The organism is Pseudomonas extremaustralis, from assembly GCF_900102035.1.
Classification (GTDB): Bacteria; Pseudomonadota; Gammaproteobacteria; order Pseudomonadales; family Pseudomonadaceae; genus Aquipseudomonas; species Aquipseudomonas extremaustralis.
In genome coordinates, this window is record NZ_LT629689.1 from 1,292,416 (window position 1) to 1,350,086 (window position 57,671).

The window sequence follows — 57,671 nt, forward strand, 5'->3', positions numbered from 1 at the left end:
GTCGGGGCTGGCCAGGACCGGCAGTTGCGCGCTGGACAAGCCTTCGGCCTTGAGCGTGAGGCTGCGGGTCAGGGAGTCGCCGACCTGTACGTGCTCGGGTTCTGGGTTCCAGCTTTCCGAGAGGGTGAGGCTGCGCGCCGGCAACCACGGCGTGTCGGCGGGGTACTGCGCCGGCTTGGGCTTGACCGTCAACGCCAGTGGCGCCGAACTCACATGAATCAACTTGCCGGGCTTGGTGCCTTGCAAGGTGTTTTCCTGGGGCGGACGCGATTCCACCAGGGTCGCGCTAAAGGTCTGCGCCGGAATCTCCAGGGCTCCGCTGTGCTGCGGATAGATCGCGTAGCGGGTTTCGATCACGCCATGGCGAATGCTGTTGATCACCTTCTCGTAGGTGCGCGACTCGCCCAGCTGTTCCACGCGGGCATCGGGAATCTGCAACGGCGTGAGGCTGCTGTCGTCATACAGCGACACCGAGTGGTACACGCGCACGGTCAGCAGCGCCTGGGCCTGCACGTACACGCTGGTCTGGTCGAGGTTGGCTTCGATGAACACCGGGGCCAGTTCCGCGCTGGTGTCCTGGCTGGCGGTTTCCAGCACTTGCAGGCTGATCGGCTGGGTCTTGTACTCGCCCACTTGCAGGGGCGGGATGACCACGGTGCCGTTTTCCTTGGGCAGCAGGGTGATGATCCAGCGCGTGGTCGCGTGGTTGTCGCCGCCCAGGGTGGTGAGCTGGTTGAGCTGGCGTGTGCCGCTGACTTCGAACTGTGCATCCAGGGGCGACAGGTCGGGCTTGCCGAATTGGGTGACGTCGGTGGATTCCACCGTCAGTTCCACCGTTTCCCCGGAATTGAGGCGGTCGCGGTCGACACTGGCGACCAGGTTCGCCGCCTGGGCGTGGCCTGCCGATAACGCGAGCAGGAACAGTAGGGTGGTGCGGCGGCTCATCGAGTCTTGTCCTGATGTTGTTGCTGTTCGTACCAGAATTTGCGTCGCAGCAGCTCGCCGGGGTTGTCCGGGATCTCCTGCAGCCATTGTTCCAGGGCCTGGCGGCGTTCGCCGTCGAGGCTGGTGTCGCTGGGGCGCAGCGGTGGCGTGGTGGTTTGTTCGTCGCCCAGTTCGCTGCCCGGCACCTCATTGCCACCGGCTTGCCCGGTGCCGCCGGCCTGGGCGTCGCCGCTGGCGGCCTCGCCCGGTCCTTCGGCGGAAGGTTCGCCGCCAGTGGCACTTTGCCCGCTGGCGCCCGGTTGTGCAGTTTGGCCGGGTTGGCTGGTTTCGTCATCCCCGTTGTCGGCCGGCTGCTCGGGGGCGGCCTGGCTCTGTTCCTGCAACAGGGTTTCCACCAGGGCTTTGTTTTTCAGCGCCGGTTCCAGGTCGGGTTGGGCTTCCAGGGCTTGTTCGTAGGCGTCGATCGCAGCTTCCAGCTCGCCGGACTTGGCCAGGGCATTGCCGCGATTGTAGTGGGCATAGGCGTCGTTGCTTTGGGCGAAGCGCTTGATCGCTTCGGCATAGTTACCCGCTTCGTACAGCGCTACGCCTTGCCATTGCGGGTCTTCGAAGTGTTCGGCGGCCTCGGCGGGGCGTTTTTTCTTGAGCAGGTATTGGCCTTGCTGGTCGGGGCGCAGCCACAGGTCTTGCAGGCCGAATGCGTAGCTGGGTTGGGGCGCGGTCAGCAGCAGCAGGGGCAGGCAGAACAGCCAGCCGCGGCGTCCGGCGCAGGCGGCGAGCAGCAGCAAGGGCAGCAACAGCCAGTAACCCTGGTCGGCCCAGGTGTCGAGGTGCAGCAGTTGACCGTTGTCGCGCAGGGTTTGCGGGGCATCGAGCATGCCGAGTTGGCGCAGGTCTTTGTCATCCAGGCGGGCGGCGCGGTAGTGTCCGCCCATTTCGTTGGCGAACGCCTTGAGGGTGGGGCTGTCGAGGCGCGGCACGAGGATTGCGCCCTGTTCGTCCTTGAGGAATTCGCCGCTTTCCTGGGTCACCGGGGTGCCTTCGCGGCTGCCGATGCCGAGGATCGACAGGCTCGGTGCCTGGCCACTTTGCAGCAACAGGCGGATGCCCTGGCGTTCCTGTTTGGACAGCGACGAGCCGATCAGCAGCAGGCGGCCCTGGCCGAGCCCCCCTTGCTTGAGCAGGCCCAGGGCTTTGTCCACCGCCAGGTCGGCGCGGTGGCCGGACTCGGGCATCAGTGAAGGACGCAGGGCTTCGAGCAGGTTGCGGCTGGTGGCGAGGTCGTCCGACAGCGGCACCAGGGTGTGGGCGCTACCGGCGTACACGACGATGGCGGTTTGCGCGTCGCTGCGCGCCTGCAACAGGTCATACAGCTTGCGCCGCGCCTGTTCGAGACGGTTGGGCGGGCTGTCGGTGGCGAGCATTTCCGGGGTCAGTTCCAGTAACACCACCAATGGGTCGGAGGGTTTCTGGCTGGGCTGTTCGACCCGTTGCCAACTGGGGCCGAGCAACGCCAGCACGGCCAATAGCCAGGCGATGCCGAGCATGACCCACGGCGAGCGGCTTTCGCGACCGCTGCCACCGCTGAGCAGCACGGCGTGGAAGGCCGGCGGCAGGATCATCTGCCAGCGCCCGGCGCGTTTTTGCCGGTGCCACAGCTGCCACAGCAACCAGCCGAGCAGCGGTAGCAGTAACAGCCACCAGGGGCGGAACCAATGCGGCCACAGGTCGATCATCGACGCCTCCGCAAACGCAGGCGCTTGAGGCGCTGGCGCCATTCCGGGTGTGGTTGCAGGAAAATCCCCTTGCTGAACAGTTTGTCGACTCCCCGTTGCAGCGCGTTATTCGGCCAGCGTTCCTGAATCACCAGCAACATGCTCAGCAGCAGGGCCAGGGCCAGGGGCGCACTGTACAGCGCCTGGGACGGGCGGGCCTGGGTCGGTTGCTGTTCGACCGGTTCAAGCCGGTCGAGGGTGTCCTTGATCGCCTGTAACTCCTGGCCGTCGTGGGCACGGAAGTATTGCCCGCCGGTGGCCTCGGCAATGGCCTTGAGCGCCGGTTCATCGAGGTCCAGGCTCGGGTTGATGCCCAGGATTCCCAGGGAGCCGGTCTGTTCCGGGTCGGCGCCGATGCCGATGGGGTAGATCTTCACGCCTTCTTCAGCGGCCAGGCGCGCGGCGGTCAGCGGGTCGATCTGCCCGGCGTTGTTGGCGCCGTCGGTCACCAGGATCAGCACGCGGCTTTGCGCGGGGCGCTGGCGCAGGCGCTTCAGGGCCAGGCCGATGGCGTCGCCGATGGCGGTGTTCTTGCCGGCGATGCCGATGCGCGCTTCATCGAGCCAGGTGCGTACGGTGTGGCGGTCGAAGGTCAGCGGCGCTTGCAGGTAGGCCTGGCTGCCGAACAGGATCAGGCCCACGCGGTCGCCTTCGCGGCCTTCGAGAAAGTCACCGAGCAAATGTTGCACCAGGTTCAGGCGGCTGACGTCGTCGTCTTGCCAGTGCATATCGGGGAAATCCATGGAACCGGACACGTCCACCGCCACCAGCAAGTCGCGGCCACTCGCGGCGATCGGCAGCGGTTCGCCGAGCCATTCGGGGCGCGCGGCGGCGCTCAGCAGCAGCAACCAGAGCACCACGAACGGCGCTTGCTGGCGCCAGCCCGGCAGGTTGACGCGGGCACGGCGGCGGGCGAGGCCTTCGAGGTCGCTGAGGTAGCTGACCTTCAACGCGGGCTCGCCGCTGTCGGCTGCCGGCAGGATCAGCCGCATCACCCAGGGCAAGGGCAGCAGTACGAAGACCCACGGCCAGGCGAACTCAAACATGTTTGCGAATCCAGGTGTCGACGGCTTGGGTCAGACCGGCGATGGCTTTGTCGTCGAGTTTGCATTCGGGTTTGTAGGCGCCTTCGACCAGCACCATCCAGCGCGTAAGACCGGCGGCGGGGCAGCGGTTGTCCAGGAAGGCCAGCCATTTGCGGCCGTTGAGGGTGTGGCTCTGGCTGTAGGGGTAGTCGTTGCGGCACAGGCGCTTGAGCAGGCCGTTGAGTTGCTGCAGCCAGGCGCCGGCGGGCGCGCCGTCATAGGGCTTGGGCATCAGGGCCAGCTCGGCGAGGGCGGCGATGCGCAGCGGGTCCAGCGGCTGGTCGGCACGCGCCACGGGGCGCCGTGCCGGCAAGAAGCGCCGCAGCCACCACAGCCCCCAACCGAGCAGCGGGATGAGCAGCAGCAACAGCCACCAGCCCGGTGCGGGGGGCCAGAAGCCGATGCTGGGCGGGGCGATCAGCGGTTGCAGTTGGTCGAGGCTGCTCATTGCTTTTTAACCGGGCGTTGCGGGTTGAGGTAGTCGCGCAGTTGCTCGACCATTTCGCTCTGGGTACTCAAGGGCATCAGCAAGATGCGTAACTTCTGTGCGAGCAATTCCCAGCGGGCGCTGCGCGCTTCAGCCTGGGCCTTGTAGGCCTGGCGCAGATCGACGTTCAGCGTATCCAGTTCCAACTGTGCGCCCCTTTGCGCGAAACGCAGCAGCCCGGCGGCGGGCAGGGCGTGGTCCAGCGGGTCGGAGATCGGCAGCAGCAGGTCGCAATGGCGCGAGAGCAGGCTCAGCTGTTGTTCGGCGCCCTCGGTCAGCGCGCGTTCGTCGCAGATCACAATCACCAGGCTGCCGGGGCGTAGCACTTCGCGGCCACGGCGCAGGGCCATGCCCAGGGCGTCGGTTTCAGGGCGGCTTTCGGTGTTCAGGCTCTGGTTGACGCGCACCAGGCGGTTGAGCAGTTGCAGCAGGCTTTGTTTGCTGCGGCGCGGCTTGATTTCGTAGTGCTCGTTATCGCCGAACACCAGCCCGCCGACGCGGTCGTTATGGCCCAGCGCTGCCCAGCCGATCAGGCTCGCCGCCTGGGCCGCCAGCACCGACTTGAACATCAGCCCCGAGCCGAAAAACAGCCGGCAGCTTTGTTCGACCATGATGAAAATCGGCCGCTCGCGCTCTTCGTGGAACAGCTTGGTGTGCGGTTCCTGGGTGCGCGCGGTGACGCGCCAGTCGATGGTGCGCACGTCGTCGCCCGCCTGGTACACCCGCACCTGGTCGAAGTCGACCCCGCGCCCGCGCAGCTTGGAGTGGTGCAGGCCGATCAGCGGGCTACGCTGGCTCGGTGTGGAAAACAGCTGCACTTCGCGCACGCGGTGGCGCATCTCAATCAGTTCGCTGAGCGTGACGCGGATTCCATCGCTGGCGTTCATGGATTTCAAGCGACGGCAACGACGTCGAGAATGCGCTGCACCACGCGGTCCTGGTCAATGCCGGCGGCTTCGGCCTCGAACGACAGAATGATGCGATGGCGCAAGACGTCGAACAGCACCGCCTGGATGTCTTCCGGGCTGACAAAGTCGCGCCCGGCCAGCCAGGCATGGGCACGGGCGCAGCGGTCGAGGGCGATGGAGCCGCGCGGGCTGGCGCCATAGGCGATCCACTCGGCCATTTCCGGGTCGAACTTGGCCGGGGTGCGCGTGGCCATGACCAGTTGCACCAGGTATTCCTCCACCGCATCGGCCATGTACAGGCCGAGGATTTCCTTGCGCGCGGCGAAGATCGCTTGCTGGCTGACGCGACGCTCGGGCTTGGTTTCGCCGTTGAGCGCTTCGCCACGGGCCTGTTGCAGGATGCGGCGTTCGACGGCGGCATCCGGGAAGCCGATCTTGACGTGCATCAGGAAACGGTCGAGCTGGGCTTCGGGCAGCGGGTAGGTGCCTTCCTGCTCGATGGGGTTTTGCGTGGCCATCACCAGGAACAACGGCGACAGGTCGTAGGTGCTGCGCCCGACGCTGACCTGGCGCTCGGCCATGGCTTCCAGCAGGGCCGACTGCACTTTGGCCGGCGCGCGGTTGATCTCGTCCGCCAGCACCAGGTTGTGGAAGATCGGCCCTTGCTGGAACACGAAGCTGCCGGTTTCCGGGCGATAGATCTCGGTGCCGGTGATGTCGGCGGGCAACAGGTCGGGGGTGAACTGGATGCGATGGAACTGCGCTTCGATGCCTTCGGCCAGCTCTTTGATCGCTTTGGTCTTGGCCAGGCCCGGCGCGCCCTCGACCAGCATATGGCCGTCGGCGAGCAGGGCGATCAGGAGGCGATCGATGAGTTTTTCCTGGCCGAGAATCTGCGTAGCAAGAAAGGTTCGCAGCGCGAGCAGCGCTTCACGATGTTCCATCGATGACGGTTCCTGGAGAGATGAGCCCTGGGCACTGTGAAAAATGCCTGGCCTGGGGCGCCTACTTTAATGCATCGGGCGGGGTGGCGACTAACGGCGCGGGGGGTATTTTGCGGAAAATGTGGGAAATTTCTGAAGATACAAGCGATTGTGACGAGGGTGCATGTGTGAAAGCACCCTCGTTACCTGAGCGAATGAACGATGTTACGGGCAAGGCACCCCAAGCTGCCATTCCTTGCCGTAAGCGGCAGAGTTGAGGTCCGGTGGCTTGTTGATGCTGTAGAAGTTCTGTTTGTAGACCTTGCCGTTGTACGACACCGACTCTGCATAGGTCGAATAGACCTTGGTGGGCGACCAGGCCGGAATGTTGCCGCAATTACCTGAATCCGGCGCAGGTTTGACGGTGAACTGTTTGTCCAGCCGCGCCACGCCACCACGCCCGTCGCTCACCGCGACACTGATCGTCGCGCGGGTGTCGTTGCTGACAGGGCGGGCAGTCACGCTGATGCTGCGGGCGGTGCGCAGGTCGGCGGTGAGGACGTCCGGAAGCGTCCAGGCGTAGGTCATGGGGTCGCCATCCGGGTCGCTGGCGTTGGCGATGAAGTTCACGGTCTTGCCTGATTCGATGGTGTCGTTGCCCGTCACGTTGCCCGTAGGTGGCCGGTTCGCGGGAGTGCCGGCGGTCACATTCACGCTGTGGCTGGCGGTCGCGGTGCGGTTGCGTTCATCGGTCACGGTCAACGTGATACTGCGCGTTCCGGCTGTGTTCGGCGCCACGAAGCTGCTGGACGACTGCGTCGATGACGCCGGGTTGAAACCGTTCGCCGCCCAGGCAAAGCGCAAGCCTTGACCTGTGGAGGTGCTTGCCGAGACCAGCAAGGCTTTGCCGGCTTCCACGCTGGCTGGCCCGGTGATCCGGGCGACTGGAAGCTCACTGGCGCCGCCGCAGGTGCCCACGCGGCGCCAGGGTTTGGCGGAGCCGGTTTCAACGAAGTTCAAGTCAGGACGGGCGTTCTGGGTCCAGTGCGCCACTTGGTAGTTGTAACCGCTGTAGGACACGCGTTCGCCCGCAACGGCATACACCTTATTCGCCACCCAGGGCGTGGCGCAGTCGCCCAGCGGAGCGGCTTTGATGGTGATGTTTTCGGTCAGGTCGAGGGTGTGGGTGCCGTCTGAAACCGCCACGGAAATCGACGTCGGCGTGTCGACGGGCACTGACGGGGCGCTGAACGACATGCTCGGCGTGGTGCCTTCCTGCGGGATGAAACCGGTGGCCCTCCAGCGGTAACTCAGCGGTTTTTGGCTGGGCGACTCCGCGTAGACATGGCTGCTGAACGTCTCTCCCGACTTCGCCTCCTCGGGGACCGCCAGGCGCCCGGTGGGCGGTTGCCCGACGCCGTCGGCGAGCATTTGCTTGATGGCGGCGTCCAGGTCGGGCTGCACGCCAATCTGGGTGCGGTTGCCGTTGCTCTGCGGGTAGCCCGTGGCGACCAGAATTCGACGCAGTTCCTTGGGCGGCAGGTTGCCCAGCCCATGGGCCCGTGCGACGCCCTGGAGCGATGCCATCACTCCGGCAATGATCGGGTTGGCCGACGAGGTGCCGCTGTAGGTATGGGTGTAGCCGCTGGTTGGGTTGCTGGCACTCCAGGTGGTCGTGGTGACGGAACCGCCCCAACTGAACAAGTCCACACGGCTGCCATATTGGGAAAACCACGCTCTCAATCCGGTCTTGGGTTCGACGGCCCCGGCATAAATGCTCCCGGAGTCGAAGCGGTTGCGGTCGAACCAACCGCTGAAGTAGGGGTGATCCAGATCGATATTGCCGTTCGCGGCAGCGAGTACCACGTGCACGCCTTTTTCCTGGGTCAGGTAGGTAATGATGTCGCGCACCGTCCTGTTGTACTCCAGCGGCATATAGCAATCGGCGCTGCAGCCGGCCCCCGGCAGCGTGGCGTACTTATAGTGCACGCCCAGTTGCACGACATCGCCGGCACTCAGGTGCTCGGCGGTTTGCATCAGGCGGTCCGAGCCGAACTGGGTATAGCCCAGTTGTGCCGCAGGGGCGATGCCGGTGGTGCCGAAGGCATTTTCCCTGGAGGCGATAGTGCCGACGCTGGCTGTGTCGTGGTAGCCGGTGACAGCCCCGGCGTCGACTTCCAGGAAGGGTTTGGGCAAGTCGGCGTGGTCGTAGGACCAATGGTCGATTTCCGACGAGATCACCCGCATGTTTTCGCCCTTGCCTCCGGGGACTTTCCAGGCTTGCACCGCATTGACGCCGCCGATCTTGTAGGGCGCCACGGCTGACCGGCCAAACAGATAGTTCTGGCGTTCGGTGTAGTCCGGGATACCGCTGCGTGCGCTTTCTTCGACGGGATCGGCCTTGTCGTTGTGCATGCCATCGACCAGCGGTTCGAAGTCGACGTTCTCTATGGCCGGGTCTTGCTTGAGCTGCGCCGCCAGCGCTTGGGCCTGTGCGGGGGTGAGGAGGCGGGTATCGATGACGTAGTAGCGGTCCAGCCGGTGCCGATGCAGGGCTTGGGCATCCTCCAGCGTGCGCGCCTTGGCGGGGGGCACCAAGGGTTTGATATTGGGTACGTGGTGCTGGAAGGTGCTGGATGGGTCGACATTGTCCTGGAAATTTCGCAACCGGGAACCGTCGTCTTTGATCAGCACGATCAAATGTGAATAGTCGGTGTCGGCCGTCGCGGGTGCCGACAGCGCCGACGCAGCGGCGACCCAGAGACCCATGGCCAGAACTTTGCTGAAGCGTTTCATCGAGGCACCTGTGCAGTCACCTTCCCATGCTTCGATCAGCTAAGGCGCAAAAACCGCAGGCGGATACTGTTAGAAATAACAGTGCCGACAAACGGTCAAACGCCTCGGAGACGAGCGCGCGGGGGGCGTGCAGGGTGCGACTCAGGCGCGAACGTAGGTGCCGGTGCCCTTGAGGATGTTCTGCAGGGTTTCTTCGACTTCAGCCATATCTTCCGGTCGGGTGCCGTGGGTGATGTCCAGGTGGTCCTTGCCACCCAGGGCATCGGCGTCGCCGGCGGCCAGTTCCACCCGCAGGGTGGTGTCGCTCAGGGTGATCTTCAAGCCGTCCAGGGTCGACGGTTCATAGTCCCAGGTCAGTTCCACTTCGTCTTCGTCGGGGTAGCGGGTCAGCATGAACATCTCGCCCTTGTCACTATGGCAGCAGAGCATGGCCATGTTGTCTTCTTCGTCGTCGCAGGGGTTGACGATCAGGTGGGCGGTGGTCAATTGCATGGGAAATCCTGTTGAGGGGAGGGCGCGGTCGGGCAATTGTGCCACTGCGGCGAATTTTGTGCTGCTGGCTGTGTCAGACCCAGGGCATGACCTGCGGCGCCGAATCAGTCATTTCCGATACTCGCCCTGCGGAAAATCGCCGGTTTTGCCACCGCAAATTCTGCGTTGCCCGAGTCGCGAGCCCCGGCCTGCTTACCGATGACCGAATATGTCGCAGCGTTGCAAGCAGCGGTCTTCATACACTCGTTAAGCTGCGCAACGGATGTGCATGTGCCGGGCGCCTGACCTGCCCGTCATACCGTCACCTGGCAAGGTGCGTATCTTATGGAAGTTGCATGTGACCTCATTGTCTTGTCCAGCTTCACCCACCTGTCACCCTGATTCGTTTATGGTGCCTACAGCGTTACCTGCGAACAGAGCTGACGGTCTCCCCGCAAGGGGATAACACGCGACGCTTCCATCAATAACAAGCCCAAGCGGAGTACCACAGATGGCGTTCTTCACCGCAGCCAGCAAGGCCGATTTCCAGCATCAACTGCAAACGGCACTGGCGCAGCACATCAGTGAACAGGCACTGCCACAAGTGGCGCTGTTCGCTGAGCAATTCTTCGGCATCATTTCCCTGGACGAACTGACCCAGCGTCGCCTTTCCGACCTGGCCGGTTGCACCCTGTCGGCCTGGCGCCTGCTTGAGCGCTTCGATCACACCCAACCGCAAGTGCGGGTGTACAACCCCGATTACGAACGTCATGGCTGGCAGTCGACCCACACCGCCGTCGAAGTGCTGCACCACGACCTGCCCTTTTTGGTGGACTCGGTCCGCACCGAGCTGAACCGCCGTGGCTACAGCATCCACACCCTGCAGACCACCGTGCTCAGCGTGCGCCGTGGCAAGAAGGGCGAGCTGCTGGAAATCCTGCCAAAAGGCACCCAGGGCGAAGGCATCCAGCAAGAATCGCTGATGTACCTGGAGATCGACCGCTGCGCCAATGCCGCCGAACTGAACGTGCTGAGCAAGGAACTGGAGCAGGTACTGGGCGAAGTGCGCGTGGCCGTGGCCGATTTCGAGCCGATGAAGGCCAAGGTCCAGGAGCTGCTGAAAGGCATCGACGCCAGCCCGTTCGGCATCGACGGCGAAGAAAAAGCCGAGATCAAGAACTTCCTCGAATGGCTGGTGGGCAACCACTTCACCTTCCTGGGCTATGAAGAGTTCGTGGTCCGTGACGAGGCGGACGGCGGTCATATCGAATATGACGCCAACTCCTTCCTCGGTCTGACCAAGCTGCTGCGCGCCGGCCTCACCGCCGACGACCTGCGCATCGAAGACTACGCTGTGTCCTACCTGCGCGAGCCGACCGTGCTGTCGTTCGCCAAGGCTGCTCACCCGAGCCGCGTACACCGCCCGGCCTACCCGGACTACGTGTCGATCCGCCAGATCGACGCGGATGGCAAGGTGCTCAAGGAATGCCGCTTCATGGGCCTCTACACCTCCTCGGTGTACGGCGAAAGCGTGCGGGTCATCCCTTATATCCGCCGCAAGGTCGCGGAAATCGAACGCCGTTCGGGCTTCCAGCCCAAGGCGCACCTGGGCAAGGAACTGGCCCAGGTGGTCGAAGTGCTGCCGCGCGACGACCTGTTCCAGACCCCGGTCGATGAGTTGTTCAGCACGGTGATGTCGATCGTGCAGATCCAGGAACGCAACAAGATCCGCGTGTTCCTGCGCAAAGACCCATACGGTCGTTTCTGCTACTGCCTGGCCTACGTGCCGCGCGACGTCTATTCCACCGAAGTACGCCAGAAGATCCAGCAAGTGCTGATGGATCGCCTGAAGGCCTCGGACTGCGAGTTCTGGACCTTCTTCTCCGAATCCGTGCTGGCCCGCGTGCAACTGATTCTGCGGGTCGACCCGAAGAACCGCATCGACATCGACCCGCTGCAACTGGAAAAAGAAGTGGTGCAGGCCTGCCGCAGCTGGCAGGACGATTACTCCAGCCTGGTGGTGGAAAGCTTCGGCGAAGCCCACGGCACCAACGTGCTGGCGGACTTCCCGAAAGGCTTCCCGGCCGGCTACCGCGAGCGCTTTGCCGCGCATTCGGCGGTGGTCGACATGCAGCACCTGCTCAGCCTCACCGAAGCCAACCCGCTGGTGATGAGCTTCTACCAGCCGCTGGGCCAGGTCTCCGGCCAACGAGAGCTGCATTGCAAGCTCTACCATGCCGACACCCCGCTGGCGCTGTCCGACGTGCTGCCGATCCTGGAAAACCTCGGCCTGCGCGTGCTGGGTGAATTCCCGTATCGCCTGCGCCATGCCAACGGCCGCGAGTTCTGGATCCATGACTTCGCGTTCATCGCCGCCGAAGGCGTGAACCTGGATATCCAGCAGCTCAACGACACCCTGCAGGACGCCTTCGTGCACATCGTGCATGGCGACGCCGAGAACGATGCGTTCAACCGCCTGGTCCTCACCGCCGGCCTGCCTTGGCGCGACGTGGCGCTGCTGCGTGCCTACGCCCGTTACCTGAAACAGATCCGCCTGGGCTTCGACCTGGGTTACATCGCCAGCACCCTGAACAACCACACCGACATCGCCCGCGAGTTGACCCGGCTGTTCAAGACCCGCTTCTACCTGGCGCGCAAACTCACCGCCGACGACCTCGAAGATAAGCAGCAACGCCTGGAACAAGCGATCCTCAGCGCCCTGGACGACGTTCAGGTGCTCAACGAAGACCGCATCCTGCGTCGCTACCTGGACCTGATCAAGGCGACCCTGCGCACCAACTTCTACCAGACCGACGCCAACGGCCAGAACAAGTCGTACTTCAGCTTCAAGTTCGACCCACGGGCCATTCCCGAGCTGCCCAAGCCGGTGCCGAAGTTTGAAATCTTCGTCTACTCGCCGCGTGTCGAAGGCGTGCATCTGCGCTTTGGCAACGTGGCTCGCGGCGGCCTGCGCTGGTCCGACCGCGAAGAAGACTACCGCACCGAAGTGCTGGGCCTGGTAAAAGCCCAGCAAGTGAAGAACTCGGTGATCGTGCCGGTGGGTGCCAAGGGTGGCTTCCTGCCGCGTCGCCTGCCACTGGGCGGTAGCCGCGACGAGATCGCGGCCGAGGGCATCGCCTGCTACCGCATCTTCATTTCCGGGCTGCTGGACATCACCGACAACCTGAAAGACGGCGCCCTGGTGCCGCCGGTCAATGTCGTGCGCCATGACGGCGATGACCCGTACCTGGTGGTGGCGGCGGACAAGGGCACTGCGACCTTCTCCGACATCGCCAACGGTATCGCCATCGACTACGGCTTCTGGCTGGGCGATGCGTTCGCCTCCGGCGGTTCGGCCGGTTACGACCACAAGAAAATGGGTATCACCGCCAAGGGCGCGTGGGTCGGTGTGCAGCGTCACTTCCGTGAGCGCGGCATCAACGTGCAGGAAGACAGCATCACCGTGGTCGGCATCGGCGACATGGCCGGCGACGTGTTCGGTAACGGCCTGTTGATGTCCGACAAGCTGCAACTGGTCGCGGCCTTCAACCACTTGCATATCTTCATCGATCCGAACCCGAACCCGGCCACCAGCTTCGTCGAGCGCCAGCGCATGTTCGAGCTGCCGCGTTCGGCCTGGAGCGACTACGACACCAGCATCATGTCCGAAGGCGGCGGTATCTTCTCGCGCAGCGCGAAGAGCATTGCCATCTCGCCACAGATGAAAGAACGCTTCGACATCCAGGCCGACAAGCTGACCCCGACCGAACTGCTGAACGCGCTGCTCAAGGCGCCGGTGGACCTGTTGTGGAACGGCGGTATCGGCACTTACGTCAAGGCCAGCACCGAAAGCCATGCCGACGTGGGCGACAAGGCCAACGACGCGCTGCGCGTCAACGGCAACGAGCTGCGCTGCAAAGTGGTGGGTGAGGGCGGCAACCTGGGCATGACCCAGCTGGGCCGCGTGGAATTCGGCCTCAATGGCGGCGGTTCCAACACCGACTTCATCGACAACGCCGGCGGCGTGGACTGCTCCGACCACGAAGTGAACATCAAGATCCTGCTCAACGAAGTGGTGCAGGCCGGTGACATGACCGACAAGCAACGCAACCAGTTGCTGGCGAGCATGACCGACGAAGTCGGCAGCCTGGTGTTGGGCAACAACTACAAGCAGACCCAGGCCCTGTCCCTGGCCGCGCGCAAAGCCTACGAGCGCGCCGCCGAGTACAAGCGCCTGATGAGCGACCTGGAAAGTCGTGGCAAGCTGGATCGCGCCATCGAGTACCTGCCGACCGAGGAGCAGCTCACCGAGCGTGCGTCCACCGGCAAGGGCCTGACCCGTCCGGAGCTGTCGGTGTTGATCTCCTACAGCAAGATCGACCTCAAGGAAGCGCTGCTCAAGTCGCTGGTACCGGATGACGAGTACCTGACCCGCGACATGGAGACCGCGTTCCCTCCGAGCCTGGTGGCCAAGTTCGGCGAGGCGATGCGTCGCCACCGCCTCAAGCGTGAGATCGTCAGCACCCAGATCGCCAACGACCTGGTCAACCACATGGGCATCACCTTCGTGCAGCGGCTCAAAGAGTCGACCGGCATGAGCCCGGCGAACGTGGCCGGCGCCTACGTGATTGTGCGTGACATTTTCCATCTCCCGCACTGGTTCCGTCAGATCGAAGCCCTGGACCACCAGGTGTCCGCCGACGTGCAACTGGAGCTGATGGACGAGCTGATGCGCCTGGGCCGTCGCGCCACGCGCTGGTTCCTGCGCAGCCGTCGCAACGAGCAGGATGCCGGGCGTGACACCGCGCACTTCGGTCCGCACCTCGCTGCACTGGGCCTCAAGCTCGACGAACTGCTCGAAGGCCCGACCCGCGAAGGCTGGCAGACCCGCTACCAGGCCTACACCGAAGCCGGTGTACCGGAACTGTTGGCGCGCATGGTGGCAGGTACCACTCACCTGTACACCTTGCTGCCGATCATCGAAGCCGCCGACGTGACCGGGCATGACGCCGCCGAAGTGGCCAAGGCCTACTTCGCCGTCGGCAGCGCCCTGGACTTGCCATGGTACCTGCAGCAGATCAGCGATCTGCCGGTGGCCAACAACTGGCAGGCCGCGGCCCGCGAAGCCTTCCGCGATGACGTGGACTGGCAGCAACGGGCGATCACCATCTCGGTCCTGCAAATGGCCGATGCGCCACAAGACATGGAAGCCCGTGTGGCCCTGTGGCTCGAGCAGCATCAGGACATGGCCAATCGCTGGCGCTCGATGATGGTGGAAATTCGTGCGGCGGTTGGCACGGACTACGCCATGTATGCGGTGGCCAACCGTGAACTGCTGGACCTGGCGTTGAGCGGTCAGTCGGTGCTGCAATCGGCTTGATTTAGCGGGTAAACCACTGTGGGAGGGGGCGTGCTCCCGATAGCGCTGGGTCAGTCATGTAGACGTTGACTGATCCACTGCTATCGGGAGCAAGCCCCCTCCCACATTTTTTTGCCTGCCATCAGGCGCAGGGCACAGGAGATAAGGGATGGATAAACCAGGACTGATCAGCGATGACAGCGGGCAAACCCACTGCGCCTGGCGCACGGCTGCGCCGGAATACCCGCGTTACCACGACCACGAGTGGGGCGTGCCGGTGGCGGATGACGTCCAGTTGTACGAAAAGATCTGCCTGGAGGGCTTTCAGGCGGGCATGGCGTGGATCACCATCCTGCGCAAGCGCGAGCAGTTTCGGGCGGCGTTCGAGGGTTTCGATTTCCGTCGCGTGGCGCAGTATGGCGAGGCGGATATCCAGCGGTTGATGAGGGATGCGGGCATCGTACGTAATCGGGCGAAGATCGTTTCCGCCATCAACAATGCGCGCCGGGCCTGTGAGTTGGTGGATGAAACTGGTTCGCTGGCCCGCTGGTTATGGACATTCGAGCCCGGCGCCGAGGAACGCCCGACGGTGGTGGACATGGCCTACTGGACGGCCAATCCGACGTCACCAGCCTCGGTGCGACTGTCCAAGGCTTTGAAGAAACGCGGTTGGACCTACGTCGGCCCGACCACGATGTACGCGCTCATGCAGGCGACGGGCATGGTCAACGATCACCTGGAAGGCTGCGCCTGCCGGCCCCGCATCGAAGCGTTGCGCCGCCACTTCAAACGCCCCACCTGAAAGCGCTGCATTATCGTTGACGTTTTTCTCGGGCTAAAAGCCCACGACAACTGTAGGAGCGAGCTTCTTCGCGAAAAACCCGCAGGCGACACGGACCACCTGAAAGTGCTGCGTTATCGTTGAGGTTTTTCGCGGGCAAGCTCACTCTTACAGGGGGGTGTGTTGTTTGTGGGGTCAGGACAGGAAGCCGCCGTCCACATTCAGCGATACGCCGGTGGTATAGCTCGACGCATCGCTGGCCAGGTACAGCACCGCACCGGCCATTTCGCTCGGGTCGGCTACGCGTTTGAGCGGGATCTGGGCCAGGGCTGTTTTCAGGATCGCGTCGTTCTTGACCAGCGCCGAGGCGAACTTGGTGTCGGTCAGGCCGGGCAGCAGGGCGTTGCAGCGGATACCGAAGGCCGCGCACTCCTTGGCGAACACTTTGGTCATATTGATCACGGCGGCCTTGGTCACCGAGTAGATGCCCTGAAACACACCCGGCGAGATGCCGTTGATCGACGCGACGTTGATGATGCTGCCGCCGCCGTTTTCGCGCATCAGCTTGCCGGCTTCCACCGACATGAAGAAGTAGCCGCGAATGTTTACGTCGACGGTCTTCTGGAAGGCGCCGAGGTCGGTGTCCAGCACGTTGCAGAATTGCGGGTTGGTCGCGGCGTTGTTGACCAGAATATCCAGGCGCCCGAATTGTTCGCGGATGCCGGCGAACACTTGGGTGATCTGCTCCATTTCACCGATGTGGCAGGCAATCGCCGTGGCCTTGCCGCCGTCGGCGATGATCGCGTCGGCCACGTGCTGGCAGCCTTCGAGCTTGCGGCTGGAGACAATCACGTGGGCGCCTTGCTGGGCCAGCAACTTGGCGATGGCTTCGCCGATGCCACGGCTGGCGCCGGAAACAAAAGCAATCTTGCCGTCGAGGTCGAACAGGTGGGTCTTGGACATGGGGGATTCCTTGTTGTAGGCGATCAGAGCACGGATTTGCCGATGACGTTCAGGCTCATCTGCTCCAGCAGCTTGTTCATGTGGATGAACTGCGCAAAGCGTTTGTCCTGGGTCTGGCCATGGAAGAAGCGGTAGTAGATCTGCTGCACGATGCCGGCCAGGCGGAACAGGCCGTAGGTGTAGTAGAAGTCGAAATTGTCGATCTGGAGACCGGCGCGCTCGGCGTAGTAATCCACGAACTCGCGGCGCGTGAGCATGCCGGGGGCGTTGCTCGGCTGGCGGCGCATCAGTTGCACCGGCGCCGGGTCATTGGCTTCGATCCAGTAGGCGAGGGTGTTGCCCAGGTCCATCAGCGGATCGCCGAGGGTGGTCAGCTCCCAGTCCAGCACGCCGATGATCTGCATCGGGTTGTGCGGATCGAGGATCACGTTATCGAAGCGGTAGTCGTTGTGCACGATGCTCGACGTGGGGTGGTCGGCGGGCATTTTCTCGCTGAGCCAGGCGCGTACTGCCTCCCATTTGGGCGCATCGGGGGTCAGGGCTTTTTCGTAGCGGTCGCTCCAGCCGCGAATCTGCCGTTCGACATAGCCTTCGGGTTTGCCCAGGTCGGCCAGGCCGCAGGCGCTGTAGTCGACCTGGTGCAGTTCGACGAGCTTATCGATGAAGCTTTTGCACAGCGCTTCGGTCTTGGCCGCATCGAGGCCCAGTTCGGTCGGCAGGTCGGAACGCAGGATGATGCCCTTGACCCGTTCCATCACATAGAACTCGGTGCCGATCACCGAAGTGTCGGTGCAGTGCACATAGGCCTTGGGGCAATACGGAAAGCCGTCCTTGAGCTGGTTGAGGATGCGGAACTCGCGGCCCATGTCGTGGGCGGACTTGGCTTTGTGGCCATGGGGCGGGCGACGCAGGACGAATTCCTGGCCAGGGTATTCCAGCAGGTAGGTCAGGTTCGATGCGCCGCCGGGGAACTGGCTGATGGTGGGCGTGCCGCTCAGGCCCGGGATATGAGCCTTGAGGTAGGGATCGATCAGGCTGACATCAAGTTCTTCGCCTGGGTGAATCTGGGTCGATTGGTCGTTCAGCGCCATGCTTATCCCTTCTGCTTATTCTAAAGGCCTCGGACTATTTCCTAATCTAATGCGCGTAGCCGCCCAGCGACAAGGTCGGGGCGGCTTAATAGGTTAGCGTGTTGAAGGGTGATCAGCGTGCCTGATCGGTCATTTTTCGGGCGCTGGCAAGGCCACGGGCGTGAGTACCGGGCGGCCGGCGAAGTATTCCACCAGGTTGTCGGCCACCCGTTGCACGGTGTCGTGGGCCGCTTCCGGCGACAGGCCGGCGACATGGGAGGTGAGCACGGTATTGCTCAGGCGCTTGAGGGCGTCGGGCACCTGGGGCTCGTCGTCGAACACGTCCAGGGCCGCGCCGCCGATACGGCGTTGTTCAAGGGCGGTGACGAGGTCGGCGGTGACGATCACGCTGCCACGGCCGATGTTCACCAGGAAGCCGTTCGGGCCCAGGGCGTCCAGGGCATAACGATCGATCAGGTGGCGAGTCCCGGGGCCGCCGGGCGTGGCCAGGATCAGGAAGTCCGAGGTGCGCGCCAGTTCCACGGGCGATGCGCAATAGGTGTAGTCCACGTCATCGCGGGGCTGGCGGTTGTGGTAGCTCACTTGCATACCGAAGCCCAGGGCGGCCCGCGTGGCGATCTCCAGGCCGACCGCTCCCAGCCCGAGAATGCCCAGTTGTTTACCGCACAGGGAAGGGCGCATCACCTTGGGCCATTCGCCGCGCCTTACGGCCGCGTCTGTCTGGGGAATGCCGCGCACCAGCGACAGCAGCAGCGCCATGGCATGGTCTGCCACCGACGGCGCATTCACCCCGGCGCCGTTGGTGACCACAATCCCGCGGTTGCTCGCGGCCTGCAGGTCGACATGCTCGAAGCCAGCACCGATCACGCAGATGATTTCCAGCAATGGCAAGGCGGCGATTTCCTCGGCATACAAGCCCAGCGGGCCGCGGGTCAGGACCGCTTGAATCCGCCCGCCGTGGGCCTTGATCGCCTGACTGCGTTCGGCCGGGGTCGGCGCCAGGATGACGTGGAAGTCGTTGCTTTCGATGATCGACAGGTAGTCGTTGATGGTTTCAACCAGGACCAGCACGGTGACAGGCATGGGAAGGCTCTTCCAGAGGGGCTTTGATGGAAGAGAGTATGCACATTTTGCCAGATGTTTCGGCTATCCCCTGTTGAAAAAGCGTCGCGGCTGACGGCTCGCGACGCTGTTTGAAGAGGCTTAACCGATTCGCGCGTAGGGGATCAGGGTGGGCCTGGATTTGGGCGCCCGGTATTCGGTGCCATTGAAAGGGAAGCTGGGCGGCTCGGGTTGCTGTGGGGTCGGGGCGTTTTTCTGGTTGATTTGCGCCTCGATGTGTTGCGAAACGGTGTCCACCATCAGGCCGGTATTGAAGAAGGGGTTATGAAAGTTTGGCAGTATGAGACTCATTTCGGGTGCTCCTGGTACAAGGGATCGGTAGGGGGGCATCCCGTCATCCGGCTGGCAGCCGGTTTCGGTATGCGTCTTATGGGTGGCGCAGCCGTGGCAAGCGTTCCCACGCAAACAAGCCTTGCAATAAAAGCAGCGATGCCCAGTGGTCAGTGGCGACACCCTCCTGGCGCCGCATTCGTCAGCTAAGTCTTTGCTTATTCAAGAGAATCCCGGACAATCGCGCCCCTTCTAGGGTTGGGGCGCTGCCTGTCGGGTTTTTCTGACTCGCCCCGACCGTGCAAATGCGGAGATCCGACCGGATGAATGATCAGGCCAATAGCGTCGACGAACGCTATGCAACGACACCTGTAACCCTCACAAGCTGGAGCCGCCAGGACACCACTTGGATGCTCGGCCTGTTTGGCACCGCCATTGGCGCCGGGACCTTGTTCTTGCCGATCAACGCCGGCCTCGGAGGATTCTGGCCGTTGATGGTCCTGGCGGTGCTGGCGTTCCCGATGACGTTCTTTGCCCACCGTGGCCTGACCCGTTTTGTACTGTCCGGTCGGGAAGGTTCCGACATCACCGATGTGGTCGAAGAACATTTCGGCATCCGCGCCGGTGCACTGATCACCTTGCTGTACTTCTTCGCGATTTTCCCGATCCTGCTGATCTACAGCGTGGCGCTGACCAATACCGTCGGCAGCTTCATGGAGCACCAGTTGCACCTCCAGCCACCGCCACGGGCGATCCTGTCGTTCGTACTGATCCTTGGCCTGCTGGCCGTGGTGCGCTGCGGCGAGCAAGCCATCGTCAAGGCCATGAGCCTGATGGTGTATCCGTTTATCGTGGCGTTGCTGTTCCTGGCGGTGTACCTGGTGCCCCATTGGAATGGCGGGATTCTCAGCACCGCCAGCGAGGTGCCGGCACCTTCCGCGTTGCTCAATACGCTGTGGCTGGCGATTCCGGTGATGGTGTTCTCGTTCAACCATTCGCCGATCATCTCGGCCTTTGCGGTGGACCAGAAGCGCCAGTATGGGGTGAACGCCGATGAGCGCAGTTCGCAGATCCTGTCCCGCGCGCACCTGTTGATGGTGGTGATGGTGCTGTTCTTCGTATTCAGCTGTGTGTTGACGTTGTCGCCGGCGCAGTTGGCTGAAGCCAAGCAGCAGAACCTGTCGATCCTGTCGTACCTGGCCAACCACTTCAATAATCCGACCATCGCGTTTGCTGCGCCGTTGATCGCGTTCGTGGCGATCGCCAAGTCGTTCCTGGGCCACTACATCGGCGCCAGCGAAGGTCTCAAGGGCCTGGTGCTCAAAAGCGGGCGTCGCCCCACGCCAAAGGCGCTGGACCGCATGACTGCCGCCTTCATGCTGGTGGTGTGTTGGATCGTCGCCACGCTCAATCCCAGCATCCTGCGCATGATCGAGACCCTGGGCGGGCCGATCATTGCGTCGATCCTGTTCTTGATGCCGATGTACGCGATCCGCAAGGTGCCGGCCATGGCCAAGTACCGTGGGCAGGCGTCCAACGTGTTTGTCACGGCCGTGGGCCTGGTGGCGATTACCGCGCTGATTTATTCGTTGCTGTCCTGACAGCCGGATTCACACCCAAAGTCCGATTCGTGGATGCCGCGAGTCGGACTTTTTTGTGTCATGAAAACCTGATTGGGCTCAACCACAGCCAGGCAATGAGCGTTAAGCTGACGCACGTTATTTGTCAGGGTGAGTGGGGCCGATTGAACAGTCAAACCGATACGCCAGTTGTTGTGCCGCCTAATCGTTCCCAGGACTTGCTCGCCGGGTTATCCATTGCCGGGTTATTGCTGCCGGAGGCCGTGGCCTATTCCAGCATCGCCGCGCTGCCGCCCCAGGCTGGGGTCATTGCGTTGTTTGCCGGGCTGGTGTGTTACGGCCTGTTTGGCACCAGTCGTTTTGCCATTGTGTCGGCCACGTCGTCTTCGGCCGCCGTATTGGCTGCGGCCACGGCCAGCCTGGCCGGTGACGATCCGGCGTTGAGGCTGTCCCTGGCCTTCGGGCTGGTGCTGCTCATTGGTGTGTTCTTTCTGTTGGCCGGGCTGCTCAGGCTCGGTGGCGTGACCTCGTTTATCGCCAAACCGGTATTGCGCGGGTTTGCCTTCGGCCTGGCGCTGACCATCATCCTCAAGCAATTGGCCAGTGTGGTGGGCGTGCACCTGACCGATAACAACCTGATCCGCTTCCTGCCGCAGTTGCTGGAGCAACTGCCGCGCTGGAATTGGCCCGCTGCGGCGGTGGCGGCCGTGGCATTGATCGTCCTCTGGCTATGTGCCCGCGTTCCGCGCTTGCCCGGCGGGCTGGTGGTGATCGTGCTGGGCATTGCCGCTGGCCAGGGCCTGAACCTGCAAGCCCACGGCGTGGCGCTGATCGGCCTGATCGACTTGCGCCTGGAACTGGGGCATCTGCCGGTACTGCCGTTTGCCGACTGGCTGCGCCTGGGGGAATTGGCGTTTGCATTGGTCATGATTTTGTACGCAGAGTCTTACGGCTCCATCAGTTCCTTCGCCCTCAAGCATGGCGACCGCGTGTCATCCAACCGCGATTTGCTCGCGCTGGGGGCGGCCAACCTGGTGTCCGGGTTGTTCCACGGCATGCCGACGGGCGCCGGATACTCGGCGACTTCGGCCAACGAGGCAGCCGGTGCCTATTCGCGGTTGGCCGGGATCGTTGCGGCGTTGGTGATTCTGGTGATTGTGCTGACCGTGTTGCCGTATGTGGCGCTCACGCCGGAGCCAGTGCTGGCGGCGGTGGTCATCTATGCCCTGGCTCAAGGTCTGAGCTTGCAGCCCTTGGGGCGTTACTTCCTGTGGCGGCGCGACCGCTTGCTGGTGGTGTGTGCGGTCGCGGCCGTGCTGGTGCTCGGCGTGCTGGATGGTTTGCTGCTGTCGGTCGCGATGAGTGTGGTGTTGATGTTGCGCCAGATGTCGGCAGCGGATATCCAGGTGCTGGGGCGCCTAGGCGATAGTCATGACTTCGTGGACCGCCAGCACCATGGCGATGCGCAGCCCGTTCCGGGGACGTTGATCATCCGGCCGAGCGAAGCGCTGTTTTTCGCCAATGCCGAGCGCATCCTCGGCGCCGCCCTGCGCTTGATCCGTCACTCATCCGCACACACGGTGGTGTTGAGCATGGAAGAGTCCCCCGACCTTGACGGTACCAGCGTTGAAGCGCTGGCCGGATTCTTTGCCCAGGTGCGGGGAGAGGGCAAGCAACTGGTACTGGCGCGGGTGCGCCATGATGCCCATGAGGTGTTGCAGTCACTGCCCGAAGCTGCGGAGCCACAGGTGTTGCTCAGTGGTTTGAGTGTCGACGGTGCGGTGAAACTGGCGCTGCAGGGCAATTCCCAGGCATAAAAAAACGCCGCGTATCTTGCGATACGCGGCGTCCTTTACATCAACACACCCTTAGGCTTGCAGCACCGGGATGTTGGCGTTTGCAGCGCTTTCACGGAACTCGGCGATCTGATCGAAACTCAGGTAGCGATATACGTCGCTGGCCATGGTGTTGATCTTCGCGGCGTATTCCATGTACTCCTCGACGGTCGGCAGGCGACCCAGGATCGAAGCTACCGACGCCAGCTCGGCCGAAGCCAGGTAGACGTTGGCGCCATCGCCCAGACGGTTCGGGAAGTTACGGGTCGAAGTCGACACAACAGTCGAATTCGGTTCTACACGTGCCTGGTTACCCATGCACAGCGAGCAGCCCGGCATTTCCATGCGCGCGCCAGCCTTGCCGTAGATGCCGTAGTAGCCTTCTTCGGTCAGTTGGTGAGCGTCCATCTTGGTCGGCGGCGACAGCCACAGACGGGTTGGCAGCTGACCCTTGACCTGATCCAGCAGTTTACCGGCAGCGCGGAAGTGACCGATGTTGGTCATGCACGAACCGATGAACACTTCGTCGATCTTCTCGCCAGCAACGCTGGACAGCAGACGGGCGTCGTCCGGGTCGTTTGGCGCGCAGAGCACAGGCTCTTTGATGTCGGCCAGGTCGATCTCGATCACTTCGGCGTATTCCGCGTCGGCATCGGCCACCATCAGCTCCGGGTTGGCGACCCAGGCTTCCATCGCTTGGGCGCGACGTTCCAGGGTGCGTGCATCGCCGTAGCCTTCGCCGATCATCCAGCGCAGCAGGGTGATGTTGGAGTTCAGGTATTCGGTGATCGACTCTTTGGACAGCTTGATGGTGCAACCGGCAGCCGAACGTTCAGCCGAGGCGTCGGACAGCTCGAAGGCTTGTTCGATGCTCAGGTTGTCCAGGCCTTCGATTTCCAGGATGCGGCCGGAGAAGGCGTTCTTCTTGCCTTTCTTCTCTACGGTCAGCAGGCCAGCCTGGATCGCGTAGTAAGGAATGGCGTGAACCAGGTCACGCAGGGTGATGCCAGGTTGCATTTTGCCTTTGAAGCGCACCAGGATCGATTCCGGCATGTCCAGTGGCATGACGCCAGTGGCTGCGGCGAACGCTACCAGGCCCGAACCGGCCGGGAACGAGATGCCCATCGGGAAACGGGTGTGGGAGTCACCACCGGTACCGACGGTGTCCGGCAGCAGCATGCGGTTCAGCCAGCTGTGGATGATACCGTCGCCTGGACGCAGCGATACACCGCCACGGGTCATGATGAAGTCAGGCAGGGTGTGGTGGGTGGTCACGTCGATCGGCTTAGGATAGGCCGCGGTGTGGCAGAAGGACTGCATCACCAGGTCGGTCGAGAAGCCCAGGCATGCCAGGTCTTTCAGTTCGTCACGGGTCATTGGACCGGTGGTGTCCTGGGAACCCACGGTGGTCATCTTAGGCTCGCAGTAGGTGCCTGGACGAACGCCAGCCACGCCACAGGCCTTGCCGACCATCTTCTGCGCCAGGGTGAAACCCTTGGTGCTTGCGGCAGGTGCTTCAGGCTTCTTGAACAGGTCGGACGATGGCAGACCCAGCTCGGCACGTGCCTTCTCGGTCAGGCCGCGGCCGATGATCAGCGGGATACGGCCGCCGGCGCGGACTTCGTCCAACAGGACCGGGGTCTTCATTTCGAAGGTGGCCAGGACTTCGTCGGTACCGTGCTTGCAGACTTTGCCAGCATGCGGGTACAGGTCGATCACGTCGCCCATGTTCAGCTTGGAGACGTCAAACTCGATTGGCAGTGCGCCAGCATCTTCCATGGTGTTGTAGAAGATCGGAGCGATCTTGCTGCCGAAGCAGAAGCCGCCTGCACGCTTGTTCGGCACGTAAGGAACGTCGTCGCCGAAGAACCACAGTACGGAGTTGGTTGCCGACTTACGCGACGAACCGGTACCGACCACGTCGCCGACGTAGGCGATCGGGAAGCCTTGGCCGCGCATTTCTTCGATCTGCTTCATCGGGCCGGTCTTGCCTTGCTCGTCCGGCACGATGCCGTCGCGAGCCATTTTCAGCATGGCCAGGGCGTGCAGCGGGATGTCAGGGCGGGACCAGGCGTCCGGGGCAGGGGACAGGTCGTCGGTGTTGGTTTCGCCGGAAACCTTGAACACGCGCAGGCTGATCTTGTCGGCCAGGGTCGGACGGTTCTTGAACCACTCGCCGTCGGCCCAGGACTGGATCACGGCCTTGGCGTGCACGTTGCCGTTCTTGGCTTTTTCGGCCACGTCGTGGAACGCGTCGAACATCAGCAGGGTGTGCTTGAGTTGGGCGGCGGCGACAGGTGCCAGTTCGGCGTTGTCGAGCAGGTCGACCAACGTCACGATGTTGTAGCCGCCTTGCATGGTGCCGAGCAGTTCAACAGCGCGTTTCTTGTCGATCAGGGGGGAAGTGGCTTCGCCCTTGGCCAGGGCAGACAGGAAACCAGCTTTGACGTAGGCAGCTTCGTCAACACCTGGTGGAATGCGGTTGGTGATCAGGTCAACGAGAAATTCTTCTTCGCCAGCCGGGGGATTTTTCAGCAGCTCGACCAGGCCTGCGGTTTGTTCGGCATTAAGCGGCTGGGGAACGATTCCCAGTGCTGCACGCTCTTCGATATGTTTGCGATAGGCTTCAAGCACAGTTATTACCCTCATCAGTGGTCCCACGGGGGACGCTCATCCAGAAATGAACGGCACGCATGCGCTCGGGGGCTTTTTGGGCCGCAAAGCCAGCGCTGCCGGCATTCCCTACAGAAGCTGCTTTCAAAGTTTTACGCCTGCAGAACGGAGCTGATGAGGGTTGGCGCTGATGATCGACCTGGTGGGTCGTTCATTACCGCCAACACCGTTCTGAAGGAAAGACTGTGCTCGTGACGCTTTGAAAACAGCTTCCAGCGGATTATTGGCGCCTTACAAGGCCGGATGATTCTACGGCAAAAAAAATCTAAAGGTAAGTTGCCAAGCCAAGTTTGACGGGTGATGAAGGTTAGACAAAGGGCTAAGATGGTGCACTTTTTCGCTGATCTGCGTGCTGTTGCCCATGTCCAACCAAACCATCAAGACCCCCTGCGTCGGCCTGTGTTCCACGGTCTACGGCGATCTGGTGTGCCGCGGCTGCAAGCGTTTCCACCACGAGGTGATCCAGTGGAATGGCTATAACGAAGAAGAAAAGCGTGCGGTCTGGCTGCGGTTGGAGCAGTTATTGGTGCAAGTGATGGCCGGCAAGCTCGAAGTCTTCGACCCGAAAAAACTGCGCGGCCAACTGGAGCAGCGCAAGATTCGCTTCGTGCCGCACCAGTCCGAGTATTGCTGGGCCTATCAGTTGATTGCCCGTGGGGCGCGGGTGATCAGCAACCTGGAGGCCTACGGGATGGTGCTGCTGCCGGAGTTCCGTGACTGGGCCTTGCCGGACCTGCGCGATGCCATCGACCGCGAGTTTTTTATCTTGTCCGAGGCCCATTACCAGCGCTATATCGCGCCGGGGTTTCTCAAGGAAGCGTTTGGCGCCTGACGGTCAACGCTTGCCCGCCAGCTTTTCCAACTGAATCATCAACGATTCGGGCTTGAGCACCAGCACATCGCTTTCCACCCCATCCAGCACCACTTCGGCGGTATTGCCGATCAAGGCCCCGGAAATCCCGGTGCGCGCCACGGTGCCGATGATGGTCAGCGCCGCGTGCAGGGTGTCGGCGAAATGTCGAATCTGTACGTCCGCCGGGCCTTCCTCGATATGCAGGTGGGCATCGTCCACGTCGAACTCGGCCTGGAATTTCTCGCACTGCTCACGATAGCGCGCTTCGATGGTGCTCTTGAGCTGGAACGTCGGGTCTGCCGCCGAGAGCATCGGCGAGGGATGGGCGCTGATCACATGCAACTGCGCCTTGGCCATGCTGGCGATGTCGAAGCCATGGTCAATGATCGTGTAGTGCAGCTCGCGGTGTTCTTCGTCGGTATTGCCGACATCGACGGCGGCGAGGATCACGCCGCCCGTCCATGGTTTCGACGTTTTCACCAGCAGCAGGGGCGTGGGGCAGTAGCGCAGCAGCTTCCAGTCCGCCGGCGTCAGCAGCGCCTTTTTCAACGGGTTGTCGGGGAAGTGCTGCTTGATTACCAAGCCACAACCTTCGGCCTGCTGCACGTCGATGATGGTTTCATGCAGGCTTTCGTTCCACGCCTGCTCGGTGGTGACGCTGTAGCCGTCCGACTGCAAGCCGGACTTGAGCAGGCTCAGCAGCGCCGAGTGCTCGTGCTTCCTGTCGCACACCAGCAGGTGCAGGTGCGCGCCAGTAACCCCGGCGATCAGCTTGGCGCGCTTGAGGGCCAGGCTTTCCGGATGCTCGGGCTCGATCACCACCAGAATGCTGCGGATAGCTTGCATGGACGGATCTCCAAGAATAAAAAACGGGGTGTGGGACAACTATAGTTGCTGCTCGTCAGACGTCATGTTGATGCACATCAAGTCCAGTGGCTGGTGGTCTGCGGCGCTGTCGGTATAATCGGCGCCCTTTTGTGATTCTTGACCCGTGAGCCCGATGAACCTGCCCGAAATCCACGAATTCCTCGGTTGCCGCACCCCTGATGCCTGGGTCCAGGCTGCGCTGGCCGATCAGGAGACGCTGCTGATCGACCACAAGAACTGCGAATTCAAGGCCGCCAGCACCGCCCTGAGCCTGATCGCGAAATACCACAGTCATGTCGACCTGATCAACCTGATGTCGCGCCTGGCCCGGGAAGAGCTGGTGCACCACGAACAAGTCATGCGCCTGATGAAAAAGCGCAAAGTCGAGCTGCGCCAGTTGCACGCCGGGCGCTATGCCTCGGCGTTGCGCAAGGTGGTGCGCAGCCACGAGCCGGTCAAACTGGTGGATACGCTGGTGGTCGGTGCGTTTATCGAAGCGCGCAGCTGCGAGCGTTTCGAGGCGCTGGTGCCGCATTTGGACGAGGAACTTGGCAAGTTCTACTTCGGTTTGCTCAAAAGCGAGGCGCGGCACTACCAGGGGTACTTGAAGCTGGCCTATCAGTACGGCGACGCCAAGGACATTGCCCAGGTAATCGAGCGGGTGAGGGCGACCGAGCAGGAGCTGATCGAATCCCCCGACATCGAGTTCCGCTTTCACAGTGGTGTGCCAGCCTGAGGTGCTGGCTACGCCAACGGTTTAAGGGCTAACGGGTCAGCCCCTGTCGCTCATGCCGCTGTGCGATGCTGACGCCTGTCGGGCTCCGCCAGCCAGCGTAACCTCAGCCTGCGCTGAGCGTGTCCGGCATCAGTGGTCCATCGCGCTCAAGATCGCATGGGCCACTTTCACCCGTTCGGCGTTCGGGTAGTTTTTGTTCGCCAGGATCACTACACCCAACCCCTTGCCCGGCACATACGCCACGTAGGCGCCAAAGCCGTTGGTGGAGCCGGTTTTGTTCACCAGGGTATCGGCGCGCAGCGCCTGCGGGGGCGTGCGCCAGTTGACCTTGTGCGGCGCCATGGCCATCGGGGTGGCGTTGCCTTCAATCAACGCATCGAGCTCGATGGGGTAAGGGTACATTTCCCAGCCCAGGCCTTGGGTCATGCCGTCGACGCTGTAATAGCCGGTGTGAGTGAGGGCGATGGCCTGTCGGATGGGTTTTGCCTGGCGTGCCGGGTGCATATTCACCTCAACGTAGTGCAGCAGGTCGGCGGCGCTGGTCTTGATGCCGTAGGCCTCGCTGTCCAGGGCGCCGGGGCCGACGCGCACGGGCTTGCCGTCTTTGCCATAGCCTTGGGCGTATAGGTTCATCTGGCTTTTTGGCACGTTGAGGTAGGTGTGCTTGAGCCCGAGCTTGGGCAGCAGGGTGTGCTCCATCAACTGATCGAACGGCTGCTTCAGGCTCTGCGCCGCCAGGTAGCCGAACAGGCCCAGGCTGGGGTTGGAATACAGGCGTTGGGTGCCGGGGGCGAAGTCGGGTTTCCATTGCTGGAAGTAGCTGATCATGCGCGGGGTGTTGTCGAACGCCGCCGGGAACTGCAAGGGCAGGCCGCCAGCAGTGTAGGTACCGAGGTTGAGCACGCTGATGTGATCGAACTTGCCGCCGCGCAGTGCCGGCAGGTAGTGGCTGGCCGGGGCCGAGAGCTTGAGTTGGCCGCTGGCTACGGCGTATCCGGCCAGGGTCGCGGTGAAGGTTTTGCTCACCGAGCCGATTTCGAACAAGGTGTGTTCGCTCACGGGCTGCCGGGTGTCTGTGGCGGCGACACCGTAGTTGAAGTAGCGCGCCTTGCCATCCTGAACCACGCCGACCACGAGACCGGCAATCGCCTGCTGCTGCATCAACGGTTTGACGCTAGCGTCGACCACGGCTTGCAAGTCGGTGGCGGCCAGGCAGTTGCCGGCGGCGAGAAAGGCCGCGAGGGCGCAGGCACTGCGCACGCCAGACAGCAATGAGTGGGGCATGATAACGCTTCCCTGAAAATGATCGTTCGGCTGAAAAAAAACGGCGCGGGTGAAGTCAATCAGAGCGCCCACCGACGCCGGGCAACGGATGATAGCTCGCACCTGTCATTTGAGGGTTTATCGCTTATTTTGGAAACACAATGAAACATTTGCGCGTGGCCGGTGCTCTACCCCCACACCTGCACTGAGTTATTCCATGAAAACACCGCGCCCCTCCGCCCGTATGCCTCACCTGATCCAACTGCGAAACCTGAAGATGGCGCGCTCGGCCCACGCCTACGTGCGCGGCAGCACCGTGCAATTCTACGAGTGGTTGCACAGCCAGTCGGGCCGACGTTTGCCCCATGGCCCGGCGATCTGGATCTGCGGCGACTGCCACGCCGGCAACCTGGGCCCCACCGGGGACACCAAGGGCCGTATCGACATGCATATCCGCGACCTCGACCAAACGGTGATCGGCAATCCGGCCCACGACCTGGTGCGCCTGGCATTGTCCCTGGCCACTGCCGCCCGCGGCTCCGATCTGCCTGGCGTGACCACCGCGCGGATGCTCGAAGAAATGATGGTGGGCTACGAACAGGCATTCAAAGACAAGCCCGACGCAGCGCCACCGCGCCCCTCCCAGGTCAAGGCGGGGATGCGCAGTGCGGTGGAGCGCACCTGGAAGAATCTTGCCCGCGACCGCATCGAAAACGTGCGGCCGACGATTCCCTTGGGCAAGCATTTCTGGCCGCTGTCACGGGCCGAAAAAAACGCGCTGCACACCGTGTGCGCTTCCGATGAGATCCAGCAATTGGTCACCTCGCTCAAGGGACGGCCCAAGGACGCCAAGGTCGAACTGCTGGACTCGGCCTATTGGGTCAAAGGTTGCAGCTCCCTCGGTCTGTTGCGGTATGCGGCATTGCTGGGGGTGGGCGATAAGGACGACCAGGAATACTGCCTGATCGATATCAAGGAAGCTGTGGGCGCCGCCGCACCCCGCGTGGCACGGGCGAAGATGCCCAGGGATAACGGGCGCCGCGTGGTGGAGGGCGCACGCCAGCTGTCACCGGGGCTGGGTGAGCGCATGGTGGCGACACGTTTTCTGGACCACGGTTTTTTTATTCGCGAACTGCTGCCCCAGGACATGAAGCTGGAGCTGGATGAACTGAGCGAAACCGATGCGATGCACGCTGCCGGTTACCTGGCCCGGGTCGTCGGGGTGGCCCATGCGCGGCAGATGGATCGCGCGACGCGCAAGGACTGGATGGCAGTGTTGCAGGAAAACCGCTCCAAGCAACTGGATGCGCCCTCGTGGCTATGGACCAGCGTGGTGCAACTGGTGGGCAGCCACGAGCAGGGCTACCTCAACCATTGCCGCCGGTATGCGCTGGAACACTGACCGCGAATATGAGGGCCTGTGCGCCGGGCTCAGGCCAGGTATTTGCGCAACCATCCCAGGGTGCGCTCCCACGCCAGATTCGCCGCCGCCTCGTCATAGCGCGGCGTCGAGTCATTGTGGAAGCCGTGGTTGGTGCCCTTGTAGATATAGGCCTCATAGCGGGTGCCGGCGGCCTTCAAGGCCTTTTCGTATGCGGGCCAGCCTTCGTTGATCCGTGTATCCAGTTCCGCGTAATGCAGCATGATCGGCGCCTTGATTTTCGGCACGTCCTTGGCCTCGGGTTGACGCCCATAAAACGACACCGCCGCGCCCAGTTCCGGGTATGCCACCGCCGCTGCGTTGGTCACGCCGCCGCCATAACAAAAGCCGATGATGCCGACTTTGCCGGTGCTGCTGTCGTGGTGCATCAGCCATTCGATGGCGGCGAAGAAGTCGTTCATCAGCTTGGTCGGATCAACGGTCTGTTGCAGCGCGACGCCTTTTTCATCGTTGCCGGGATAGCCGCCGACCGAGGTCAGGCCATCTGGCGCCAAGGCGATGAACCCGGCTTTGGCCAGGCGCCGGGCGACGTCTTCGATGTAGGGGTTCAGGCCGCGGTTTTCATGCACCACCACCACCGCCGGCAATTTGCCGGTGGCGTTGGCCGGGCGCACCAGGTAGCCGCGTACCGTGCCGTTGCCTTTGGGCGAAGGGTAGGTGATGTAGTCGGCGACGATAGCCGGGTCGGTGAATTTCACCTGTTCGGCCAGGGCGTAGTTGGGGCTCAGCGCCGCCAGCAGGGCCGAGGCGGTGAGACCACCAAAGGTGAACAGTGCGGCGCGGTCGAGGAACTCGCGGCGGTTGAGCTTGCCGTGGGCGTAGCCGTCGTAGAGTTCCAGCAGTTCGGGGGCAAAGTCTTTCGCGGTGAGACGAGTCATCGGATCGATCCTCGATTAGCGGTGGCAATCACTGTAGACCACGATCAGCCTTCGCGACCGTGGGCGGCCGCTGCCAGTTGGCCGGTGTCCACGCGCACGAATACCGAGTCGCCGATGGCCGTGAGCACATCGCCGGCGTAGACCTCGCAGACCACCCGACTTTTGCGCCCGACCTCGCCCTCGACCCGTGCGCGCAAGGTCAGCGTCACGCCCATGGGCGTCGGCTTGATGAATTTGATCCCCAGGTTGCCGGTGACGCAGTCGATACGCGGCAGGCTCCCGGGTTCGCGCTGTTCGGCGCGGTAGTGATAGGCCATGGCGGCCCAGTTGGAGTGGCAGTCCACCAGCATGGCGATCAGCCCGCCGTAGACCAGGTCGGGCCAGCCGCTGTATTTGGCGTCTGGCAGATGCTCGGCGATCAGGTGCACGCCGTCGCTGTCCCAGCGGCTCTTGATGTGCAGGCCATGGGGGTTGCTGCCACCGCAGCCGTAGCAAATGCCTTCCGGCGCGGTGGTGTCTTGTAGAGAGGGGGTGTGCATGCAGCGTCCTTAGTGTTTTGCGGGCGACTGCTCTGTTTATCAGGACGTGGGCCGGATGGGAACCACTCGACTGAAACGCTTGGCGCCGGCCACGCAGCCGATGACGGCAAGCGTCACCAGCAACATGCCCAGGCTGACCTGTTCATGCAGCAACCCCGCCGCCAACGCCAGGCCGAAAAACGGTTGCAGCAACTGCAACTGGCCGACGGCGGCGATGCCACCCTGGGCCAGGCCGCGGTACCAGAACACAAAGCCGATCAGCATGCTGAACAGCGACACGTAGCCCAGGCTCAGCCAGGCCGGCAGGCTGATGCCGGTCAAGCTTGGCGGTGCGAGGATCAGGCTCAACGCCGCCGTCACTGGCAGCGCCACCATCAAGGCCCAGCAAATCACCTGCCAACCGCCCAGGCTGCGCGACAACGTGGCGCCCTCGGCATAGCCCAGGCCGCACACCAACACCGCCAACAGCATCAGCACATCACCGGCGGGCGCGGCGCTCAGGCCCTGGGCCACGGCATAGCCCATCACCAGCGCGCTACCCAGGATCGAAAACAGCCAGAACACCGGACGCGGTCGCTCGCCGCCGCGCAGGACGCCAAACACCGCCGTGGCCAGGGGCAGCAGGCCGATGAATACGATGGAGTGCGCCGACGTGACGTATTGCAGGGCCAGCGCAGTCAGCAGGGGAAAGCCGATCACCACGCCGAGGGACACGATCGCCAGGGCCGCCCATTGGCGGCCGGCGGGGCGTTTGACCTTGAAGCACCCCAGCAGGAGCAATCCCACCAGGGCGGCGAGGGTGGCACGCAGCATGGTGAGGAACACCGGGTCGAACTCCATCACCGCCAGGCGCGTCGCTGGCAAGGAACCGCTGAAGATCACCACGCCGATAAGGCCGTTGATCCAGCCTTGGGTGCTGGTGTTCGGGGGATTGAGCGCTGAGGTACGTTCCATGAGAGTAGGCCCGGATAAGGAGAGGTTGCGTGACGGGCATCCTAGGGACCAGGATGAAGACAATCAAAAAATTGTCATGGATACATCGCCGATGCCACGCGCCCGCTACAAATCCCTGGTCGATACCTTTGCCGACGACATCCGCAGCGGCAGACTGGCGCCCGGCACGCGCCTGCCCACCCATCGCCAGTTGGCCGCCGACCAGGGCCTGGCGCTGGTCACCGCCAGCCGGGTGTATGCCGAACTGGAGGCCATGGGCCTGGTCAGCGGGGAAACCGGTCGGGGGACGTTCGTGCGTGAGATCGCGTTGCCGCCGGGGCAGGGCAGCGGGCAGATGAACGTCGCGGCGGGCATGCTCGATCTGAATTTCAACTACCCGTCATTGCCGGGCCAGGCAGACCTGCTGCGCACGGCCTTGCGCCAGTTGGCGTTGTCCGGCGAACTGGAGGCGTTGCTGCGTTACCAGCCCCATGCCGGCCGCCTGCACGAACGTGCGGCTGTTGCGCGGCATTTGCTCTGTCGCGGGCTGACGGTGGAGGCCGGGCAGGTGCTGCTGGTCAGCGGCGCCCAGCACGGTTTGGCGGTGACCCTGATGGCGCTGCTCAAGCCAGGGGATGTGATTGCCGTCGATGCGCTGACGTATTCGGGGTTCAAGGTGCTGGCCGAGACCCTGCACCTGGAAATGCTGGCGATCCCGGTCACCGCCAGCGGCCCCGATCTCGATGCGCTGCACAGCCTGTGTCAAAAGCGTCCGGTGCGGGCGGTGTATTGCATGCCGACCCTGCATAACCCGTTGGGGTGGGTGCTGGAACTGGCGCAGCGCGAGCGACTGGTGGCGATCGCTCGCCAGCACCACCTGATGATCATCGAGGATGCCGCCTATGCATTTCTCGCCGACAACCCGCCGCCGCCATTGGCGACATTGGCGCCGGAATGCACGGTGTATGTCGGTGGGTTGTCCAAGAGTGTCGCCACCGGTTTGCGCGTGGGCTTTATCAGCGCGCCGCTCGCGTGGGTGAAAAGCTTGGAGCGCACCATCATGGCGACCACCTGGAACGTGCCGGGGGTGATGAGTGCCATTGCCGTGGCATGGATCGAGGACGGCACGGTGGCGCAGTTGGAGGCGCAAAAACGTGAGGACGCGCGGGCGCGGCAAGCCTTGGCGGCTCAGGTGTTCAAGGGGCTGGCGTACATCAGCCATCCGTCCTCGTATTTCCTGTGGTTGCCCCTGGGGGAAGATGCCCGCGCCGACCAGATCGCCATGGCGCTGCAACGCGAGCACATTTCGGTGTCCACCGCCGAGCCATTCGCCGTCTCGGCCCATGTGCCTCACGCGCTGCGCCTGGCCTTGGGGTCAGTGGAGATGGGCGCGTTGCGGGAGGCGTTGATGAGGGTGCGCAGGGCGGTGGCGTGGTGATGGGGCTGCTGCGCAGCCCAACGGGGGACAAGCGCCCTCGCCACGCCTATTCCAGCGCCGGGGTACGCGGTGGAATCAGGCGTTTGCTGCCGGTGGCTTCGTACGCCGAGGCCAGGCGCAGCAGCGTCGAGTCGTCATAGGCACGCCCGGCAAACGTCAGTCCCACCGGCATGCCGATATCCGCCATCACGCCCATGGGCACGGTGACGGTGGGCACGCCCAGGTGGCGAATGGCAAGGTTGCCGTTGGCCACCCACACGCCGTTGCTCCAGGCGATATCCGCGCTGGCTTCGTTCACGTCGGCATCCGCCGGGCCGACATCGGCCACGGTCGGGAACAACACCGCGTCGAGCCCCAGTGTGTCCATCCAGTCTTCCAGATCGATCCGACGGGTCTGTTCCAGGCCGCGCAGGCCGTCGGGCACGGTGCCGATCTCGTTCCATGGCTTGATGCCGCGCTGGGCCATGCGCACGTATTCGTCCATGCCGGCGGCCAGATCGTCTTCACGGTTGGGCAGGGTGCCGGGGTCGTGGGGGAAGATCTTGGGGCCGTCCACATCCGCCAGGCGGTTCAGGGCCGGGTCGTTGTTGGCGCGCAGGAAATCGTCAAAGGCCCAGGCCGACAGTTCCCACAACTCATCGTGGAGGAACTCCTTGGACACCAAGCCACGGGTAAACACGGTCGGCGCGCCGGGGCGGTCGCCTTCGCAGTTGGACACCAGCGGGAAATCCACCTCGATGACTTCGGCACCGGCGGCTTCAAGCGCCTGGCGTGCGGCTTGCCACAAGTCGATCACGCTGGCGCGGGTGTGGATCTTCTGCCCGGTCGGACCGCCGATGCCGGGCTTTTCGCTGGTGCCGGCGTCCGGGTCGGCGTTGATGTACATGCGCGGGACACCAAGGCGCTTGCCGGCGAGGGCGGCGGGCGTGGCGGCCAGTTCAAGGTAGGACGCCGGGCGCACCGAGGCGACGCTGGGAATCGGTACCCAGGGTTGCAGGCGCCACAGGTCGCCACGGGTGTCCGGGTCGTCGGCGACCACTACGTCGAGCACTTCCAGCAGGTCGGCCATGGTGCGCGCGTACGGCACTACCACGTCCATGGTCGGGGTCAACGGCCAGTTGCCACGTACCGAAATCACCCCACGGGACGGCGTATAGGCGCACAAGCCATTGTTGGACGCCGGGCCTCGGCCGCTGGACCAGGTTTCTTCCGCCAAGCCGAAGGCGGAGAAGCTCGCGGCGGTGGCGGTGCCGGCGCCATTGGACGAGCCGGAGGCGAACGGCGCGGTCAGGTAGTCGGCGTTATACGGGCTTTCCGCCCGGCCATACACGCCACGCTGCATGCCGCCATTGGCCATCGGCGGCATATTGGTCTTGCCCAGGCAGATCGCACCACCGGCCCGCAACCGTTCGATGGTGAAGGCATCGCGCTGGGCGACGAGGCTGGCAAATGCCGGGCTGCCCGATGCCGCTGTTAGCCCTTTGACCAGGTAACTGTCTTTGGCGGTATAGGGAATGCCATCCAGTGGCCCCAAGGTTTCGCCCCTGGCCCGGCGCGCATCGGACGCCTCGGCTTCCTTCAGGGCTTCGGGGTTGCGCACTACCACGGCATTCAGGGCCGTGGCGGTCTGCGGACCGTTGTAGGCATCGATACGGGCCAGGTAAGCCTGGACCAGTTCAACGGCCGTGGTCTGGCCGGATTCAAGCGCCGCGCGCAATTGGGCAATGCAGACTTCGGTAACTTGCATGACGTTTTCTTCGCCGCCTTCATATGGGTGTAAGGCCGCAGTCTACGGAGAGATATTTCACAAAACCAGCGGCGCATATTCCGCATACGCGGTTCGCATCGCTTGCCAGGGGGTGGCATCGGCGAGAATCAGAATCCCGGCGAGCGCTAGCCAGATGAGCCGCCCGTTCGATCCACCAACCGAATGCTGTCGCGCCCACCGCGCTTGGATTCATACAGCGTGGTATCGCCTTGCTCGATCAACACGGCCAGGCTGGACGGCGGTTGATCGAACAGGTTGGCGCCGATGCTCAGGGTGACCGATTGCGGCGTGGCGAAGGTCTGCGCGGCCAGTTGCTGGAACTGCTCGCGCAGGCTGCTGCCGAGTTCGACGATCTGCTGGGTCGAGGCCGGGTTGAGCAGGATTACGAATTCATCGCCGCCCAACCGCGCCGCTAGCGCGCCCTGGGGCACCACGGCGCGGATCATTTCGCTCAAGGCGATCAGCAGGCGGTCGCCGGCGGTGTGGCCGTGGAGGTCGTTGACCGACTTGAAGTGGTCGATGTCGATCAGCAGCAATGCGCCCGGTTGCGCCGGCGACACCTGGGCCAGCAGGCGTGGTGCACGCAGGTCGAGGGCGCGGCGGTTGTACAAGGCGGTGAGTGGGTCGCGGGCGGCGAGGCGGGCGATCTGTTGTTCGCGGCGGTAGCGTTCGGAGCCGGTCATCGACAAGGCAATCAACATAATCGCCATGGCACCTTCCACCAGGGATATCTGGATGATTTCACCCTTGAACGCGGCCAGGTCGATCAAGGTGCCCGGGATCAGCACTGACAGCGCCTTGGCCACATAGAACAGGCCGTGGATCAGCAGCACATAACGCAGTTGCACCGCGCCGACGCTCAACGATTTGCCATGGGGCCGCAGCAGCGAACTGGCGCGCAAGGTCGGCAATGCCACCAGCAACGACTGCACCGCGAGCATGGCCTTGGACCCGGGCAGGTCGGCCGGCAGCATCAGCATGCCGAGCCAGACCAGCAGCATCAGCAGCCACAGCGGCGACAGGCGCACCTGGGTAAACCGCGCCACGCCGAGCAAAAACAGGACGTGCGCAGTGACCAGCAAGCCATTGGCGAGCCAGATGCCGATCATCAGATAGCCGCTGCTGCGCAACAGTGCCAGGGTCGATCCGAGGGTGACGGTGGCAAAGCCGGCGCTCCAGAACAGCAGCGAGGGTTCGCGCACGCTGCGCCATTCAATGGTCAGGTACAGGGCTGCGGCAGCGGCCAGGGCCACGGAGAGGGCCAGGATCGTGGGAGGGTCGAGCGTCATGTCGTGCCGGGTTTGCCTGGGTGTGCGTGTGAACGCGATTGTAAGCGCACACCCAGGTTTTTCAGAACAGAAAGCTTGATGGCACACAGCCAGCCGATGTTCGGCCGATCAGACGCCTTTGGTGGACGGCAGCAGGATCGTCAGGATGCCCACCAGCGGCAGGAACGAGCACAGCGTATAGACGTACTCGATGCCGTGGCGATCGGCGAGCAGGCCGAGCAAGGCCGCGCCGATACCGCTGAAGCCGAACATCAGGCCGAAGAACACCCCGGCGATCATGCCCACGTTGCCCGGCACCAGTTCCTGGGCGTAGACCACGATGGCCGAGAACGCCGAGGCGAGGATAAAGCCGATCACCACACTCAGTACGGCGGTCCAGAACAGGTCGACGTAGGGCAGGGCGAGGGTGAATGGCGCGGCGCCGAGGATCGAGAACCAGATGACTTTCTTGCGCCCGATCCGGTCGCCGATCGGTCCGCCGAAAAAGGTGCCCGCGGCCACGGCGCCGAGGAACAGGAACAGATACAGCTGGGAACTGGCCACCGACAGGCTGAATTTTTCGATCAGGTAGAAGGTGAAGTAGCTGGTCAGGCTGGACATGTAGAAGTATTTGGAGAACACCAGGATCGCCAGCACCACCAGGGCAAAGGTCACGCGGCCCTTGGACAAACCGTGGGTGGCCTGGCTGCCTTGCTTGAGCTTGAACAGGTTGAGGTGGTTACGGTACCAGCGGCTCAACCCGTAGAGCACCAGGATCGCGAACACCGCAAACAGCCCGAACCAGGCGACGTGGCCCTGGCCGTAGGGAATGATGATCGCCGCCGCCAGCAATGGGCCCAAGGCGCTGCCGGTGTTGCCGCCGACCTGGAAGGTCGATTGCGCCAGGCCATAGCGCCCGCCGGACGCCAGGCGCGCGACGCGGGACGTCTCCGGGTGGAAGGTCGACGAGCCCACGCCCACCAGGCCCGATGCGAGCAGGATCGCCGGGAAGTTGCCGACAAATGCCAGCATCAGGATGCCCACCAGGGTACACACCATGCCTGCCGGCAACAGCCACGGCTTGGGGTGGCGGTCGGTGTGGTAGCCGATCCACGGTTGCAGCAGCGAGGCGGTCAATTGGAAGGTCAGGGTGATCAGACCAACTTGGGTGAAGGTCAGTCCGTAGTCGGCTTTGAGCATCGGGTAGATCGACGGCAGCACGGCCTGGATCAGGTCATTGACCAGGTGCGCCAGGGCGCAGGCGCCGAGGACGCGCATGACCAACGGGCTTGCGTGCGGCGGGCTGGAGGTTGAGGCGGGTGAGGCGGTCAGGGTCGTCATGGGTGCAGTCCATACAAGGCAGTGAGCAGAGGCAGCCAGTACGTGGGCCGGCTACCCGTTTCAGATTGTTTCGGCGTTTATGCTAGATTCGGCAAAAATGCCTGTCTCACGTAATTCGGGAGGCAACTCTCGCAAAAAGGGCGAAATGATCACGTCATTGGATAAATTTCTGCAGGAGATCGATGAGGGCGAGTGGGCCGTCATCAGTTCGGCCACCGACTACCCGGAAAACTGGGTGATCCCCGAGCACAGCCACGAGAAGCACCAACTGCTCTACGCCACCGAAGGCGTGATGGTGGTGCATTCGGCACAGAACCAGTGGACGGTGCCGCCCCATCGCGGTTTCTGGATGCCCAGCGGGCACGTGCATTCGTTGCGTTGTGTGGGGGCGCTGAAAATGCGCAGTGTGTTTGTACGCCCCGACAGCTTCCCCAACCTGCCGACCGAGACCAAGGCGGTGAGCATTTCGCCGCTGCTCAGCGAGCTGATCAAGGCCTCGGTCAGCCTGAAGCCGCCGTATGCCGAGGATTCGCGGGATGCACGGATCATGCACCTGATCCTCGACGAACTTGCCCTGTTGCCGGCCTTGCCGCTCTCACTGCCGCAGCCCGCCGACTCGCGCATCCGCCTGATCTGCCAGGCCTTGCAGGACGAGCCGGGCGATGCCTCCACCGTGGCCGACTGGAGCGAGCGCCTGGGCCTGGACCAGAAAACCATCCAGCGTCTGTTCCGCAAGGACACCGGCATGACCTTCGGCCAATGGCGGCAGCAGGCGCGGCTGTTGCTGGCGCTGGAGCGCATGGCGGTGGGCGAGAAAATCATCGATGTGGCGCTGGCGCTGGGCTATGACAGCCCGAGCGCTTTTACCAGCATGTTCAAGAAGCAGTTCGGCAAGACGCCGAGTCATTTCTTCTGGTAGCGCCGGGCTTGCCGGGGCCTAGCCCAGCAGGTCGTCGAAGGCATCGCTGTCCAGTGGCCGGCTGAGAAAGAAACCCTGGCCCTCGCCGCAGGCGACCGACTTGAGCATGGCCAGCTGTTCGGCGGTTTCGATGCCTTCGGCGGTCACCGTCAGCGCCAGGGCATGGCCCAGGCCGACAATGGCCTGGATGATGGTCTTGTCATCCTCGCTTTCTTCCAGGCGGCTCAGGAAGCTGCGGTCGATCTTCAACCCATCGAAGGGGAATGCGCGCAGATAGCTCAGGGAGGAATAACCGGTACCGAAATCATCCATGGCGATACGGATACCCAGGTCTTTGAGCGTGTGCATGATGTCGAGCGCGCTGGCGGTGTCTTCGAGCATCACGCTCTCGGTGATTTCCAGTTCCAGCCGCGCCGGGTCGATGCCCGAGGCCTGCAGCGCGTGTTGCACGCGGGCCAACAGGTCGCCGCGCTTGAACTCGCTGGGCGACAGGTTCACCGACACAAACAACGCGGCCGGCCAGCGGGCGGCGAAGGTGCAGGCGTTTGTGAGCACCCAGTCGCTCAGCGCCAGGATCAGCCCGGACTCCTCGGCAATCGGGATGAACGTGTCCGGTGAAATCAGGCCGCGCACCGGGTGTTGCCAGCGCACCAGCGCTTCGGCGCCGACCATCTGGCCATCGGCGATGCGGTAGCGCGGTTGGAAGTACAGGCGCAATTCCCCATGCTTGATCCCATACCGCAGGTCGCTTTCCAGACGGCGGCGCTCGATGATCCGCGTATTCATTTCGCCGGAATAAAAACGCCAGGTGTTGCGCCCGGCTGCCTTGGCTTCGTACAGCGCGATGTCGGCGTAGCGCAGCAGTTCGGCGGCCTCGCAGGCATCGTTGGGCGCCAGTGCAATGCCAATGCTGGCGCTGACAAACACTTCCTGGTCGTCGATTCTGATCGCGTGTTCGATGGAGTCGATCAGGCGTTTGCACAGCGCCTCGACGTCGTCCTGGGTACCGGCATCGTTGATGATCAGCACAAACTCATCGCCGCCGACACGGGCCACCAGATCACCGTGGCGCACGCAGTCGGCCAGGCGGTTCGACACTTCATTGAGGACCCGATCGCCCGCCGCGTGGCCGAGCAGATCGTTCACCGGCTTGAACCGGTCCAGGTCCAGGGTCAGCATCACCAAGGGGTGTTCCATCGTCGGCGATGCCTTGAGTTTGCCGTCCAGAAAGGCCTGCAAACGGGTGCGATTGGCCAGCCCGGTCAGGGCGTCGTGCTGGGACAAAAATTCGATGCGCCGACGGGCCTCGACTTCTTCGGTGACATCGGTGGCCGTGCCGCGAAATCCGCCACAGGGCATTTCCCGCGCGGAGAGACGCGTGGTGCGTTCCTGGCCCTGGGCGTCGATATAGCGACACTGGATGCTGGCATCCGGGCGCCGCCCCGGTGTGCTCAGCCACTGTGAAAGCAGGCCGGCGTCGGTGTCCAGCAGGTCGCTCATCGCGGCACCGAGCCAGGTCTGCCGGGCCAGGCCGGTGACGTTTTCGAAACGCTCGGACAAATAGATAAAGCGCCAACCGGCGTCGATTTCCCAGACCCAGTCCGAACTGGCTTCCACCACATCGCGAAAGCGCGCTTCGCTGGTGGCCAGGGCGTCCTGGCTGTTTTGCAACGAGGTATGGGTGGTGTCGAGCGCAAGGGCGTCGGCGCTGGTTCGACGCAGAATCAGCCCGGCCATCAGGTACACCAGTAACGCGGCCAGGCCCAGCAGGGGCAGGCCGACACCCATCAGCCGCAGGCCCGGCCGTTCGGGCAGCCAGCGCAGGCTACCGGCTGCACCGTTGTCGCCCAGCGTGAACAACCGGGTCGTGCGGATTTCGTCGGGCGTGGCGATATGCAGGTGACTCACGCCGAAGTCGTTACCGAGTTCGCTGAGCTTTTCGCTGTCAAGCATCTCAATGAAGAACAACACCGACGCCGGCCGGCCATCGTTCAAGACGCTCGGGTCGCTGCCGGGGGTTATCGCCGCCGCCGCCACCAGCGTGGGAACGCCGCCCACGTTGATAAAGGTGGTGACCGGCGTTTCGCTCTCGGCACCGGCGCGTGCCTGTGCCAGCAGCGAGTCGATGGGCTGACCGAGCCAGTCGGTGAGTTCGGTCGGCTGCAGCTTGCCGTCAATCACTGCATAGACCGTACGATCGAGGTCGTTGACCACGAACAGGCCCTGAAAGCCAAAATCCTTGACCAAGCTCGGCCCCAGGTTTTTACGCCCATAGGCCCAATCCGTATCGACCTTGATGTGCAGGTGTTTGTAGGCGTCGCTCCAGAACGCGTAATCCTTGAGGGTCTGGCGCAGGGATTTTTCCAGCGATTGCGTGGCTTTTTGGGTGTAAAACGCGTTTTCCAACTCTTCGTTGCGGTCCAGGTCGTGGGCCAGGTAAACCAGTGAGTAGGCGGCGGCGGCAAAGACGCAGGTGAGCAGGATCACGCACTGCAACAGCGACGTGCGCGCCAGCGACAGGCTGGAGCGATGGGGGGCAGGGCTGACGGTCGGAGCGAGAGTGTTTGGCATGGGTCCCCGCAGGGCATCGCTGCAAGTCGAGTAGATGCCATGCTATCGGCAGCGATCGGGAAAACTGAGCACCGGGCGAAGGGGTTGTTGTGGGTGACACCGGCGATCAATACCGAGACGTTGAAGGCACTGGCCAGCGCGCTTAGCTCAGTTGCTTGGCAAACATCGCCGGCAGTGTCGAGCCGAAATGCCATTATCGGGTTATGCGCGCATGTCATCCTACAACGTAGCCTGCCTGATGATTTTCCAAGCTGCATAAAACCCCAGAAAAACCGCAATATTTCAGATTGACAGTCGATAGGCAGCCCGATATAAAAGTCGCAGTTGTACGACGACATATGACGTTACATGTGTCCTACCTAACAAAAATAAAAAGTGATGCCATGAATCTGAACGAGCCCATCCGTGCCCATCGTGTTGGCCAGGCGGTCGGCAACTACCGCTGGACCATCTGCGCGATGCTGTTTTTCGCCACCACCGTCAACTACCTCGATCGCCAGGTGCTCAGCCTGCTGGCGCCGCAGTTGTCGACACAATTCGGCTGGAGCAACAGCGATTACGCCAACATCGCGGCGGTGTTCCAGTTTGTGTATGCGATTTCCATGCTGTTCGCCGGGCGCTTTGTCGACCGGATCGGCACCAAGGCCGCCTACGTGGTAGCGATCGCCATCTGGTCCACCGGCGCCATCATGCATGCGTTTGCGGTGCCGATGGGTGAGGGCATCGCGGCGGTCAGCGGGGCCATCGGGCTGGCGGTAATCCCCGTGTCCATCGCAGGCTTCATGCTGTCCCGCGCGGTGCTGGCGATTGGCGAGGCGGGTAACTTCCCGATTGCGATCAAGGCTACTGCGGAGTATTTCCCCAAGAAAGAACGCTCCCTGGCCACCGGCATCTTCAACTCCGGGGCCAACGTGGGGGCGATCCTGGCGCCGATCTGCGTACCGTTGATCGCCGGTCTGTGGGGCTGGGAGGCGGCCTTCATGGTGATCGGTATGCTCGGCTTCGTGTGGGTGGCGGTGTGGGCGGCGCTGTATGAAAAACCCGAGCAGCAGAAACGCCTGTCGGCCGACGAGCTGGCCTATATCCGCAGCGACCAGACGGTGCAGCCATTCGCGCCAGTGCCGGCGGGCGCGGTTGACAAGAAAGTCTCGTGGTTCAAGTTGCTCACCTACCGCCAGACCTGGGCGTTTGCCTTCGGCAAGTTCATGACCGATGGGGTGTGGTGGTTCTTCCTGTTCTGGCTGCCCACTTACCTGTCGGCGCAATACGGCATGAAAGGCGCCGATATCGTGATGCCGCTGGCGGTGCTGTACAGCATGACCATGGTCGGCAGCATCGGCGGCGGCTGGTTCCCCAGCTACTTCATGGCGCGCGGCGATGCTCCGTATGACGGGCGCATGAAAGCCATGCTGGTGATCGCCCTGTTCCCGCTGGTGGTGCTATTGGCGCAACCGCTGGGCTATATCGGTTTCTGGGTGCCGGTGCTGCTGATCGGCGTGGGCGCCTCGGCGCATCAGGCGTGGTCGTGCAATATCTTCACCACGGTGTCCGACATGTTCCCGCAGAAAACCGTGGCCTCGGTGGTCGGTATCGGTGGCATGGCCGGCGGCCTCGGTGGTGTGGTGATGACCAAGATCGGCGGTTGGGTGTTCGATTACTACAAGTCCGTCAACGACATCCACACCGGTTACATGATCATGTTCGCGATCTGTGCCCTGGCCTACCTGGTGGCCTGGAGCGTGATGAAGACGCTGGTGCCGCGCCACAAGGAAATCACTGATCTGTAAACGGCACGGGGCTTGGAGCGTCCAAGCCCTGTTTCCTACAGATCTCGGGCCCAGGTCTCGCTGACCAGTTCCTTGCCGAAACTGACGGTGGGCTCGGCTTCAATCAAGGCGAAACCGGCCTTCTGGTAGAGCTTGCGCGCATCGGTCAACGCGCTCATGGTCCACAGCATCATGCGTTTGTAGCCGGCATGGCGGGCAAAGCGCAGGCATTCGTCCACCAGGCGCTGACCGATCCCCAGGCCCCTGGCGCTGGCGTCGACATACAGCAAGCGCAGCTTGGCGGTGCGCTCGTCATGGCGCACGACAAACACTGAGCCCACCACTTCGCCATCCTTTTCGGCGATCCAGCAGCGTTCGCGCGTTGGGTCGAATTCACGCAGGTACTTGGCAACGATCTCCGCCACCAACGCCTCGAACTCCCAATTCCACTGGTATTCACGCGCATACAGCGCCGCTTGTTGCTGCACCACCAAGCCCATGTCCCCCGGTTGCGGATCACGCAGCAGGTAACTGGGCGCAGTGCCTTGCAGAAGGGCCTGGATGCGTTTCATCGCTTCGGTGAGCTGGCGCTGCTGGGGTTCGGGCAGGCTTTCGAGCAGGGCGATGACTTCATCCTGGGTTCGCTGCTCCAGCGGTGCGAGCACGGCGCGGCCATGGTCGCTGAGGTGCAACTGCACGGCCCGCGCATCGGTGGCGCTGCGGACTTTCTGGATCAGCGCGTTTTTTTCCAGTCCCGCGGTCAGTCGGCTCAGGTAGCCGGGGTCCAGGCTGAGCATCTGGCACAGGTCGGCGCTGGTCAGGTCGCCTCGCGAAGACAGCTCATACATCACGCGGATTTCGGTCAGGGAGTAGTCGCTTTGCAGCAGGTGTTCCTGCAGCACACCGATCTGGTGGGTGTAGAAACGGTTGAACCCGCGCACGATGCCAGCGCGTTCGACAAGCAGGGGGGTGGACATGGCGGATGCTCGAATGGTTGCCTGAGGCAACAATATTGTTGCCTCAGGCAACCAAGTCAACCGCTTTCCCCTGCATTCAGGGGGCAACCGCCGGACGGTATGGGCCGATTCATCGGTGCCAGGGGCGATTTTCGATTCGCTCGCAGCGACACGCACCTATGCTCGTATAATCGCGACGTCCGCCCACTACCAGGCCTTCCCATGACCCACCCTCGCATCGGCTTCGCCTGTCAGTACAAGCATCCCGAACGCCTGTTGTCCGCCAGCGCCCAGAAGCTGATCGAAGGCCCGCTCAACCCTCGCACCACCACCTTGCGCTGGATGGACAGCGTCGAGCCCAGCGTGGCGCGGGACAAGCTGGTGGAGGTGGTCACTCACAACCTGGCGGCGCAGTTGCGCCTGCTGGCGTATGTCGCCGGGCTGCCGCCGATGTTGCGCATGCTGCGCTTGAGCAGCGACCTGCTGCCGTTCTACAGCCATCCGAAGGTGGCCGCCGTCTATCGCGACCCGGCGATCGAACGCCAGTTGATCGAAGGTTTCGCCGCGATCGGCGACTTGGCGCGCGCGTCGGATATTCGCCTGTCGTTCCATCCCGGCCAGTATTGCGTGCTCGGCTCGGAAAACCCCGGCGTGGTGGAAAACAGCCTCGCCGAATTCGAGTACCACGCCGACATGATCCGCATGATGGGCTACGGCCAGCGCTTCCAGGACCTCAAGTGCAACGTGCACATCGCCGGTCGCCTGGGTGTGGAAGGCACCCGCGCGGTGTGGTCACGCCTGTCGGAAGTGGCGCGCAACTGCATCACTTTCGAGAACGATGAAAAGACCTATGGCCTCGACCACTGCCTGCAAGTCGCCGACCTGGCGCCGGTGGTGCTGGACATCCATCACTGCTGGATCAACGAAAACGACTACATCGACCCCGACTCCCCCAGGGTCGCCCGCGTGATCGAAAGCTGGCGCGGTGTGCGCCCGACAATGCATTACTCCCAGCCTCAGGAAAGCCTGCAGGAACTGGGCTTCGAGGCCGGACAGAAGCTGGAAATGGCGGCGTTGATGCAGGTGGTCACCAAACGCGACCTGTATGGCCACAGCGCACAAATGTGGAACCGCTGGACCAACGACTACGCCCTGCGGTTTCTCGACCGCTTCGACATCATGCTGGAAGCCAAGGACAAGAATGTGGCGACGTTGGCGTTTTATGAGCATTTCAAGCGTCGCCAGGCTTGAAGGCCGAAGTTCCTGCCGTATCCCATCAATACACATCGCGCAGATAACGCTTCTGCTCGCTCAACTGGCGCCAATATTCCATGGCGCCGTCCACGCCAAGCCCGCCATGGCTTTGCGCGACTTGCCGGAGTGCCTGGTCGACGTCCTTGGCCATATGGCTGGCATCGCCGCAGATGTATACCTTGGCGCCGTCCTGCAGCCAGCGCCACAGCTCGGCGCCCTGTTCGCGGATGCGGTCCTGCACATACACCTTCTGCGCCTGGTCGCGGGAAAACGCCAGGCTCAGGTGGGTGAGCAGGCCGTCGCGCTGCATGCCTTGCAGTTCGTCCTGGTAATAGAAGTCGCTGGCGGCGTGTTGCTCGCCAAAGAACAGCCAGTTGCGCCCTGCATGCCCCAGGGCCCGGCGCTCTTGCAGAAACGCGCGGAACGGCGCCACGCCGGTGCCGGGGCCGATCATGATCATCGGCAGCGTGCCGTCGGCGGGCGTGCGAAAGTGCTTGGATGGCTGCACGAACACCGGTACTTCGCCTTCGCCGGCGCGGTCGGCGAGGAAAGTCGACGACACGCCCTTGCGCTTGCCATAGCGCACGGCAGCCACGGTGAGGTGGACTTCGTGCGGGCAGGCCTTGGCGCTGGAAGCGATGGAGTACAGGCGCGGTTGCAGGCGCTTGAGGGTGCCGAGCAGGTCGTCCGCCGAACACTCGATGGGGTAGGCCTGAAGGATGTCGGCCAGTTGCCGGCCCCACAGCCAGTCCTGGAGTTCGGCTTTGCGTTCGGGCTCAAGCAACTGCTTGAGCCCCGGATTGGTGCTGCGCTCGGCGATAAACCCCAGGGTGTCGCTGCTGGGACGGGCGATTTCGAAATGCTGGGTCAATGCCTGTTGCAGTGGCATGTCGCCGAAGGTGTCGATGTTCACCGGGGTATTGGCACCCAAGCGCAGCAGGTCGAGCAATTCATCGACCAGTTCCGGGCAGTTGCGCGGTCGCACGCCGAGGGCATCGCCGGCCTCGTAGCTGAGCCCCGATTCGGCCAGGTCGAGGGCGAACTGGCGGGTTTCCTTGTGCTGGCTTTGCGGGTTCAGGTGCCGATTGAGCAGCAGGCGTGACCCATGCAGCTTGGTTTTGCCGGCAGGTGTGGCGGGCGACGCGGGTGTCATGGGTTTTGCCGGATTGAGGCTGTGCAGGAACTGCGTCAACCAGGCATCGGCGCGTGCTTCGAATTCGGTGTCGCAGTCGACGCGCTCCAGCAGGCGAGTGGCCCCCAGTTCCAGCAGGCGTTGGTCGAGTCGCTGGCCGTGCCGGCAGAACTGGGCGTAGTTTGGATCGCCCAGGGCCAGGACGGCAAAGCGCAGCGAGTCCAGGCGCATCTCGGCGCTGCTGAGGCTGTGCCAGAAACCCTCGCCGTTGTCCGGTGGGTCGCCGTCGCCGAAGGTGCTGCTGATTAACGCCAGGTTTTGCGTGTGGGCCAGTTGGCTGGCGGGGAAGTCCGCCATGGCGCTCAGTTGCACCGCCATGCCCGCTTCGCGCAGGCGCTGGGCAAAACGCTCGGCCAGGGCTTCGGCGTTGCCGGTTTGCGAGGCCCATAACAGGGTGACGGTCGGCGCGGGCGGGGCGCTGGTCGCCGGGCTGTTGAACAAGCCACCGAGCAGACCGTCCAGCCATAACCGTGCGTCCTGGGTCAGCGGCGCATTCGCCGGCATGGTCGGGACACCGATGGCCTGACGCGCGGCGTTCGCTTGCAGGCCATTGAGGAACCCGGCGAGGTAGGTGCGTTCGCTGTCGCTCAGGGGCGGCGGCGAGAGGTGGCGGATGCCGACGAGGTCGGCGAAGGCGTTGAGGCGCGACAAGCTGAGGTCCTCTGCTAAGGGGGCAGTGTCGTTGGCCGCAGGGGCGGGCACGTCGAGGAACTGATGGTCGATCAACTCGACGCGGGTCAGTTCCACGGCGCAGAACTTGAATTCGGGCTGCAGTGAAATCGGGTCGACCGCGTCATGGGTCACGGCGTTGATTGCCAGGTGTTGGCCAAACACATCGTTCCAGTGAAACGGCGCAAAGCAGTGGCCGGGCTGTACCCGGTCGGTGACCACGGCGGGCAGCACCGCATGGCCGCGCTGCGAGCGGATCTGCACCGCGTCTTTGTCCTTGATGCCCAGGCTGGCGGCGTCTGCGGGGTGCAGTTCGACGAACGGGCCGGGGTTGAGTTTGTTCAGGGTGGCGACCTTGCCGGTCTTGGTCAGGGTGTGCCACTGGTGCTGCACGCGGCCGGTATTCAATACGAAGGGAAACGCCGCGTCGGGCATCTCCGCCGGCGGCATATGGGGGCGGAGCAGGAATTGGCCTTTGCCGCTTTCGGTGGGGAAGGTGAGTGTGTCGCCCTGGCGGTAGCGGATCGGGTTGCGGTCCGCCGCGTCCGGGGAGGCGCAGGGCCATTGCAGCGGTTGTTCGCGCAGGCGCGGGTGGCTGGCGCCGCGCAGGTCGTAGCCGGTCTGGGGGTTCCAGGCGCGCTTGAGCTCCTCGAACACCTCGGCGGCGCTCGTATAACTGAAGGCCTCGGCATAGCCCATGGCGCAGGCGACCCTGGCGATGATCTGCCAGTCGGGCAAGCTCTCGCCGGGCGGTTCGACAGCTTTTTGCATCAGGGTCAGGTTGCGTTCGGAGTTGATCATCACGCCTTCGGCCTCGGCCCACAGCGCGCCGGGCAGCAGGATGTCGGCGTAGCGGTTGGTCTCGGTGTCGAGGAAGGCGTCCTGGGTGATCACCAGTTCGGCGGCTTGCAGGGCGTCGATGACCGTGCGGCGATTAGGCACGCTGGCCACCGGGTTGGTGCAGATGATCCAACAGGCTTTGATCTGCCCGGCGGCCATCTGCTCGAACATCGCCACGGTGCCGCCGCCGGCCTGGCGCGGCAGGCTGTCGCCGGGGATTTGCCAGAGGTCTTCGATAAACGCGCGGTCGCCCTCCACCAGCAGCGAACGTTGCCCCGGCAGGCCCGGGCCCATGTAGCCCATTTCGCGCCCGCCCATGGCGTTGGGCTGGCCGGTGAGGGAAAACGGCCCGCTGCCGGGCCGGCAGATGGCGCCGGTGGCCAGGTGCAGGTTGCACAGCGCGTTGGTATTCCAGGTGCCGTGGGTGCTCTGGTTGAGGCCCATGGTCCAGCAACTCATCCAGTCGGCGGCGTGGCCGATCCAGTCGGCGGCCTGGCGGATATCCGCTTCGGCCAGGCCCGTAAGCTCGGCGACGCGCTGGGGCGGGTAGTCCTCGAGAAAGCCCGGCATGGCGTCCCAGCCCTGGGTAAAGGCGGCAATGAACGCTGGGTCGGTATGGCTGTTGTTCACCAGCAGGTGCAGCAGGCCGTTGAGCAGGGCCAGGTCGGTGCCCGGCAAAATCTGCAGGAACAGGTCGGCCTTGTCGGCCGTAGCGCTGCGTCGGGGATCGACCACGATCAGCTTCGCCCCGGCCTTGACCCGATCCATCATGCGCAGGAACAGGATCGGGTGACAGTCGGCCATGTTCGCGCCGATCACGAAGAACAGGTCGGCGCGGTCGAAGTCCTCATAGGACCCCGGCGGCCCGTCGGCACCCAGGGACAGCTTGTAGCCGCTGCCGGCGCTGGCCATGCACAGGCGCGAGTTGGATTCGATGTGGGGCGTGCGCACAAAGCCCTTGGCCAGTTTGTTGACCAGGTACTGGGCCTCCAGCGACATCTGCCCGGAGACATAAAAGGCCACGGCATCGGGGCCGTCGCGGTCGAGGATATGGCGCAGGCGGCCGGCGGTCTCACCGATTGCCTGGTCCATGGCGATGCGCACCGGGTCGTGGTCGCGCTTCTCGCGCACATAGGCATTTTCCATGCGCCCGGACTCGGCGATGGCTTGCCCGCAGGTGCTGCCCTTGGTGCACAGCCTGCCGACGTTGGTGGGGTGGGCCTGGTCGCCGATCACCTTGACCACTTTGTTGTCCTCCACCTGCATGACGATGCCGCAGCCCACGCCACAATAGGGACACACACTGCGTACGCTTTGGTTTGCCATTCCTAACCCTCGAGACTTTTTTACCCGCCAACAAAAAAGCGCCCTGCAACCCTCCGTTGGAAACGGGGATTGCACGGCGCCTTTGTCGTGAATGGGCAATCAGCGTTGACTGCTCTTGCGGTGTTCCTAGCAAGTCACGCGCCAGCTTTTCCACGGCCGAGCTTGCTCGCGAAAATCGCCAACGATAATGCGGTCTTCCTGGGGCTATGGGGCGACTTTGGGGTTTTCGCGAACGAGCTCGCTCCTACAGGTGATATGCGCGTTTATGAGGCGGGGTGCACCAGTTGGAGGCGTGGTGGGCGCGGTTCTATCGGTCTGAAGCCGCTGCCGTGGGCCTGACGGCGGGTTGGCACAGAGCCTGCAAGCTCACCTGCAACCCACCTCGGTCAACGACGATCGACAGGCCATAAAGGTCATGGGCAATAGCGGTGGATCCGGCGAAGTCGCCCGATCCGACCCCGCATAAGAACAGGCAAAGACGCCTGGAACCGCAAGGTTTCAGGCGTTTTTTTTTGCTTTTTTCAACCGTGATGAGCTGTGTCGGGTGCTTGATATGAATTCCACTATCGCCAGTAGCAAACACAACAAAACCCTGATCGTCGTCGGCAATGGCATGGTCGGCCACCATTGCGTGGAGCAACTGATCGCGCGTGGCGCGCTGGATCACTACCAGTTGCATGTGTTCAGCGAGGAGCCGATGCGCGCCTATGACCGTGTGCATCTGTCCGAGTATTTCACCGGCCGCGATGCCGAATCGCTGGCGCTGTCCGATGCGGCGCTGTACCACACGCCGGGCGTCACCTTGCACCTGGGGGTGCCGGTGCTGGAGATCGACCGCGAGCGTCGCGAGGTGATCACCGCCCAAGGCTGCGTCGCGTATGACACGTTGGTGCTGGCCACCGGTTCGTACCCGTTCGTACCGCCCATCGACGGCGCCGAAGGCGATTCGCGGCTGGTCTACCGCACTTTGCAAGACCTCGACGCGATCCGCGCCGCAGCGGCCAATGCGCGGCGCGGTGTGGTGGTCGGCGGTGGCCTGCTGGGCCTGGAAGCTGCCAATGCCCTGAAAAGTCTGGGTCTGGAAGCCCACGTGGTGGAATTCGCGCCGCGCCTGATGCCGGTGCAACTGGATGACTTCGGCGGCATGGCGCTCAAGGCGCAGATCGAACGCCTCGGCGTCGGCGTCCACTTGTCCCGCGCCACGCAGTCGATCAGCGCGGGCGAGCAGTACCGCTACCGCATGAATTTCGCCAACGACGAATTCCTCGAAACCGACCTGATCGTGTTCTCCGCCGGGATCCGCGCCCAGGACACTCTGGCCCGCCAGGCCGGCCTGGAGATCGGCCCGCGCGGCGGCGTGGTGATCAACGACGAATGCCTGAGCGTCGATCCGCACATCTACGCGATCGGCGAGTGTGCGTCCTGGAACGGCAGCCTGTTCGGCCTGGTCGCACCGGGCTACCAGATGGCCCGCGGGGTCGCTGCGCTGTTGTGCGAGCAGGCCGCCGAACCCTTTATCGGCGCCGACATGTCCACCAAGCTCAAACTGCTGGGCGTGGACGTCGGTTCCATCGGCGATGCCCATGCCCACACGCCGGGCGCGCGCAGCTACCAGTTCATCGACGAGGCCACGGCCAGCTATCGCCGCCTGGTGGTGGACGCCAGCGGCAAGCATGTGATCGGCGCGGTGCTGGTGGGCGACAACAGCTACTACGACACCTTGCTGCAATACATGCAGAACCGCATCGCGCTGCCGCCGGAACCGGCCAGTTTGATCCTGCCGTCGTCCAGCGGCGCGCCGACCCTTGGCCCCGGCGCCTTGCCCGAATCGGCCACCGTCTGCTCGTGTCACAACGTGACCAAGGGCGCGATCTGCTCGGCCATCGACGGCGGTTGCAGCGACCTCGGCGGGCTCAAGACCCAGACCAAGGCCTGCACCGGTTGCGGCGGCTGCGCCGGCTTGCTCAAGCAGGTGTTCGAGCATGAGCTGGTGGCCCGTGGCGTCAGTGTCGACAAGAGCCTGTGCGAACACTTCGCCTACACCCGTCAGGAGCTGTACGCGCTGGTTCGTGTGGAAGGGCTCAGCACCTTCGAAGAACTGTTGGCCAAACATGGCCGTGGCCACATCGGTTGCGACGTGTGCAAGCCGGCGGTGGGCTCGATCCTGGCTTCGTGCTGGAACCAGCCGATCATGGACGCGTCCCTGGTGCCCTTGCAGGACACCAACGACACCTTCATGGCCAACATGCAGAAAAACGGCACCTACTCGGTGGTGCCGCGTATTCCCGGCGGCGAGATCACCGCGGACAAACTCATCGTGATCGGCGAGGTGGCGAAGAAATACGAGCTCTACACCAAGATCACCGGCGGCCAGCGCATCGACCTGTTTGGCGCGCAACTGCACGAGCTGCCGGACATCTGGGCCGAGCTGATCGCGGCCGGTTTCGAGACCGGGCATGCCTATGGCAAATCCACGCGCACGGTGAAGTCCTGCGTGGGCAGCACCTGGTGCCGCTACGGCGTGCAGGACAGCGTGAAAATGGCGCTGCTGATCGAAGACCGCTACAAAGGCCTGCGCTCGCCGCACAAGCTCAAGTTCGCGGTGTCCGGCTGCACCCGCGAGTGCGCCGAAGCCCAGAGCAAGGACGTCGGCGTGATCGCCACCGAGAAGGGCTGGAACCTCTACATCGCCGGCAACGGTGGCATGCGCCCGCGTCATGCGGAACTGTTCGCCACCGACCTGGATGACGCCACGCTGATCCGGTACATCGACCGCTTCCTGATGTTCTACATCCGCACCGCCGACAAGCTGCAACGCACCTCGGTGTGGCGCGAAAGCCTGGAAGGCGGCCTGGATTTCCTCAAGGCCGTGATCCTGCACGACAGCCTGGGCCTGGGCGCCGAGCTTGAAGCGCAGATGCAACTGATCGTCGATCGCTACGAATGCGAATGGGCCAACGCCCTCAAGGACCCGGAAAAACTCAAGCGCTTCCGCACCTTCGTCAACGACAAACGCCCCGACCCGGACATCCATTTTGTCCAGGAACGCGGCCAGCGCCGGCCGATCATGGCCGCCGAACTCAACCTGATTGCCGTCACCGAGGAGATTGCCTGATGCGCCAGTCCAACACTCAACGAAACCTTGCCCTCTGGAAACGCGTGTGCGACGAGCACGACCTGGTGCGCAACTCTGGCGTGGTGGTGTGGGCCGACGGCGCGCAAGTGGCGCTGTTCTACCTGCCCGGCGCAGAGGAGCAGACGCTGTACGCCATCGACAATCACGACCCGGAATCCGGCGCGAATGTGATCGGGCGTGGACTGGTCGCCAGCATCAAGGGCGAGTTGGTGGTGGCGGCGCCGATCTACAAGCAGCATTACCGCCTGCGGGATGGCCAATGCCTGGAAGCACCGCATCAACACTTGCGTGTGTGGCCGGTGCGGTTGAACGGCGGGGTGGTGGAGTTGGCAATGGACTGAATGTAGCGGGCTTGCCCGCGAAAATCGCCAACGATAACGCGCTCTTCCTGGGTAAATGCGCTGTGTTTGGGGGCTTCGCGAGCAAGCCCCCTACCACAAAGCCCATGAATGCGGGGAGGGGATTACTGTTCCTGGCTGCAATTGCGCGGGGTGATGCCTTTTTCCTTGGCGTATTGCGCGGCGGAAGCTTCGATGATCGGGCGCAGCAGGGCGCGGTCGGCTTGGACCCAATCGCTGATCAGGTTCCAGTGTTGGCCGTCCCATTGCTGGAAGCGTACGGCGCCGCCGCCTTCGTGGTCGGCGCAGGACAGTTTCAGCGGTTGCACCAGGCCCTTGGCGCCCAGTGCCTGCAAGCGCGCATCGTCCAGGTTCAAGTGTTCGAAGCCCCAGCGCACTTGCTCACCGGTCAAGGGCTTGTTGCCATATTTTTCCTGGGCCAGACGCACGGCTTCGACATTGAGAATGCCGTTCACCACCCCGAGGTTGTAGTACACCGTCCCGAAGCGCTTCGGATCGGCCAGGTTGCCTTTACCAGCGTCCACCACGCTTTGCTTGATGCCTTGCAGCACCGGGAAGTCGGTGCCGGACGGGTGCGTGGTAATCGAGATAAAGCCTTTGGCGGCGGCGCCGGCCGGTACCACGTCTTCTTCCGAGTTGCTCCAGATATTGCCGATGATGTGATCGGCCGGGTAACCGACTTTCTGCGCGGATTTAAGCGCCACCGGGTTCATCACACCCCAGCCGCGCAGGATCACCCAGTCTGGCTTGAGGCGGCGGATATTCAGCCACTGGGACTGTTGCTCGTTGCCCGGATGCGGCACTTCAAGCAGGGTCAGCTCGAAACCGGCGTTTTTCGCCAGGGTTTCCAGCACGCCGTTGGTTTCCTTGCCATAGGGCGAGCCGTGGTAGAGCACTGCGATTTTCTTGCCCTTGAGCTTGTCGGCGCCGCCTTCGCGTTGGCCGATGTAGTTGATGATCGCCGAGACTTCCGAATACGGGTTCAGTTGCAGCGGGAACACGTAGGGGAACACGCTGCCGTCGGTGGAGTCGGTGCGGCCGTGGTTGATGGTGATCAGCGGCAGCTTGTCGGCGGTGGAGCGATCCAGTGTGGCGTAGGCGATGCCCACCGACAGCGGGTTGGTGGCGGCGGCCGGCGCACCGTTGAGGCCACCTTTGAGGCGCTCATAGCACTCGACGCCTTTTTCCACCACGTACTCGGTTTCGCACTCGCTCCAGGTCAGCTTGACGCCGTTCACCCCGCCCTTTGCGTTGATGTATTGCAGGTAGTCGATAAAACCACCGAAGAACCCCGTGCCGCCGGCGGCGTAAGGGCCGACCCGGTAGCTCTGCAATGGGAAGTATTGTTCGTTGGCGGCCTGGACGCTCGCCGTGAGCCCGGCGGTGATCAAGGCCAGGCCCAGTGCCAGGCGGCGCAGCGATGTACGGTGTTTCATAGAGGCGTTTCCTCGGGAAAAGCTGGGGTTGGGTTGTTGTGGGGTGAGAAAAAAACCGAGTCAGTAGCGCAGCGGCCAGACCCTGGCCCGTTGGCGAAAGCGCTGCCACAGCCGCGCCAGGCCTTGGGGTTCTTTGATCAGGAAGGCGATGATCAGCGCACCGAACAGCATCTTCTGGATGTTTTCCAGCTGGCCGGCGTCCATCAAGCCTGCGGGCAGCAGGGCGAAGAGATGGGCCAGCAGGATCGGGAACAGCACGATGAATGCGGCCCCCAGAAAGTTGCCGAGCACGCTGCCCAGGCCGCCGATGATGATGATGAACAGCACCTGGAACGAGCGGCTCAAGTCAAAGCCGTGGGGTTCCACCGTGCCCAGGTAGGCGAACGCCCACAGCGAGCCGGCGACGCCCAGGTAGAAGCCGCTGATCGCAAAGGCCAGCAACTTGGTCTTCAACAGACGAATACCGATCACGGCGGCGGCGGTGTCCATGTCGCGCACGGCCATCCAGTTGCGCCCCAGTTCGCTGCGCACCAGGTTCTTGCCCAGCCAGAACAGCGCGGCCACCACGGCCAGGGTCAACACGTAACGGCCGCGCGGCGAGCTGAAATCCAGCCCGGCAATCAGCAACGGCGGCGAGGTGATCACGCCGGACGCGTTGTCGTTGGTAAACCAGCTGAAGCGCGTGAGCACCCACTCCACCACGAACTGCGCGGCCAGGGTCGAGACCAGCAGGTAAAAGCCCTTGATGCGCAGGCTCGGCAAGCCGAACAGCACCGCCACCAGGGCGGCGATCACCCCGCCCAGGGCGAAGCTCACCAGCAGCGGCAATCCGGGGACGCGCAATTGCAGGTTGTAGGCGGCAAACGCGCCCACCGCCATGAACGCCGCCGAACCCAATGACAATTGCCCGGCATAGCCGGTCAACAGGTTGAGCCCCAGCCCCGCCAGGGACAGCACCAGCAGCGGCACCAGAATCGCGCTGAACCAATAGTCATTGCCCAGCCATGGCACCGCGAAAAATGCGAAGCCCAGCAGCAACCACAACGCGACGCGGTCCTGGCGCAGACGGAAGGTGCGGCGCTCGGCCGCGTAGGAGGTACTGATTTGACCGACTTCTTGATACAGCATGCAGGCATTTCCTCAAGGACAATCAGACCCGTTCGATGGCGCGCTCGCCGAACAACCCGGCAGGCCGCACCAGCAGGAACAGCAAGGCCAGGACGTAGGGCACCCAGTTTTCTATGCCGCTGCCGATGAGCGGGCCGAGGTAGATCTCGGCGACTTTCTCACTGGCGCCGATGATCAACCCGCCGACAATCGCGCCGCCGATGGAAGAAAAGCCACCGATGATCAGCACCGGCAGGGCCTTGAGCACCACCAGCGACAGCGAGAACTGCACGCCCAGGCGCGCGCCCCAGAGCAACCCGGCCACCAGGCCGACAAACCCCGCCACGGCCCAGACCAGCGCCCAGATGCGCGGCAGGCGGATACCGATGGAAATGGAGGCCAGGGGATCGTCGGCCACGGCGCGCAACGACAGGCCCACACGTGTTTTGTTGAATAGCAACGACAGGGCGATCACCAGCACGGCGGCGGTGCCGGCGGCGAACACGTCGAATTGCGAGAGCAGCATGCCGCGGATTTCCAGCGGTTCGTCGGCGATGCCCAGGTCCAGCCCATGCACCTGCGCGCCCCAGAGAAACTGCGCGAACCCTTCGACCAAGTAAGACAGCCCCAGGGTGGCCATGAACAGGATGATCGGCGGGCGATTGACCAGGGGCCGCAGCACCACTTTTTCGATCAGCAACGCCAGCACCACCATGCTCGCCAGGGTGGCCAGGAACGCCCAGAAGAACGGCACATTGCGTTCCAGCAGGCTGACGAACGTCAGCGCGGCGAACAGCACCATGGCGCCCTGGGCAAAGTTGAACACCCCCGAGGCCTTGTAGATCAGCACAAAGCCGATCGCCACCAGGGAATACATCACGCCCGCCAGCAGCCCGCCGATCAGCACTTCAAAGAAAAATTCCATGCTCAGGTCCCCAGGTAGGCAGCGATGACATCGGGGTTGGCGCGCACCTGTTCCGGGGTGCCGTCGCCGATCTTGCGACCGTAGTCGAGCACCACCACGTGGTCGCACAGCCCCATGACCACGCCGATGTCGTGTTCGATCAACACCACCGTGGTGCCGAATTCGCGGTTGATGTCGCGGATGAATTGGCTCATCTGCGCTTTCTCCTGGGCGTTCATGCCGGCCATGGGTTCGTCGAGCAACAGCAGGGTGGGTTCGGCCGCCAGGGCGCGGGCCAGCTCGACCCGTTTTTGCAGGCCGTAGGGCAGGGTGCCGACCAGCACATGGCGCCAGGGATGGATCTGCAAAAAGGTGATCACCTTTTCCGCGTGCAGGCGGTGCGCGTCGTCTTCACGGGGCGCCCGGCCCACGCGCAGCATCTGTTCGAGCCAACTGCTGCGGCGCTTGAGGTTGCGGCCGGTGAGTACGTTGTCGAGCACGCTCATGCCCTTGAACAGCGCGATGTTTTGAAAGGTCCGTGCGATCCCGCCTTCGGCCGCTTGATGGGCGCGCATGCGCCGCCGGGTCTGGCCGGCGTAGCGGATGCTGCCGCTCTGGGGGTGGTAGACGCCGTTGATCACATTCAGCAGCGAGCTTTTGCCGGCGCCGTTGGGGCCGATCAGCCCGCAGATATCGCCAGCCTTGACGTCAAAGCTGATGGAGGTGATGGCCTTGATGCCCTTGAACGACAGGGAGATGTCATCGAGCCGCAGTAATACCGATTCAGTGGGTGCGTGCATGGAGGGCTCGTCGGGCGGATTGAGACAACAGATGGTCGCTGGTCGTG

General features: G+C 63.3%; 42 protein-coding genes (2 of these 42 only partly in view). 13 read left to right on the top strand and 29 right to left on the bottom strand.

All coding sequences use genetic code 11. From position 1 onward, the window contains the following. From BLR63_RS06335 to BLR63_RS06370, 8 genes are all read right to left on the bottom strand, one after another. Positions 1-945 carry the 5' portion of a BatD family protein gene (locus BLR63_RS06335; protein ID WP_010565518.1) on the bottom strand. Its footprint begins 696 nt before the window's first position, so the window shows 945 of its 1,641 coding nt (coding positions 1-945); its start codon is at positions 943-945; the stop codon falls past the left edge of the window. Then, complete coding sequence (locus BLR63_RS06340) at positions 942-2,681, bottom strand: tetratricopeptide repeat protein (RefSeq protein ID WP_010565517.1); 1,740 nt, start codon at positions 2,679-2,681, stop codon at positions 942-944. Before BLR63_RS06340 ends, BLR63_RS06335 begins: the two co-directional genes overlap by 4 nt. After that, positions 2,678-3,766 carry a vWA domain-containing protein gene (locus BLR63_RS06345; protein ID WP_010565516.1) on the bottom strand — a complete coding sequence of 363 codons (1,089 nt, stop codon included), beginning with the start codon at positions 3,764-3,766 and terminating at the stop codon, positions 2,678-2,680. The genes BLR63_RS06340 and BLR63_RS06345 overlap by 4 nt, the downstream gene beginning before the upstream one ends. Then, positions 3,759-4,253 (bottom strand): DUF4381 domain-containing protein, encoded by a 495-nt coding sequence (locus tag BLR63_RS06350; RefSeq protein WP_010565515.1) that lies wholly within the window; start codon positions 4,251-4,253, stop codon positions 3,759-3,761. The genes BLR63_RS06345 and BLR63_RS06350 overlap by 8 nt, the downstream gene beginning before the upstream one ends. Then, the gene (locus BLR63_RS06355; RefSeq protein WP_083365934.1) at positions 4,250-5,179 is read right to left on the bottom strand and encodes a DUF58 domain-containing protein; all 930 of its coding nucleotides are present in this window, start codon (positions 5,177-5,179) and stop codon (positions 4,250-4,252) included. The genes BLR63_RS06350 and BLR63_RS06355 overlap by 4 nt, the downstream gene beginning before the upstream one ends. 5 nt (positions 5,180-5,184) lie before the next feature. After that, entirely contained in the window at positions 5,185-6,144 is a 960-nt protein-coding gene (locus BLR63_RS06360; protein ID WP_010565513.1) for an AAA family ATPase, read from the bottom strand. A gap of 204 nt (positions 6,145-6,348) precedes the next feature. Next, positions 6,349-8,919, bottom strand: coding sequence for a S8 family peptidase (locus BLR63_RS06365; RefSeq protein ID WP_010565512.1), 2,571 nt, complete (start codon positions 8,917-8,919; stop codon positions 6,349-6,351). Positions 8,920-9,060: 141 nt separating this feature from the next. Beyond that, positions 9,061-9,411: a hypothetical protein gene (locus BLR63_RS06370; protein WP_010565511.1), complete on the bottom strand. Its 351-nt coding sequence runs from the start codon at positions 9,409-9,411 to the stop codon at positions 9,061-9,063. A gap of 490 nt (positions 9,412-9,901) precedes the next feature. Between BLR63_RS06370 and BLR63_RS06375 the strand changes: the two genes are divergently transcribed. Together BLR63_RS06375 and BLR63_RS06380 are read left to right on the top strand one after the other, a co-directional pair. Next, positions 9,902-14,770 (top strand): NAD-glutamate dehydrogenase, encoded by a 4,869-nt coding sequence (locus BLR63_RS06375; RefSeq protein WP_010565510.1) that lies wholly within the window; start codon positions 9,902-9,904, stop codon positions 14,768-14,770. 148 nt (positions 14,771-14,918) lie between these two features. Further along, a complete protein-coding gene (locus tag BLR63_RS06380) occupies positions 14,919-15,551 on the top strand; it encodes a DNA-3-methyladenine glycosylase I (protein WP_010565509.1) in 633 nt (210 codons plus the stop codon). A gap of 174 nt (positions 15,552-15,725) precedes the next feature. Here the strand turns inward: BLR63_RS06380 and BLR63_RS06385 are convergent, their stop codons facing one another. The 4 genes from BLR63_RS06385 to BLR63_RS06400 all read right to left on the bottom strand — a co-directional run bounded on the left by BLR63_RS06385 (position 15,726) and on the right by BLR63_RS06400 (position 18,997). After that, on the bottom strand, positions 15,726-16,493 hold the full coding sequence (locus tag BLR63_RS06385) for an SDR family oxidoreductase (protein WP_010565508.1): 768 nt from the start codon (positions 16,491-16,493) through the stop codon (positions 15,726-15,728). 23 nt (positions 16,494-16,516) lie between these two features. Continuing rightward, the gene (locus tag BLR63_RS06390; RefSeq protein WP_010565507.1) at positions 16,517-17,584 is read right to left on the bottom strand and encodes a phosphotransferase family protein; all 1,068 of its coding nucleotides are present in this window, start codon (positions 17,582-17,584) and stop codon (positions 16,517-16,519) included. A gap of 129 nt (positions 17,585-17,713) precedes the next feature. Next, the gene (locus tag BLR63_RS06395) at positions 17,714-18,667 is read right to left on the bottom strand and encodes a 2-hydroxyacid dehydrogenase (protein WP_010565506.1); all 954 of its coding nucleotides are present in this window, start codon (positions 18,665-18,667) and stop codon (positions 17,714-17,716) included. Between the two features lie 120 nt (positions 18,668-18,787). Further along, positions 18,788-18,997, bottom strand: coding sequence for a hypothetical protein (locus tag BLR63_RS06400; protein WP_010565505.1), 210 nt, complete (start codon positions 18,995-18,997; stop codon positions 18,788-18,790). 302 nt (positions 18,998-19,299) lie between these two features. On the opposite strand from BLR63_RS06400, the gene BLR63_RS06405 reads away from it, so the two are divergent. Beyond that, a complete protein-coding gene (locus BLR63_RS06405; protein ID WP_010565504.1) occupies positions 19,300-20,577 on the top strand; it encodes a serine/threonine transporter in 1,278 nt (425 codons plus the stop codon). Positions 20,578-20,720: 143 nt separating this feature from the next. Continuing rightward, the gene (locus BLR63_RS06410; protein WP_050901335.1) at positions 20,721-22,373 is read left to right on the top strand and encodes a SulP family inorganic anion transporter; all 1,653 of its coding nucleotides are present in this window, start codon (positions 20,721-20,723) and stop codon (positions 22,371-22,373) included. Positions 22,374-22,424: 51 nt separating this feature from the next. Here the strand turns inward: BLR63_RS06410 and acnB are convergent, their stop codons facing one another. Then, positions 22,425-25,025 carry a bifunctional aconitate hydratase 2/2-methylisocitrate dehydratase gene (gene acnB / locus BLR63_RS06415; protein WP_010565502.1) on the bottom strand — a complete coding sequence of 867 codons (2,601 nt, stop codon included), beginning with the start codon at positions 25,023-25,025 and terminating at the stop codon, positions 22,425-22,427. A 400-nt stretch (positions 25,026-25,425) separates the two neighbouring features. Between acnB and BLR63_RS06420 the strand changes: the two genes are divergently transcribed. Then, positions 25,426-25,896, top strand: a complete 471-nt coding sequence (locus BLR63_RS06420; RefSeq protein ID WP_010565501.1) for a DUF1289 domain-containing protein — start codon at positions 25,426-25,428, stop codon at positions 25,894-25,896. A 3-nt stretch (positions 25,897-25,899) separates the two neighbouring features. Here BLR63_RS06420 and BLR63_RS06425 read toward each other — a convergent pair whose 3' ends face one another. Beyond that, positions 25,900-26,763 (bottom strand): universal stress protein, encoded by an 864-nt coding sequence (locus BLR63_RS06425; RefSeq protein ID WP_010565500.1) that lies wholly within the window; start codon positions 26,761-26,763, stop codon positions 25,900-25,902. Positions 26,764-26,917: 154 nt separating this feature from the next. On the opposite strand from BLR63_RS06425, the gene miaE reads away from it, so the two are divergent. Continuing rightward, positions 26,918-27,520: a tRNA-(ms[2]io[6]A)-hydroxylase gene (gene miaE / locus BLR63_RS06430; RefSeq protein ID WP_010565499.1), complete on the top strand. Its 603-nt coding sequence runs from the start codon at positions 26,918-26,920 to the stop codon at positions 27,518-27,520. A 129-nt stretch (positions 27,521-27,649) separates the two neighbouring features. Here the strand turns inward: miaE and ampC are convergent, their stop codons facing one another. Further along, positions 27,650-28,804 carry a class C beta-lactamase gene (gene ampC / locus BLR63_RS06435; protein WP_010565498.1) on the bottom strand — a complete coding sequence of 385 codons (1,155 nt, stop codon included), beginning with the start codon at positions 28,802-28,804 and terminating at the stop codon, positions 27,650-27,652. Between the two features lie 196 nt (positions 28,805-29,000). Between ampC and BLR63_RS06440 the strand changes: the two genes are divergently transcribed. Next, a complete protein-coding gene (locus tag BLR63_RS06440) occupies positions 29,001-30,185 on the top strand; it encodes a DUF2252 domain-containing protein (protein ID WP_010565497.1) in 1,185 nt (394 codons plus the stop codon). Between the two features lie 29 nt (positions 30,186-30,214). Here the strand turns inward: BLR63_RS06440 and yghX are convergent, their stop codons facing one another. The 3 genes from yghX to BLR63_RS06455 are packed head-to-tail and all read right to left on the bottom strand — an operon-like array spanning position 30,215 to position 32,595. Beyond that, complete coding sequence (gene yghX / locus BLR63_RS06445; RefSeq protein WP_010565496.1) at positions 30,215-31,102, bottom strand: YghX family hydrolase; 888 nt, start codon at positions 31,100-31,102, stop codon at positions 30,215-30,217. A 44-nt stretch (positions 31,103-31,146) separates the two neighbouring features. Then, positions 31,147-31,641, bottom strand: a complete 495-nt coding sequence (locus BLR63_RS06450) for a PaaI family thioesterase (RefSeq protein ID WP_010565495.1) — start codon at positions 31,639-31,641, stop codon at positions 31,147-31,149. Between the two features lie 39 nt (positions 31,642-31,680). After that, positions 31,681-32,595 carry a DMT family transporter gene (locus BLR63_RS06455; RefSeq protein WP_010565494.1) on the bottom strand — a complete coding sequence of 305 codons (915 nt, stop codon included), beginning with the start codon at positions 32,593-32,595 and terminating at the stop codon, positions 31,681-31,683. A 91-nt stretch (positions 32,596-32,686) separates the two neighbouring features. Between BLR63_RS06455 and BLR63_RS06460 the strand changes: the two genes are divergently transcribed. Further along, the gene (locus tag BLR63_RS06460) at positions 32,687-34,012 is read left to right on the top strand and encodes an aminotransferase-like domain-containing protein (protein WP_010565493.1); all 1,326 of its coding nucleotides are present in this window, start codon (positions 32,687-32,689) and stop codon (positions 34,010-34,012) included. A 46-nt stretch (positions 34,013-34,058) separates the two neighbouring features. Here the strand turns inward: BLR63_RS06460 and BLR63_RS06465 are convergent, their stop codons facing one another. From BLR63_RS06465 to BLR63_RS06475, 3 genes are all read right to left on the bottom strand, one after another. Further along, a complete protein-coding gene (locus BLR63_RS06465) occupies positions 34,059-35,759 on the bottom strand; it encodes an amidase (RefSeq protein WP_010565492.1) in 1,701 nt (566 codons plus the stop codon). Positions 35,760-35,905: 146 nt separating this feature from the next. Next, the gene (locus tag BLR63_RS06470) at positions 35,906-37,069 is read right to left on the bottom strand and encodes a GGDEF domain-containing protein (protein WP_010565491.1); all 1,164 of its coding nucleotides are present in this window, start codon (positions 37,067-37,069) and stop codon (positions 35,906-35,908) included. A 108-nt stretch (positions 37,070-37,177) separates the two neighbouring features. Beyond that, a complete protein-coding gene (locus tag BLR63_RS06475; protein WP_010565490.1) occupies positions 37,178-38,389 on the bottom strand; it encodes an MFS transporter in 1,212 nt (403 codons plus the stop codon). Between the two features lie 97 nt (positions 38,390-38,486). Between BLR63_RS06475 and BLR63_RS06480 the strand changes: the two genes are divergently transcribed. Beyond that, positions 38,487-39,308, top strand: coding sequence for an AraC family transcriptional regulator (locus BLR63_RS06480; RefSeq protein WP_042946951.1), 822 nt, complete (start codon positions 38,487-38,489; stop codon positions 39,306-39,308). 18 nt (positions 39,309-39,326) lie between these two features. On the opposite strand, the gene BLR63_RS06485 is transcribed toward BLR63_RS06480, so the two are convergent. Further along, positions 39,327-41,879: a bifunctional diguanylate cyclase/phosphodiesterase gene (locus tag BLR63_RS06485; protein WP_010565488.1), complete on the bottom strand. Its 2,553-nt coding sequence runs from the start codon at positions 41,877-41,879 to the stop codon at positions 39,327-39,329. Between the two features lie 383 nt (positions 41,880-42,262). Between BLR63_RS06485 and BLR63_RS06490 the strand changes: the two genes are divergently transcribed. Further along, positions 42,263-43,666, top strand: a complete 1,404-nt coding sequence (locus BLR63_RS06490; RefSeq protein WP_010565487.1) for an MFS transporter — start codon at positions 42,263-42,265, stop codon at positions 43,664-43,666. Positions 43,667-43,701: 35 nt separating this feature from the next. On the opposite strand, the gene BLR63_RS06495 is transcribed toward BLR63_RS06490, so the two are convergent. Continuing rightward, positions 43,702-44,622, bottom strand: coding sequence for a bifunctional helix-turn-helix transcriptional regulator/GNAT family N-acetyltransferase (locus BLR63_RS06495; RefSeq protein WP_010565486.1), 921 nt, complete (start codon positions 44,620-44,622; stop codon positions 43,702-43,704). Between the two features lie 201 nt (positions 44,623-44,823). On the opposite strand from BLR63_RS06495, the gene BLR63_RS06500 reads away from it, so the two are divergent. Then, positions 44,824-45,852 (top strand): apurinic/apyrimidinic endonuclease family protein, encoded by a 1,029-nt coding sequence (locus tag BLR63_RS06500; RefSeq protein ID WP_010565485.1) that lies wholly within the window; start codon positions 44,824-44,826, stop codon positions 45,850-45,852. A 25-nt stretch (positions 45,853-45,877) separates the two neighbouring features. Here the strand turns inward: BLR63_RS06500 and BLR63_RS06505 are convergent, their stop codons facing one another. Further along, entirely contained in the window at positions 45,878-49,882 is a 4,005-nt protein-coding gene (locus BLR63_RS06505) for a bifunctional nitrate reductase/sulfite reductase flavoprotein subunit alpha (protein WP_010565484.1), read from the bottom strand. A 553-nt stretch (positions 49,883-50,435) separates the two neighbouring features. On the opposite strand from BLR63_RS06505, the gene nirB reads away from it, so the two are divergent. Both nirB and nirD read left to right on the top strand, forming a co-directional pair. Further along, positions 50,436-52,997, top strand: coding sequence for a nitrite reductase large subunit NirB (gene nirB, locus BLR63_RS06515; RefSeq protein WP_010565483.1), 2,562 nt, complete (start codon positions 50,436-50,438; stop codon positions 52,995-52,997). Continuing rightward, positions 52,997-53,359, top strand: a complete 363-nt coding sequence (gene nirD / locus BLR63_RS06520; protein WP_010565482.1) for a nitrite reductase small subunit NirD — start codon at positions 52,997-52,999, stop codon at positions 53,357-53,359. The genes nirB and nirD overlap by 1 nt, the downstream gene beginning before the upstream one ends. Before the next feature lie 122 nt (positions 53,360-53,481). On the opposite strand, the gene BLR63_RS06525 is transcribed toward nirD, so the two are convergent. The 5 genes in view from BLR63_RS06525 to BLR63_RS06545 are tightly spaced (at most 60 nt apart) and all read right to left on the bottom strand, a layout consistent with a single transcriptional unit that may run on beyond the window. Next, a complete protein-coding gene (locus BLR63_RS06525) occupies positions 53,482-54,813 on the bottom strand; it encodes an ABC transporter substrate-binding protein (protein ID WP_010565481.1) in 1,332 nt (443 codons plus the stop codon). A gap of 60 nt (positions 54,814-54,873) precedes the next feature. After that, entirely contained in the window at positions 54,874-55,941 is a 1,068-nt protein-coding gene (locus BLR63_RS06530) for a branched-chain amino acid ABC transporter permease (protein WP_010565480.1), read from the bottom strand. Positions 55,942-55,963: 22 nt separating this feature from the next. Then, complete coding sequence (locus tag BLR63_RS06535) at positions 55,964-56,845, bottom strand: branched-chain amino acid ABC transporter permease (RefSeq protein ID WP_010565479.1); 882 nt, start codon at positions 56,843-56,845, stop codon at positions 55,964-55,966. A gap of 2 nt (positions 56,846-56,847) precedes the next feature. Beyond that, positions 56,848-57,624 (bottom strand): ABC transporter ATP-binding protein, encoded by a 777-nt coding sequence (locus BLR63_RS06540; protein ID WP_010565478.1) that lies wholly within the window; start codon positions 57,622-57,624, stop codon positions 56,848-56,850. After that, positions 57,608-57,671, bottom strand: partial view of an AMP-binding protein gene (locus BLR63_RS06545; RefSeq protein ID WP_010565477.1) — the 3' portion only. The gene runs 1,016 nt beyond the window's last position; 64 of the gene's 1,080 nt are visible here — the last part of the coding sequence; the start codon falls outside the window, past its right edge; the stop codon is at positions 57,608-57,610. Before BLR63_RS06545 ends, BLR63_RS06540 begins: the two co-directional genes overlap by 17 nt.

Bases quoted from the DNA above. Each gene is read 5' to 3' on its own strand.
- BLR63_RS06340 (WP_010565517.1), bottom strand. From the start codon at position 2,681: ATGATCGACCTGTGGCCGCATTGGTTCCGCCCCTGGTGGCTGTTACTG.
- BLR63_RS06345 (WP_010565516.1), bottom strand. From the start codon at position 3,766: ATGTTTGAGTTCGCCTGGCCGTGGGTCTTCGTACTGCTGCCCTTGCCC.
- BLR63_RS06350 (WP_010565515.1), bottom strand. From the start codon at position 4,253: ATGAGCAGCCTCGACCAACTGCAACCGCTGATCGCCCCGCCCAGCATC.
- BLR63_RS06355 (WP_083365934.1), bottom strand. From the start codon at position 5,179: ATGAACGCCAGCGATGGAATCCGCGTCACGCTCAGCGAACTGATTGAG.
- BLR63_RS06360 (WP_010565513.1), bottom strand. From the start codon at position 6,144: ATGGAACATCGTGAAGCGCTGCTCGCGCTGCGAACCTTTCTTGCTACG.
- BLR63_RS06365 (WP_010565512.1), bottom strand. From the start codon at position 8,919: ATGAAACGCTTCAGCAAAGTTCTGGCCATGGGTCTCTGGGTCGCCGCT.
- BLR63_RS06370 (WP_010565511.1), bottom strand. From the start codon at position 9,411: ATGCAATTGACCACCGCCCACCTGATCGTCAACCCCTGCGACGACGAA.
- BLR63_RS06375 (WP_010565510.1), top strand. From the start codon at position 9,902: ATGGCGTTCTTCACCGCAGCCAGCAAGGCCGATTTCCAGCATCAACTG.
- BLR63_RS06380 (WP_010565509.1), top strand. From the start codon at position 14,919: ATGGATAAACCAGGACTGATCAGCGATGACAGCGGGCAAACCCACTGC.
- BLR63_RS06385 (WP_010565508.1), bottom strand. From the start codon at position 16,493: ATGTCCAAGACCCACCTGTTCGACCTCGACGGCAAGATTGCTTTTGTT.
- BLR63_RS06390 (WP_010565507.1), bottom strand. From the start codon at position 17,584: ATGGCGCTGAACGACCAATCGACCCAGATTCACCCAGGCGAAGAACTT.
- BLR63_RS06395 (WP_010565506.1), bottom strand. From the start codon at position 18,667: ATGCCTGTCACCGTGCTGGTCCTGGTTGAAACCATCAACGACTACCTG.
- BLR63_RS06400 (WP_010565505.1), bottom strand. From the start codon at position 18,997: ATGAGTCTCATACTGCCAAACTTTCATAACCCCTTCTTCAATACCGGC.
- BLR63_RS06405 (WP_010565504.1), top strand. From the start codon at position 19,300: ATGAATGATCAGGCCAATAGCGTCGACGAACGCTATGCAACGACACCT.
- BLR63_RS06420 (WP_010565501.1), top strand. From the start codon at position 25,426: ATGTCCAACCAAACCATCAAGACCCCCTGCGTCGGCCTGTGTTCCACG.
- BLR63_RS06425 (WP_010565500.1), bottom strand. From the start codon at position 26,763: ATGCAAGCTATCCGCAGCATTCTGGTGGTGATCGAGCCCGAGCATCCG.
- miaE (WP_010565499.1), top strand. From the start codon at position 26,918: ATGAACCTGCCCGAAATCCACGAATTCCTCGGTTGCCGCACCCCTGAT.
- ampC (WP_010565498.1), bottom strand. From the start codon at position 28,804: ATGCCCCACTCATTGCTGTCTGGCGTGCGCAGTGCCTGCGCCCTCGCG.
- BLR63_RS06440 (WP_010565497.1), top strand. From the start codon at position 29,001: ATGAAAACACCGCGCCCCTCCGCCCGTATGCCTCACCTGATCCAACTG.
- yghX (WP_010565496.1), bottom strand. From the start codon at position 31,102: ATGACTCGTCTCACCGCGAAAGACTTTGCCCCCGAACTGCTGGAACTC.
- BLR63_RS06450 (WP_010565495.1), bottom strand. From the start codon at position 31,641: ATGCACACCCCCTCTCTACAAGACACCACCGCGCCGGAAGGCATTTGC.
- BLR63_RS06455 (WP_010565494.1), bottom strand. From the start codon at position 32,595: ATGGAACGTACCTCAGCGCTCAATCCCCCGAACACCAGCACCCAAGGC.
- BLR63_RS06460 (WP_010565493.1), top strand. From the start codon at position 32,687: ATGCCACGCGCCCGCTACAAATCCCTGGTCGATACCTTTGCCGACGAC.
- BLR63_RS06465 (WP_010565492.1), bottom strand. From the start codon at position 35,759: ATGCAAGTTACCGAAGTCTGCATTGCCCAATTGCGCGCGGCGCTTGAA.
- BLR63_RS06470 (WP_010565491.1), bottom strand. From the start codon at position 37,069: ATGACGCTCGACCCTCCCACGATCCTGGCCCTCTCCGTGGCCCTGGCC.
- BLR63_RS06475 (WP_010565490.1), bottom strand. From the start codon at position 38,389: ATGACGACCCTGACCGCCTCACCCGCCTCAACCTCCAGCCCGCCGCAC.
- BLR63_RS06480 (WP_042946951.1), top strand. From the start codon at position 38,487: ATGCCTGTCTCACGTAATTCGGGAGGCAACTCTCGCAAAAAGGGCGAA.
- BLR63_RS06485 (WP_010565488.1), bottom strand. From the start codon at position 41,879: ATGCCAAACACTCTCGCTCCGACCGTCAGCCCTGCCCCCCATCGCTCC.
- BLR63_RS06490 (WP_010565487.1), top strand. From the start codon at position 42,263: ATGAATCTGAACGAGCCCATCCGTGCCCATCGTGTTGGCCAGGCGGTC.
- BLR63_RS06495 (WP_010565486.1), bottom strand. From the start codon at position 44,622: ATGTCCACCCCCCTGCTTGTCGAACGCGCTGGCATCGTGCGCGGGTTC.
- BLR63_RS06500 (WP_010565485.1), top strand. From the start codon at position 44,824: ATGACCCACCCTCGCATCGGCTTCGCCTGTCAGTACAAGCATCCCGAA.
- BLR63_RS06505 (WP_010565484.1), bottom strand. From the start codon at position 49,882: ATGGCAAACCAAAGCGTACGCAGTGTGTGTCCCTATTGTGGCGTGGGC.
- nirB (WP_010565483.1), top strand. From the start codon at position 50,436: ATGAATTCCACTATCGCCAGTAGCAAACACAACAAAACCCTGATCGTC.
- nirD (WP_010565482.1), top strand. From the start codon at position 52,997: ATGCGCCAGTCCAACACTCAACGAAACCTTGCCCTCTGGAAACGCGTG.
- BLR63_RS06525 (WP_010565481.1), bottom strand. From the start codon at position 54,813: ATGAAACACCGTACATCGCTGCGCCGCCTGGCACTGGGCCTGGCCTTG.
- BLR63_RS06530 (WP_010565480.1), bottom strand. From the start codon at position 55,941: ATGCTGTATCAAGAAGTCGGTCAAATCAGTACCTCCTACGCGGCCGAG.
- BLR63_RS06535 (WP_010565479.1), bottom strand. From the start codon at position 56,845: ATGGAATTTTTCTTTGAAGTGCTGATCGGCGGGCTGCTGGCGGGCGTG.
- BLR63_RS06540 (WP_010565478.1), bottom strand. From the start codon at position 57,624: ATGCACGCACCCACTGAATCGGTATTACTGCGGCTCGATGACATCTCC.